The organism is Lysinibacillus sp. Ag94 (assembly GCF_023242215.1).
GTDB lineage: Bacteria > Bacillota > Bacilli > Bacillales_A > Planococcaceae > Lysinibacillus.
The window spans coordinates 4,444,352-4,501,279 of sequence record NZ_CP096780.1 but is presented as its reverse complement, the minus strand read 5'-3'; the positions used below and the strand labels follow the sequence as shown (position 1 = coordinate 4,501,279).

Below are 56,928 nucleotides of genomic sequence, written 5' to 3'. Positions count from 1 at the left end.
GTACTCGTAAGCTACCAGTAACAGTGTTACTTCGTGCATTAGGCTTCGGTTCAGACCAAGAAATTATCGATATTATTGGTGATAACGAGTATTTACGTAATACGTTAGAAAAAGATAACTCTGAAAGTACTGAAAAAGCACTTTTAGAAATCTATGAACGTTTACGTCCAGGTGAGCCACCAACAGTTGAAAGTGCGAAGAGTTTATTATACTCTCGTTTCTTCGATGCAAAACGCTATGATTTAGCGAATGTTGGTCGCTACAAAATGAATAAAAAGCTTCATATCAAAAATCGTTTATTTAACCAAACGATTGCTGAAACGCTTGTAGACCCAGAAACAGGCGAAATTTTAGTAGAGAAGGGCACAGTTCTTGATCGTCGTACTTTAGATAAAATCTTACCGTACTTAGAAGATTCATCAAAAGGAATCGGTTACCGCACTTTATCACAAGTTGGCGGGGTACTTGAAGACGATGTAACAATCCAGTCTATTAAAATTTATGCACCAAAAGATGAAGCGCAAAAAGAAATCAATATTATTGGTAATGCGTACATTGATGAAGAAGTGAAGAATATTACGCCTGCTGACGTACTATCTTCAGTAAGTTATTTCTTCAACTTACTTTACCAAGTAGGGGCAACAGATGATATCGACCACTTAGGTAACCGTCGTCTACGCTCTGTTGGTGAGCTTTTACAAAACCAATTCCGTATCGGTTTATCCCGTATGGAACGTGTAGTACGTGAGCGTATGTCTATTAACGATACTGCTGCGATCGTACCACAGCAATTAATTAATATTCGTCCGGTAATTGCGTCAATTAAAGAGTTCTTTGGTAGCTCTCAATTATCGCAATTCATGGACCAAACAAACCCATTGGCAGAGTTAACGCATAAGCGTCGTCTATCTGCATTAGGACCTGGTGGTTTAACACGTGAGCGTGCTGGTTTCGAAGTACGTGACGTTCACTATTCTCACTATGGTCGTATGTGTCCAATCGAGACACCAGAGGGTCCAAACATTGGTTTAATCAACTCTTTATCTTCATTTGCCAAAGTAAATAAATTTGGATTCATTGAAACACCTTATCGTCGTATTGACCATGAAACAGGTCGAGTAACGGATCAAATTGATTACTTAACAGCAGATGAAGAAGATAACTACTATGTAGCACAAGCAAACTCACCATTAAATCCTGATGGTACATTTGCTAAAGACGAAGTAGTAGGTCGTTTCCGTGGGGACAATACAGTATTTAATAAATCGCAAATGGACTACATGGATGTATCTCCTAAACAAGTAGTGTCAGCTGCGACTGCATGTATCCCGTTCTTAGAAAACGATGACTCGAACCGTGCACTTATGGGTGCCAACATGCAACGTCAAGCAGTTCCTCTTCTTAACCCAGAAGCACCATTCGTTGGTACTGGTATGGAACACGTTGATGCGCGTGACTCAGGTGCGGCTGTAGTAGCGAAGTATGATGGTATTGTTGAGCACGTTGAAGCTCGCTCTATCCATGTTCGCCGCATTGAAGTCGTTGACGGTAAAGAGGTAAAAGGCGATTTAACAAAATATAAATTACAAAAATTCATTCGTTCTAACCAAGGTACTTCATACAACCAACGTCCACTTGTAAAAGTTGGCGAACGCGTGAAACCTCGTGACATTTTAGCAGACGGTCCATCTATGGAAAAAGGTGAACTTGCTCTTGGTCGTAACGTACTTGTTGCGTTCATGACTTGGAACGGCTTTAACTATGAGGATGCTGTTATCATGAGCGAACGCCTTGTAAAAGACGATGTTTATACATCTGTTCATATTGAAGAATATGAATCAGAGTCTCGTGATACAAAATTAGGACCTGAAGAAATCACTCGCGATATTCCAAACGTTGGGGAAGATGCACTTCGTAACCTAGATGAACGTGGTATCATTCGCGTTGGTGCGGAAGTTCGTGATGGTGACATTCTTGTAGGTAAAGTAACACCTAAAGGGGTTACAGAATTAACAGCTGAGGAACGCTTATTACATGCTATCTTCGGTGAAAAAGCTCGTGAAGTTCGTGATACTTCATTACGTGTACCACACGGTGCTGGCGGTATTATTCTTGACGTTAAAGTATTTAACCGTGAAGATGGCGATGAATTACCACCAGGTGTTAACCAATTAGTTCGTGCTTACATTGTTCAAAAACGTAAAATTCGCGTAGGGGACAAAATGGCCGGACGTCACGGTAACAAAGGGGTTATCTCTCGTATCTTACCGGAAGAGGATATGCCATTCATGCCAGACGGTACTCCTGTTGATATCATGTTAAACCCACTTGGCGTACCTTCTCGTATGAACATCGGACAAGTTTTAGAACTACACTTAGGTATGGCTTCTCGTTACTTAGGCGTTCATATGGCAACTCCAGTATTTGATGGTGCCAACGAGGAAGATGTTTGGGAAACAATGGAAGAAGCGGGTATGAACCGTGACGGTAAAACAATCCTGTATGATGGACGTTCAGGTGAACCATTCGATAACCGTGTATCAGTTGGTGTCATGTACATGATCAAACTTGCTCACATGGTTGATGATAAACTTCACGCTCGTTCAACAGGTCCTTATTCACTTGTTACTCAACAGCCGCTTGGTGGTAAAGCACAGTTCGGTGGACAACGTTTTGGTGAGATGGAAGTATGGGCACTTGAAGCATACGGTGCTGCTTACACACTTCAAGAAATCTTAACAGTTAAATCTGATGACGTTGTTGGTCGTGTGAAAACATACGAAGCAATCGTTAAAGGTGAAAGTGTACCAGAGCCAGGTGTTCCTGAATCATTCAAAGTATTGATTAAAGAACTTCAATCTCTTGGTATGGATGTCAAAATGTTAACAGTTAATGATGAAGAGGTAGAACTTCGCGACTTAGACGAAGAAGATGATCTTCAACCAGCTGACGCACTTAACATTGCACCACAGCAAGATACAGAAGAAGAGCCAGTAGAGTCTTTTGAATAATGAAAAACGTTAGTTCACAGCTTTGTGAACACGGTCAAAGTTATTTTTCAAATTAGTCGGGCAGGATTTAACGCCCTGTCCGGCTTTTTCTTTTAACTTCTTTCAGCAGAAGTCAAAATGCTTGTAGCTGACGCTTCGCTTTCGCTACAAAAAACACTTGCTGAACAGAGGAACTCAGTCTAAGAACGCCACTTCCTGTGGCAACGACTGAGTGACCAACATCACGTTGGCCCAAAGCCTCCGGCGGATGTCACGGAATCGGAATTCTTAGGGGATGTTAGCCTAAAACCATCGCATCCATGCGATAACGGCTAACTGACCTGCATCGTGCAGGCCTAACCACAAAGCCGATTCCGGACACAATTATGCCGAGGCATAATTGATTAAATCATTCTATTTTTAATCTTTTGCTAAAGAGACATGATTCTTGCAAACGATTATCGAGCTGCGTAAAAGAGTCTTTATAAAGACCTATACTAGAGGGAGGTAGGCTCCTTGATAGACGTTAATGAATTTGAATATATGAAAATTGGTTTAGCTTCTCCTGACAAGATCCGTTCTTGGTCATATGGTGAAGTTAAAAAACCTGAAACAATTAACTATCGTACTTTAAAACCAGAAAAAGATGGTTTATTCTGTGAGCGTATTTTCGGTCCAACAAAGGACTGGGAGTGTCATTGTGGTAAATACAAACGTGTACGTTATAAAGGCGTAGTTTGTGATCGTTGTGGCGTAGAAGTAACACGCGCCAAAGTTCGTCGTGAACGTATGGGCCACATCGAATTAGCAGCACCAGTATCTCATATCTGGTACTTCAAAGGTATTCCTAGCCGTATGGGTCTTATTTTAGATATGTCCCCACGTGCACTAGAAGAAGTAATTTACTTTGCTTCTTACGTTGTAATCGAACCAGGTGCTACAAACTTAGAAAGTAAACAACTACTTTCTGAAAAAGAGTACCGTGCATATCGCGAAAAATTCGGCAACACATTCGAAGCATCTATGGGTGCGGAAGCCATTAAAAAATTATTAGGCAAAATTGATCTGGAAGATGAAACTCATTCTTTAAAAGAAGAGTTAAAATCAGCACAAGGTCAACGTCGTACACGTGCGATTAAACGTCTTGAAGTTGTTGAATCATTCCGTAACTCAGGTAACTCTCCTGAATGGATGATTTTAGATGTACTACCGGTTATTCCGCCAGAGCTTCGTCCAATGGTGCAATTAGATGGTGGTCGTTTTGCAACTTCTGACTTAAATGATTTATATCGTCGTGTAATCAACCGTAATAACCGTTTAAAACGTTTACTAGACCTTGGTGCACCAAGTATCATCGTACAAAACGAAAAACGTATGTTACAAGAAGCTGTTGATGCATTAATCGATAACGGTCGTCGTGGTCGTCCTGTAACAGGTCCTGGTAACCGTCCATTAAAATCACTTTCACATATGCTGAAAGGTAAACAAGGTCGTTTCCGTCAAAACTTACTTGGTAAACGTGTTGACTACTCTGGTCGTTCGGTTATCGTAGTAGGTCCAAACTTAAAAATGTATCAATGTGGTCTACCAAAAGAAATGGCAATTGAGCTATTTAAGCCTTTCGTAATGAAAGAGTTAGTAGAACGTGGTCTTGCTCATAATATTAAATCTGCTAAACGTAAAATCGAGCGTTTGAACAACGATGTATGGGACGTTTTAGAAGATGTCATTCGTGAGCATCCAGTATTACTAAACCGTGCACCTACGCTTCACCGTCTTGGTATTCAAGCGTTTGAACCAACACTAGTTGAGGGTCGTGCTATTCGTCTTCACCCATTAGTATGTACAGCTTATAACGCTGACTTCGATGGTGACCAAATGGCGGTTCACGTACCATTATCAGCAGAAGCACAAGCAGAAGCTCGTCTTCTAATGCTTGCTGCACAAAACATCCTGAACCCGAAAGACGGGAAACCAGTTGTAACACCATCTCAAGATATGGTATTAGGAAACTACTACTTAACACTTGAACGTGAAGCAGCTCGCGGCGAAGGAACAACTTTCTATGGACCAAACGAAGTATTAATTGCGTATGATACAGGTCATGTTCATTTGCATACTCGTATTGCGATTAAAGCAAGTTCGTTAAATAACCCAACATTTACTGAGGAACAAAATAATATGTTCTTATTAACGACTGTTGGTAAAGTAATCTTTAACGAAATCTTGCCTAAATCATTCCCATACATTAATGAGCCAACTGCATTCAACTTAGAACAAGAAACACCAGACAAATACTTTGTTAATTTAACAATTGATGAAGAAACGTTAAAAGAGCTTGAGGCAGATGCAGCTTATAATGGGCTTGATGAAAAAGGTAAAGTTGATGCACAACGCACAGCTGTACTACGTAAATACTTTGCATCAGTACCAGTTGTAAACCCATTCCGTAAAAAATTCTTAGGTAATATCATTGCTGAAGTATTTAAACGTTTCCACATTACTGAAACGTCTAAAATGCTTGACCGTATGAAGAACCTAGGATTCAAATATTCAACACGTGCTGGTATCACTGTAGGTGTATCTGACATCGTCGTATTACCAGACAAAGGTGAAATTTTAGCGGTAGCTCAAGAAAAAGTAGATAAAGTTCAAGCGCAATTCCGTCGTGGTTTCATCACGGAAGATGAGCGTTATGATCGCGTTATCTCAAGCTGGAGTGCTGCGAAAGATGAAATTCAATCGAAGCTGATGAAGTCGCTTGAGAAAACAAACCCAATCTTTATGATGTCTGACTCAGGTGCCCGTGGTAACGCATCTAACTTTACACAGTTAGCTGGTATGCGTGGTCTGATGGCCAACCCGGCTGGTCGTATCATCGAACTTCCAATTAAATCTTCATTCCGTGAAGGTTTAACGGTATTAGAGTATTTCATCTCTACTCACGGTGCTCGTAAAGGTCTTGCCGATACAGCCCTAAAAACGGCCGATTCAGGTTACTTAACACGTCGTCTTGTTGACGTAGCACAAGATGTTATCGTTCGTGAGGATGACTGTGGAACTGACCGCGGTTTAACAATCGGTGCGTTAATGGAAGGCACAGAGCTAATTGAAGCATTAGATGAACGTATTATCGGTCGTCATACGAAGAAAACAATTATGCATCCAGAAACAGGCGAAGTTATCTTAGAAAAAGATGGCTTAATCGATCAAGATATCGCTCGTGCGGTGATCGAGGCTGGTATCGAGGAAGTAACAATCCGTTCAGCATTCACATGTAATACAAAACATGGTGTATGTAAAAAATGTTACGGCATGAACTTGGCAACAGGTGAAAAGGTTGAAGTTGGGGAAGCAGTTGGTATTATTGCGGCTCAATCAATCGGTGAACCAGGTACACAGTTAACGATGCGTACATTCCATACTGGTGGGGTTGCCGGTGACGATATTACACAAGGTCTTCCACGTATCCAAGAGATCTTCGAAGCACGTAATCCAAAAGGTCAATCTGTTATTACAGAAATTACTGGTACTGTTTCGGATGTCACTGAAATCCGTGAAGGTCTAAAAGAAATTACAATTCAAGGTGACGTAGAAACTCGTAAATATCAAGCACCTTATAATGCACGTCTAAAAGTTGTCGAAGGTGACACAGTAGAACGTGGTCAAGTTTTAACAGAGGGTTCTATCGATCCAAAACAATTATTAAAAGTAAAAGACGTTTCAACAGTTCAAGAATATTTATTAAAAGAAGTACAAAAAGTATACCGTATGCAAGGGGTAGAAATTGGAGACAAACATATCGAGGTAATGGTTCGCCAAATGCTTCGTAAAGTTCGTGTAATCGAAGCTGGTGACACTGAATTATTACCAGGTTCATTACTAGATATTCACCAATTCACAGAGGCAAACGTAGATGCTGTTATGAATGGCAAAAACCCTGCGACTTGTCGCCCTGTAATTCTAGGTATTACAAAAGCTTCTCTTGAAACAGAATCATTCTTATCTGCTGCATCATTCCAAGAAACAACTCGTGTGTTAACGGATGCTGCTATTAAAGGTAAACGTGATGAGCTTCTAGGATTAAAAGAAAACGTAATTATCGGTAAGCTTGTTCCTGCAGGTACTGGTATGCAACGTTATCGTCAAATCCGTATCGAAAAAGATGAGCTTGACACAGAAGATCTAGTTTCTGCTGAATAATTTTAAAATAAGTACCGAAGAGATGTGTTTTAAATCATCTCTTCGGACTTTTTAAAGATATTAGTTGACAGTCGAAATTGGTAATGATAATATATTGAAGGTTGATAGTTAACTGTTCTGTACTTCGGAGGATATGAAAATGTCTTATGATAAAGTAAGGGCAAGTCAAACAATCATAGGTACAAAGCAAGCAGTAAAAGCAATGCAAGCTGGTTCAGTGAAAGAACTTTTTGTGGCACTTGATGCAGACAATTGGGTAACCGATTCGGCCATATCTTTCGCGAGAGAAATCGGTATACCAGTTATTCTTGTTGAGTCCAAAAAGGAACTGGGCAAGGCCTGTGGAATCCATGTTGGAGCTGCGGTAGTTGCGATTACTGTAGAGTAGTTTTTGTGTATTAAACACAAAGACTTTGTTTTTACCCAAAAAATGAACCACCTGGATGTGTGGTATTAACAAGGAATAAATGAAGGGAGGAAATATCGATGCCTACAATTAACCAATTAGTACGTAAGCCTCGTCAATCTAAAATCACGAAATCAAAATCACCAGCGTTAAACAAAGGATATAACTCATTTAAAAAATCTTTAACTGACGTTAAATCTCCACAAAAACGCGGAGTTTGTACTCGTGTGGGTACAATGACACCTCGTAAACCAAACTCAGCGTTACGTAAATACGCTCGTGTACGTTTAACTAACCAAATCGAGGTTACAGCTTATATCCCAGGTGAAGGCCACAACCTACAAGAGCACAGTGTTGTTCTTATCCGTGGCGGACGCGTAAAAGACTTAGCGGGTGTTCGTTACCATATCGTACGTGGAGCTCTTGATACAGCTGGTGTAAACGGTCGTTTACAATCACGTTCTAAATACGGAACAAAACGCCCTAAAGAAAAAAAATAATTTAACATTATTAAGCGTTGCTTAATAATAAGCATAAGTTTGTCGCAAATTTCTAATCTTGCTAGCAGATTGGAATTTTTTGCGGCAAATATAGCAAGACAATGTTTTTAAAATAAATCGATAACTATTCGAAAGGAGGAAAACACATGCCTCGTAAAGGTCCTGTTTCCAAACGTGACGTGTTACCAGATCCAATTTATAGTTCAAAACTAGTAACTCGTTTAATTAATAAAATGATGGTTGATGGTAAAAGAGGTACTTCTCAAAAGATTTTATACGGTGCGTTCGATCTAGTTAAAGAACGTTCTGGTCAAAATCCAATTGAAGTATTCGAAGCTGCTCTAAATAACGTAATGCCAGTTCTTGAAGTACGTGCTCGCCGTGTTGGTGGTTCTAACTACCAAGTGCCAGTAGAAGTACGTCCAGAACGCCGTACAACTTTAGGTCTTCGTTACCTAGTTAACTACGCTCGTCTTCGTGGTGAAAAAACGATGGAAGAACGTTTAGCTAACGAAATCCTTGATGCTTCTAACAACACAGGTGCATCAGTTAAAAAACGTGAAGATATGCACAAAATGGCAGAAGCGAACAAAGCATTCGCTCACTACCGTTGGTAATCTAAACATCGCATAAGCCCAATATGGAAGGAGAAATACCTTATGAAACGCGAATTCTCTCTAGAGAATACTCGTAATATTGGGATCATGGCTCACATTGATGCTGGTAAAACAACAACTACTGAGCGTATCCTTTATTACACAGGTAAGATTCACAAAATCGGTGAAACTCACGAAGGCGCTTCTCAAATGGACTGGATGGAACAAGAGCAAGAACGTGGTATCACAATCACTTCTGCTGCGACAACAGCTCAATGGAACGGCCACCGTGTAAACATCATCGATACTCCTGGACACGTAGACTTCACTGTAGAAGTTGAACGTTCACTACGCGTACTTGATGGTGCTGTAACAGTTCTTGATGCTCAATCTGGTGTTGAACCTCAAACTGAAACAGTATGGCGTCAAGCTACAACTTACGGCGTTCCACGTATCGTGTTCATTAACAAAATGGATAAAACAGGTGCAGACTTCCTATATTCTGTAGGAACTCTACACGAACGTTTACAAGCAAACGCTCACCCTATCCAATTACCTATCGGAGCTGAAGATCAGTTCTCAGCAATCATTGACTTAGTTGAAATGAAAGCTACTTTCTACGGCGACGAAAAAGGTACAGCAGTGACTCATGGTGAAATTCCTGAAGAGCACCGCGCACAAGCTGAAGAATACCGTGAAAAATTAATCGATGCTGTTGCAAGTGTTGATGAAGAAATCATGGAAAAATATTTAGAAGGCGAAGAAATTTCTGTTGCTGAACTTAAAGCGGCTATCCGTCGTGCTACGATCGCAGTAGAATTTTACCCAGTAATCTGTGGTACAGCATTCAAACATAAAGGCGTACGCCCAATGTTAGATGCAGTTATCGATTACTTACCATCTCCACTAGATGTACCAGCAATCAAAGGTACTGATGTTGATGGTGACGAAGAATTAGAACGTCATTCTTCTGATGAAGAGCCATTCTCAGCTCTTGCATTCAAAGTTATGACTGACCCATTCGTAGGTAAATTAACTTTCTTCCGTGTGTACTCTGGAACTTTAGAATCAGGTTCATACGTACAAAACTCTTCTAAAGGTAAACGTGAGCGTGTAGGTCGTATCCTACAAATGCACGCAAACTCTCGTGAAGAGATTTCTAAAGTATTTGCTGGGGACATCGCAGCAGCAGTAGGTCTTAAAGATACTACTACTGGTGATACTCTATGTGACGAGAAAAACCTAGTTATTCTTGAATCAATGGAATTCCCTGAGCCAGTAATTTCTCTTTCTGTAGAACCAAAATCAAAAGCTGACCAAGATAAAATGGGTCAAGCTTTACAAAAACTTCAAGAAGAGGATCCAACTTTCCGTGCTCATACTGACACAGAAACTGGTCAAACAATCATCTCAGGTATGGGTGAGCTTCACCTTGATATCTTAGTTGACCGTATGCGCCGTGAATTTAAAGTAGAAGCTAACGTAGGTGCTCCAATGGTATCTTACCGTGAAACATTCCGTAGCTCTGCAAAAGTTCAAGGTAAATTCACTCGCCAATCTGGTGGTCGTGGACAATATGGTGACGTAACGATTGAGTTCTCTCCAAATGAAGAAGGTAAAGGCTTTGAATTCGAAAACGCTATCGTTGGTGGTGTAGTACCTCGTGAATACATTCCTGCTGTAGAAGCTGGTCTTCGTGACTCTCTTGAACGCGGTGTAGTAGCTGGTTACCCACTAATCGACATTAAAGCGAAATTAGTATTCGGTTCTTACCATGACGTTGACTCGAATGAGATGGCGTTCAAAATCGCTGCATCTATGGCTCTTAAAGAAGCTGCTAAACAATGTGACGCAGTTATCTTAGAACCAATGATGAAAGTAGAAGTTGTCATTCCAGAAGAATACCTTGGTGATATCATGGGTAACATTACTTCTCGTCGCGGACGCGTTGAGGGTATGGAAGCTCGCGGTAACTCTCAAGTTGTTCGTGCAATGGTTCCACTATCGGAAATGTTTGGTTATGCAACAACTCTTCGTTCAGCAACACAAGGTCGTGGTGTATTCTCAATGACATTTGATCATTATGAAGAAGTACCAAAATCAATCGCTGCTGAAATCGTCAAAAAAAATAAAGGTGAATAATTGAATTTTCATCTTGCATAAAGTATAACTAATTTGTAAGCTATGATTGTGGGATGGCGGATGGGCCCGTTCGCCATCAGCAATCATTCTATAAATTTTTAAAAAATATAAACATATAATTTTGAGGAGGCAATCTCTAATGGCTAAAGAAAAATTCGACCGTTCAAAAACGCATGCTAACATTGGTACAATCGGACACGTTGACCATGGTAAAACTACTTTAACTGCTGCTATCGCAACAGTTCTTTCTAAAAAAATGGGTGGGGAAGCTAAATCATACGCTGATATCGATAACGCTCCAGAAGAAAAAGAACGTGGTATCACAATCAATACTTCTCACGTAGAGTATGAAACTACAACTCGTCACTATGCACACGTTGACTGCCCAGGACACGCTGACTATGTTAAAAACATGATCACTGGTGCTGCTCAAATGGACGGCGGTATCTTAGTAGTATCTGCTGCTGACGGCCCAATGCCACAAACTCGTGAACACATCCTTTTATCTCGTCAAGTAGGTGTTCCATACTTAGTAGTATTCATGAACAAATGTGATATGGTAGACGACGAAGAATTATTAGAATTAGTAGAAATGGAAATCCGTGACCTACTTTCTGAATATGACTTCCCAGGTGATGATCTTCCTGTAATCAAAGGTTCTGCTCTTAAAGCTCTTGAAGGTGAAGCAGAATGGGAAGAAAAAATCGTTGAATTAATGGACGCTGTAGATGCTTACATCCCAACTCCAGAACGTCAAACTGACAAACCATTCATGATGCCAGTAGAGGACGTATTCTCTATCACTGGTCGTGGTACAGTTGCAACTGGCCGTGTTGAACGTGGTCAAGTTAAAGTTGGTGACGTTGTTGAAATCATCGGTATCACTGAAGAAGCTAAATCTACAACTGTAACTGGTGTAGAAATGTTCCGTAAATTATTAGACTACGCTGAAGCTGGTGACAACATCGGTGCTTTACTTCGTGGTGTAGCTCGTGAAGAAATCCAACGTGGTCAAGTATTAGCTAAACCAGGCTCAATCACTCCACACACTAACTTCAAAGCTGAAGTTTATGTTTTATCAAAAGAAGAGGGTGGCCGTCATACTCCATTCTTCTCTAACTACCGTCCTCAGTTCTACTTCCGTACAACTGACGTAACAGGTATCTGTAACTTACCAGAAGGCGTTGAAATGGTAATGCCTGGCGATAACATCGAAATGACAGTAGAACTTATCGCTCCAATCGCTCTTGAAGAAGGTACTAAATTCTCTATCCGTGAGGGTGGCCGTACTGTAGGCGCTGGTGTAGTTGCTTCTATCCAAAAATAATTTTAGCGCAAGCTAATTTTCCAAACCAATCTGTAGGGACGCTTACAGATTGGTTTTTTTTGTGTTAAAATATGTAAAGAATATTTGGTAATCTTAGTTGAATTAGATTATTTTATGTATACATAATGGATGAAATATCAAAAAGAAGTAGAAATATCGATTTTTTACGAAACCGCTAGAGGTGAAAGCTAGTCCTAGAGACATCCGCCGAAAGTTTTAACTTCTTTCAACGGATGTTTGGACAGCTGTATAAGAAGTTGAAATTAAAAGGCAATGTAGCATGTAGAGTATAGAATCGCACCCCTTTTAAGTACTATTAACCGTTTAATAATTCATCTTTAAAAAGTTAGGATAATATTTGTTAAAAACGTATGATATATATAAATTGGTTGGAGTGGAGGCTGGGCGACTCCTCGGGGATCAGCGTCACAGATGAGGCCCTGGAGCGAGCAAAACGAGTGAAGCGGCTCATCGGACGCCTCCAGGAAAGCGCCCAGTCGGAGCGGAAATCAACCTCACGTTATGACGATTAGCTTATTTAATACATAAGAACATTTTATGGAAGGAGAATTTGCATATGGAAATGAAACTATTGCTAATTGAAGACGATCCATCAATTTTCGAAATGATTCAGACACGCTTTGCACAGTGGTCGCTTCAGGTTGTGGGTCCAAAAGATTTTCAAAAGGTAATGGATGATTTTATTGAACAAAAGCCACAGCTTGTATTGATTGATATTCAGCTTCCAGCCTATGATGGTTTTCATTGGTGTCGCGAAATACGTCATATCTCAAAGGTACCAATTCTCTTTCTATCTTCACGAGACCACCCAATGGATATGGTCATGGCAATGCAAATGGGGGCGGATGACTTTGTACAAAAGCCTTTCCATATGGAAGTATTACTGGCAAAGGTACAAGCCATTTTACGTCGTACATATGATTATATAGAAGAATCTATGGATGTCACACGGTTTAATGGTGCAATCATTGACTATGCACGCAGTGAAATAATGTATGAGGGTAACCTTGCCTCGCTAACGAAAAATGAACTCTTTATTTTACGTATTTTAGTGGAGAAGGCTGATCAAATAGTTTCAAGAGATGATTTAATGAGAAAGTTATGGGATGATGAGCGCTTTGTTAATGATAATACATTGTCGGTAAATGTTAATCGGTTACGTAGTAAACTTGAGGATATAGGTTTACAAGAAGCAATTTTAACTAAAAAGGGACTTGGTTATATGGCTGTAACACAAGGGAAGTGAGTGACAATGCTAATTTTATTTTTAAGAGAACGCCTCGCTTGGATAGGCTTTTTTGCTTTTATCATCGTTATGATCAACGTTTTATTTTCTTTAGACGCTGGTTTAGAGGGAATATCTATTTGGTATATGAATACTAGTGTGCTTATTAGTTTTATGATCTTTCTTTTTTGGCGATATAAACTAGAAGTAAGACAGTTAAAGGATTTCCTGGGAAATGTGGAAAGTCAACTCGATGCTGTGCATAGCAAAAGTATGACGTTATCACCTTTTCAAGTAGCATACTTAACGAAAATTGAAGATGTATTTTATGACAAGAATACAGAGTTAAATCAAGCGAAGGTACAGCTTCAAGAATATTCCGATGAACTGCTAGCGTGGGTTCATGAGGTTAAGGCGCCTTTAACTTCAATTAATTTAATGCTGGATCACGTAGAAGATTTGACACTACGTCGTAAATTAGAGACGGAGTGGTTAAGACTACATTTATTAGTCGATCAGCAGCTACACCAAACACGTTTAACTTCTATTGAAAAAGATAATTATTTGACAGAGATCGAGCTAAGAACTGTGGTCTATAAGGAAATAAGAGCTATGCAAGCATGGTGTATTGAAAAAGGTATTGGTTTCGATGTTGAAGCGTTAACAGTGACAGTGATGACAGATGGAAAATGGCTAGGCTTTATAATCCGACAAATTCTGTCCAATGCGATTAAATATAGTCCTGCAAATTCAGAGGTACTAATTTTTACGGAAGGAGATGCTACTGGAGCGACATTACTACATATAAAAGATGCGGGTATTGGCATTCGTAAGGAGGATTTACCTCGAATCTTTCATAAGTCGTATACTGGGACAGCCGGTAGAGAGTCTGCCCAATCAACAGGTATGGGTCTATACTTAGCGCATAACGTGGCACAGAAAATCGGCGTTCGTATAACTGTCCAATCCAGTGTAGGTGAAGGCTCGATATTTACATTACGTTTTCCATTACAAAATGAATATGTCAAACTAACAGGTAGATGACGAAATTGTCACCTACCTTTTTATATTGTCATGTAAAACACACGAATTGGAGACGTAGACAGGGTACACTTGAACTATAGAAAGGGGCGTTTACAAGTGGCAGTTTTAATTGGTCGTAAAGTAAAAAAAGTATATGGCAAAAAATCAACAGCCCAAGAGGTATTAAAGGGTATTGATTTAGAAGTTAATAAAGGTGAATTTGTTGGTATTATGGGACCTTCAGGCTCTGGGAAGACAACACTTTTAAATGTTTTGTGTTCGATTGACTTTGCTACAGAAGGTGTTATTGAAATAAATGGTCAAAACTTACGTGGTATGAAGGAGAAGGCATTAGCTAATTTCCGTCGTGAGCAATTGGGGTTCATATTCCAAGATTATAATTTATTAGATACGCTAACGGTAAAAGAAAATATTTTACTACCATTAGCTATTGGTCGGCTACCAAAGACTGTGGCAGAGAGTCGCTTAAAAGAGCTTACTCATTTATTAGGTATTACGGAAATTTTAAATAAATATCCAAATGAAATATCGGGTGGTCAAAAGCAACGTACATCGGCAGCGCGTGCACTAATTACGAATCCGTCGCTTGTATTCGCTGATGAACCTACAGGCGCACTTGACTCAAAATCAGCTACTGCACTTTTAAAAAATCTACAAAGTATTAATGAGTCAAAAAAAGCAACGATTATGATGGTTACGCACGATGCAGTAGCAGCGAGTTTTTGTACACGTGTTTTATTTTTAAAGGACGGACTCATTTATAGTGAGCTATATAAAGGAGATAAAACGAGACAGGCATTTTTCCAAGAAATCATGCATACGCAAAGTGTGCTAGGCGGTGACGGCTATGAGTCTTAGTAAACTCGTATTGCGCAGTATGAAGAAAAATATGAAGCATTATTATTTATATTTTTTCGCACTTATTTTTAGTGTTACTTTATATTTTTCTTTTGTGACATTGCAAAATAATGCTGAAGTGCTGGCTACAGTAGAGGAGAGCGGTACAGCCACAGCGGGTTTTGCTGCGGCAACATATATGCTGTACTTTATTGTTTTGTTTTTCGTACTTTATGCAAATCATCTATTTATGAAGCGTCGCAGTAAGGAAATAGGCTTGTATCAGCTAATAGGAATGACAAAGGGGCTTATCGTTCGCTTATTAGCGGTAGAAAGTATCCTATTATTTGTCGGTGCGGTCGTTATAGGTATGCTTGTAGGGTTCTTTAGTTCGCGTTTATTTGCAATGATTTTACTACGCGTACTCGAAAAAGAAGCACTTGTGACGATGACATTTAGTACAGAGGCTTTACAGAAGTCTATCGTAGTATTTGCCATTCTACTAGTCATTGTACTCGTGCAAATGGCTTGGATGATTTACCGTGTATCATTACTATCATTATTCAGTGCTTCTAAGCAAGCCGATGAGCGCGTGAAACGTTTTAGCCCATTACAAATGGTTATCGGCTTTTTAGGACTTGTATTTATTGTATATGGCTACTATGCATCAACTAAGCTTTTCGATATTAACTCTCAGGGTAATTTAACGCTAAATATGATTATTATTTTAGCAACTACCATTGGCGGAACGTTCCTTGTTTTCCGTTTCTCTGTAGCATTTATTATGAATTCAATTCGTCTTAAGAAAAATGGACATTTGGCTGTGCGTGATGTTTTAGCACTAACACCGATAATGCATCGCATGAAAGGTAATGCGAAATCATTAACGCTTATAACGGTTTTAACGGGTGTTTCACTTGGGGTTACAACATTAGCATATATAGCTTATTATTCAACAGGCTCGTCGTCATATAGCCAAGTGCCTGCAGATTATATTTTACTTGAAGATCACGGTCAGGAGTTCTTAAAGGAACTTGAAGAAAATAATATAGCTTTTGATAAAATAGAGTACCGAACACAGAGTGTTTTAGCTTCATTTTCACAATTATTATCTGAAAGTCAGCAAAATGCAGATAATCCCCTTTATGGTGCAGAAGGAAGCATTACTACAATTCCACTTTCTGATTATCAACAAATAGTTCCTGAAGCTTCCATTTCGGGTTACGACGTTATTTTAACAAACTATGGTGGCTATATGGCAGAAATGTTTCCGCTTGAAAAGGATCGTGATGTAGATGTCACTATAGGAGGACCGGAGAAAACTAAGAAAGAGACGCTTCATGTTAAAGAGGTGCGGCATGAAAGTATTATAAGTGGCGCTATAACTGGTGGGCCTGGAGGACCGGTTTTCGTAGTTCCAGACGCATTGTTTGAAGAATTAGCTACTTACAATGTATCTGATTTGTTGTATAAACAAACTTCTATTAACCTAAAGAATAAAAATGACTTAGCCCTAGCGGAGAATTTATATGATGAGAGTACGCATGTGAAAGAAAATGGGGCTGTTGTTTATAATCCATCCTATATACAGTCCTATGAAAAACAACGTAAGGGGAATATCGAAACATTAGGAATAACGATATTTACAGCAGCATTTTTAGGCTTAGCATTTTTAATGACAACTGGAAGTATCTTATACTTTAAGCAAATGTCTGAGGCTGAAGAGGAGCGAGGCTCTTATACGATATTAAGAAAGATTGGCTTCGCCGAAAAAGATATTATGAAAGGTATATATATGAAACAAGCCTTTAATTTTGGTGTTCCATTAATAATAGGGCTGCTCCATAGTTACTTTGCTGTAAAGTCAGGATGGTTTTTATTCGGCTCAGAGTTAACTGCACCATTATGGATTGCTATGAGCTGCTATATAGCGTTATACGCTATTTTCGCTATACTTTCCGTCGGCTATTATAAAAAAGTCATTCGTGAATCACTATAATAGGAAGAAATCTAAAACAGTATGATTATTTAAGATCATACTGTTTTTTGCGTCGTCAAAATTTAGAAGATTATTATAGGGCTATAAAAATATCTTGACTTTCAATTGTTAGACAGTTAAAGTTTAACGTATTAGTAATCTAGTGTACGAAAGTGGAGTGTTGAAATGAACGCAGTAATTGTGGCAGTAGCTGTCATGTTAATATTAAGCTTGCTCCGTATCAATGTTGTTCTTTCTCTTGTGTTGGGGGCCTTTGCGGGTGGTCTAACAAGCGGCATGGGTATAGAAGCAACCGTAAAATCATTTACAGAAGGGTTAGGGGCAGGCGCAACGATTGCTTTAAGCTATGGGTTGCTTGGTGGTTTTGCTATTGCCATTTCCAAAACAGGAATTCCTGAATTAATGATTGCATGGATTTTAAAGATATTAAATAAAAACGGTACAAGTAATCGAAAAGGTTTAGTAAAGGTTTTAATCTTCTTACTAATCTTTATGATGTCTATTTTCTCTCAAAATTTAATTCCAATTCATATAGCCTTTATCCCATTATTGATACCGCCACTCTTAAAAGTTTTAAATATGCTAGAAGTTGATCGACGAATTATCGCAACATTAATTGCTGTTGGTTTAATAGGGACATATAGTTTCGTTCCTGCTGGCTTCGGAGCGATATTCCAAGACATTGTCTCAATGCAAGTATCTAAGGCTGGTATGGAAGTATCCTCACGTGATGTACCAGCAGCGATGGCTATACCCGTTCTAGGGATGCTAATTGGGTTATGTGTAGCCTTTTTCGTTTACCGAAAGCCTCGACAATATCAAAATAATGATGTAGAGACAGAGTCTTTAAATGTAAATGTTAGTAAGTTTGTTATTATCTCAACGACTGTGGCTTTAATTATTTCTCTATGCGCACAAATTTATACTGATTCGATGATTGTAGGTGCTTTTGCAGGCATTATGATTATGTATTTCACTGGTGCACTTAAATGGAAAGAAGCAGATGAGATTCTTTCAGAAGGAATGAAGATGATGGCCTTTATTGGTTTCGTTATGATCGCAGCAAATGGCTTTGCATCTGTTATTAACGCCACAGGTCATATAGATAGCTTAATTAATGGTTCGATAAACATTCTTCAAGGGAATACGAGTCTAGCTATATTGATTATGTTAGTCATTGGTTTAATTGTGACGATGGGAATCGGATCTTCCTTTGCGACAGTACCAATTATCGCGACCTTATTTGTTCCTCTTGCACAAGGGCTGGGATTGAGTCCTTTGGCGATTATTTGTCTAATAGGTACAGCAGGTGCTTTAGGTGATGCGGGCTCTCCTGCTTCAGATTCTACTCTTGGACCTACTGCTGGTTTAAATGTAGATGGACAGCATAATCACATTTGGGATACATGTGTACCAACGTTCATTTTTATTAACATCCCACTTATTATATTTGGCTGGATTGCATGTGTGTTCTTCTTATAAAGTAATAGTATGAGCGGTCTCTAACTATTAGAGACTGCTTTTTTTATATATTGATACTATTTAATTGTTAGAAATGTGCGAAAACGTTGGTGTAATTGCCTTATATGTTGCAAAGTACATTGAAATTTTATATACTAGTAAACGGCTTAGATAAGCGAGAAATATTAGTAGTAAGAATATCTGCAACATTTAAAAGAATTTAGCGAAAAGCCTTGCTTATTCTTTTTTTATTGTGTATAATGTTGAATGTTGGTCTTTGACTGCGATGAAACGAGAGGTTGCCGACACACCCGGCCGCTTTGCCATGGCGGTGTGTGGGAAAATTTTCGTGGAGAATGTCTAGAAAATAGGCGAGAAGGAGGGAAAATAATGGCAAAACAAAAGATTCGTATTCGTTTAAAAGCGTATGATCACCGTATTTTAGATCAGTCTGCTGAGAAAATTGTGGAAACTGCAAAACGTTCAGGTGCAAGTGTATCAGGTCCGATTCCACTTCCAACTGAGAAGTCTGTGTACACAATTCTTCGTGCGGTTCACAAGTACAAAGATTCTCGTGAACAATTCGAAATGCGTACGCATAAACGTCTGATCGATATCGTTAACCCAACACCACAAACTGTTGATGCGTTAATGAAACTTGATTTACCATCTGGCGTTGATATCGAAATCAAACTTTAATGGTAAAAAAATATAACTTTTTTAAAACTTACAGGAGGTGTGACAAATGGCTAAAGGAATCTTAGGTAGAAAAATTGGTATGACACAAGTTTTCGCTGAAAACGGCGATTTAATCCCGGTAACAGTTATCGAAGCTGCTCCAAACGTAGTTCTTCAAAAGAAAACTGTTGAAACAGACGGCTACGAAGCAATCCAAGTTGGTTTTGAAGACAAGCGTGTTAAGCTTTCTAACAAACCAGAACAAGGTCACGTAGCAAAAGCGAACACTGCTCCTAAGCGCTTCATCCGTGAATTCCGCAACGTAAACGTTGAAGAATACGAAGTTGGTCAAGAAGTCAAAGTAGAAATTTTCGCAGAAGGCGATGTAATTGATGTAACAGGTGTTACTAAAGGTAAAGGTTTCCAAGGTGTAATTAAACGCCATGGTCAATCTCGTGGTCCTATGGCCCACGGTTCTCGTTACCACCGTCGTCCTGGTTCAATGGGTCCAGTTGCTCCGAACCGCGTATTCAAACAAAAGAAATTACCTGGTCAAATGGGTGGCACTGTAGTTACAATCCAAAACTTAGAAATCGTGAAAGTTGATGCGGAACGTAACTTACTACTTGTTAAAGGTAATGTTCCTGGTTCTAAAAAAGCTCTAGTTACAGTTAAAACTGCAATTAAAGCTAAGTAATCACCTAAGGAAAGGAGGAAACAGGAATGACAAAAGTATCTGTACTTAGTCAAACAGGTGCTTCAGTTGGTGAAATCGAATTAAACGATGCGATTTTTGGAATCGAGCCAAATGAAGCAGTATTATTCGACGCTGTAGTAGCACAACGCGCTTCTCTTCGTCAAGGTAATCACAAGGTTAAAAACCGTTCTGAAGTTGCTGGTGGTGGTCGTAAACCATGGCGTCAAAAAGGAACTGGTCGTGCTCGTCAAGGTTCTATCCGTTCTCCACAATGGCGCGGTGGTGGTATCGTATTCGGTCCAACTCCACGTAGCTACTCTTATAAATTACCTAAAAAAGTTCGCCGCTTAGCTCTTAAATCAGCTTTATCAGCTAAAGTAGTAGAACAAAACTTCTTAGTTCTTGATGCTCTTACATTAGCAGCACCAAAAACAAAAGAATTCACAAAAATCCTTAAAGATCTTTCTTTAGAGAAAAAATCTTTATTCGTAACTGCTGACCTAGATGAAAACGTAGCATTATCTGCTCGTAACATCCCTGGTGTAACAGTTTTAACTGCAAATGGAATCAATGTTCTTGATCTATTAGGTCATGAAAAAGTTGTATTCACAAAATCTGCAGTAGAAAAAGTTGAGGAGGTGCTTGGATAATGGAAGCACGTGATATTTTAAAACGTCCGGTCATTACTGAGCGTTCTTCAGAACTTATGGCAGAGAAAAAGTATACTTTCGAAGTAGACACTCGCGCTAACAAAACTCAAGTAAAAGACGCTGTAGAAGAAATCTTTGGTGTAACAGTTGAGAAAGTAAACGTTCTTAACTACAAAGGTAAATTCAAACGCGTAGGCCGTTACGGTGGTTACACTAACAAACGTCGTAAAGCGATTGTTAAATTAACTGCTGATAGCAAAGAAATCGAATTATTCGAAATGTAATCCTTTATGGATTTATGATTTGAACAATCAAGAAGGAGGGAAACACAATGGCGATTAAAAAGTATAAACCTACCTCTAATGGTCGTCGTAATATGACGTCTTTAGACTTTGCGGAAATTACAACTAACAAGCCTGAGAAATCATTGCTTGAACCAACTAAACGCAAAGCTGGTCGTAATAACCAAGGTAAAATCACTGTTCGTCATCATGGCGGTGGACATAAGAAGCAATACCGTGTTATCGATTTCAAACGTGTAAAAGATGGCATTCCGGCTAAAGTTGCTACTATCGAATATGATCCAAACCGTTCTGCGAATATCGCATTAATCAACTACGCTGATGGAGCAAAAGCTTACATCTTAGCACCAAAAGGTCTAGAGGTTGGTCAAACAATCGTATCTGGTCCAGATGCTGATATTAAAGTAGGTAACGCATTACCATTAGCAAACATTCCAATGGGTACTACAATCCATAACATCGAGTTAAAACCTGGTAAGGGTGGACAATTAGTACGTTCTGCAGGTACTTCTGCTCAAGTACTTGGTCGTGAAGACAAATACGTAATCGTTCGTCTACAATCTGGTGAAGTACGTTTAGTGTTAGCTACTTGCCGCGCTACAATCGGTCAAGTTGGTAACGAACAACACGAACTAGTACACATCGGTAAAGCAGGTCGTAGCCGTTGGTTAGGTAAACGCCCAGAAGTTCGTGGTTCTGTAATGAACCCTAACGATCACCCACACGGTGGTGGTGAAGGACGTTCTCCAATCGGACGTAAATCACCAATGACTCCTTGGGGTAAACCAGCACTTGGTTACAAAACTCGCAAGAAGAAAAACAAATCGGATAAATTCATCATCCGTAGTCGTAAAAAATAAAGTGGTTAAACTACGGTTCTATGTGAGAGCCGTGGTGGAATCACGGAGGGAGGTTCCTACATGGGTCGCAGCTTGAAAAAAGGACCTTTTGTCGATGACCACTTAATGAAAAAAGTGGAGGCGCAAGAGGCTTCTGAGAAAAAACAAGTTATTAAAACTTGGTCACGCCGTTCTACAATCTTCCCGAACTTCATCGGTTTAACGATTGCTGTTTATGATGGACGTAAACACGTTCCTGTATACGTAACAGAAGATATGGTTGGCCACAAACTTGGTGAGTTCGCACCGACACGTGCTTACAAAGGTCACGGTGCAGACGACAAGAAAACAAGACGCTAATTTTGAGAGGAGGTAAATCCTAATGACACAAGCTAAAGCTATCGCTCGTACTGTTCGCATTGCTCCTCGTAAAGTACGCCTAGTTGTAGACTTAATCCGAGGCAAGCAAGTTGGTGAGGCAGTTGCAATTTTACGTCATACTCCAAAAGCGGCGTCTCCAGTCGTTGAAAAAGTATTAAAATCTGCAGTTGCTAACGCTGAGCATAACTACGATCTTGACATCAACTCTTTAGTAGTTTCTGAAGTTTTCGTTGATGAAGGTCCAACATTAAAACGTTTCCGTCCACGTGCACAAGGACGTGCAAGCGCAATTAACAAACGCACAAGCCACATCACACTAGTGGTATCTGAGAAGAAGGAGGGTTAATCCGTGGGTCAAAAAGTACATCCAATAGGACTGCGCGTTGGTATTATTCGTGACTGGGAGTCAAAATGGTACGCTGAAAAAGACTATGCAACTCTACTTCACGAAGACATCAAAGTGCGTAAATATATTGAAACGGCTCTTAAAGACGCTTCTGTTTCTAAAGTAGAAATCGAACGCGCTGCAAACCGTGTAAACATTACAATTCACACTGCGAAACCAGGTATGGTAATCGGTAAAGGTGGTTCTGAAGTTGAAAACCTTCGTAAATACCTTAGCGATTTAACTGGTAAACGTGTACACATCAACATTATCGAAATCAAACGTGCTGATCTTGACGCTCGTCTAGTAGCTGAAAACATCGCTCGTCAATTAGAAAACCGTGTATCATTCCGTCGTGCGCAAAAGCAAGCGATCCAACGCACAATTCGTGCTGGTGCAAAAGGAATTAAAACACAAGTATCTGGTCGTTTAGGTGGCGCTGATATCGCGCGTGCTGAACACTATAGTGAAGGAACTGTTCCACTTCATACTCTACGTGCTGACATCGACTATGCACACGCAGAAGCTGACACTACTTACGGTAAATTAGGCGTTAAAGTATGGATCTACCGTGGTGAAGTTCTTCCTACGAAGAAATCTGTGGAAGGAGGCAAATAATATGTTATTGCCTAAACGCGTAAAATACCGTCGTGAACACCGCGGAAACATGCGTGGCGAAGCGAAAGGCGGCAAAGAAGTATCTTTCGGCGAATGGGGCTTACAAGCTCAAACAGCTAGCTGGATTACTAACCGTCAAATCGAATCTGCACGTATCGCGATGACTCGTTACATGAAACGTGGCGGTAAAGTTTGGATTAAAATCTTCCCACACAAACCTTACACTAAAAAACCTCTAGAAGTCCGCATGGGTTCTGGTAAAGGTTCTCCTGAAGGTTGGGTTGCAGTAGTAAAACCAGGAAAAGTAATGTTCGAAATCGCTGGTGTATCTGAAGAGGTTGCACGTGAAGCACTTCGTTTAGCATCACATAAGCTTCCTGTTAAATGTAAGATCGTAAAACGTCAAGAAACTGGTGGTGAATCTAATGAAAGCTAATGAAATCCGTGACCTTGCCACTTCTGAATTAGAGTTAAAAGTGAAATCACTGAAAGAAGAGCTTTTCAACCTTCGCTTCCAATTGGCGACTGGTCAATTAGAAAACACAGCTCGTATTCGTGAAGTGCGTAAAGCAATCGCGCGTATGAAAACTGTTATTCGTGAAAGAGAAATCAGTGCAAATAACTGATAAAGGAGGTTTTCAAGTATGACTGAGCGTAATCAACGCAAAGTTTACACGGGCCGCGTTGTTTCAGATAAAATGGACAAAACAATTTCTGTTTTAGTTGAAACTCACAAAAAGCACAAGCTTTATGGTAAACGTGTAAAATACTCTAAAAAGTTTAAGGCTCATGATGAGTTAAACACAGCGAAAATCGGTGATATCGTACGTATCATGGAAACTCGCCCGCTATCAGCTACTAAACGTTTCCGTCTAGTTGAAGTTGTAGAAAAAGCGGTTATTATTTAATAACTATTTCGGAACAACCAATTTCCGAAGGGAGGTAACCTAAGTGATCCAACAAGAAAGTCGTATGAAAGTTGCTGACAACTCAGGTGCACGTGAAGTTCTTACAATTAAAGTCCTTGGTGGCTCTGGCCGTAAAACTGCTAACATCGGTGATATCGTTGTTTGTACAGTTAAGAAAGCAACACCAGGTGGCGTTGTTAAGAAGGGTGACGTTGTTAAAGCTGTTATCGTTCGTACTAAATCAGGCGTACGTCGTAAAGATGGTACGTACATCAAATTTGATGAAAATGCTTGTGTAATTATTCGTGATGATAAATCACCACGCGGAACTCGTATTTTCGGACCTGTTGCACGTGAATTACGTGACAGCAACTTCATGAAAATCGTTTCTCTAGCTCCAGAAGTTCTTTAATTTCATGACAGTGCCAATCAAGGAGGTGCGACAGCATGCATGTAAAAAAAGGTGACAAGGTTAAGGTAATCACTGGTAAGGATAAAGGCAAAGAAGGCGTTATTCTTGCTGCTTACCCTAAACAAGATCGCGTTCTTGTTGAAGGTGTGAACATCGTGAAAAAACACGTAAAACCTAACCAATTGAATCCACAAGGTGGAATTGTAAGCCAAGAGGCTGCAATTCACGTTTCGAACGTAATGCTAATCGATCCTAAATCTGGCGAGCCGACTCGTGTAGGTTATAAAATCGAAAACGGTAAAAAAGTTCGTGTTGCAAAAAAATCAGGTGCAGTAATCGACTAATTTCTATAAAAAGAAGGGAGGTACACAAATGAGCCGCCTAAAAGAAAAATATTTAAATGAAGTTTCTCCTGCTCTTATGAGCAAGTTTGGATATAAATCAGTTATGCAATTGCCGAAAGTTGAGAAAATCGTTATCAACATGGGTGTTGGTGACGCAGTTCAAAACTCAAAAGCATTAGATGCAGCTGTAGAAGAATTAACAATCATCACTGGTCAAAAACCAGTCGTAACTAAAGCGAAAAAATCGATCGCAGGTTTCCGTCTACGTGAAGGTATGCCTATCGGTGCTAAAGTTACATTACGCGGTGAGCGTATGTATGAATTCTTGGACAAATTAATCTCAATTTCACTACCTCGTGTACGTGACTTCCGTGGTGTTTCTAAAAAAGCATTCGATGGTCGCGGTAACTACACTTTAGGTGTTAAAGAGCAATTAATTTTCCCAGAAATCGATTACGATAAAGTTTCAAAAGTACGCGGTATGGACATCGTGATCGTAACGACAGCGAATTCTGACGAAGAAGCTCGCGAGTTATTGACACAATTCGGTATGCCGTTCCAAAAGTAATTAAACAAGGAGGGCGAAAACGTGGCTAAAAAATCTATGATCGTTAAACAACAACGTAAGCAAAAGTTTAAAGTGCAAGAATATACACGTTGTGAACGCTGTGGCCGTCCACACTCTGTATATCGCAAATTCAAACTTTGCCGTATTTGTTTCCGAGAACTTGCATATAAGGGACAAATTCCTGGCGTGAAAAAAGCCAGCTGGTAATCCCCTAATTTGGGAAGGAGGTAAATGTAATGACAATGACTGATCCGATTGCAGATATGCTTACTCGCATTCGTAATGCGAACATGGTTCGTCACGAGAAGTTAGAAGTACCAGCTTCCAACGTGAAAAAAGAAATCGCTGAAATTTTAAAGCGTGAAGGTTTCGTACGTGACGTAGAATACGTGGAAGACAACAAACAAGGTATCATCCGTATCTTCTTAAAATACGGTAAAGATAACGAGCGCGTTATCACTGGTTTAAAACGTATTTCTAAACCTGGTCTACGAGTATACGCAAAAACAAATGAAGTTCCTAAAGTACTGAACGGTCTTGGTATCGCTTTAGTGTCAACTTCACAAGGTTTATTAACAGATAAAGAAGCTCGCGCTAAACAAGTTGGCGGCGAAGTTCTAGCATACGTTTGGTAATTAGCAATAAATGAATGGAGGTGCAACTAAATGTCTCGTGTAGGTAAAAAAATTATCGAGGTACCAGCTAACGTAACTGTTACTGTTGCAGCTGACAACTCAGTTACCGTTAAAGGTCCTAAAGGCGAACTTGTTCGTTCTTTCCACCAAGATATGAAAATTGAGCAAGAAGGTAACGTAATCACTGTATCTCGTCCTTCTGATTCAAAAGAACACCGCACAAACCACGGTACAACACGTGCGCTATTAGCGAACATGGTTACTGGTGTTTCTGTAGGTTTCGAAAAATCATTAGAACTTATCGGTGTCGGTTACCGTGCGCAATTACAAGGTAAAAAACTTGTTCTTAACGTAGGTTATTCACATCCAGTTGAGTTCACACCGGAAGATGGTCTAGAAGTTGAAGTTCCTTCAAACACTAAAATCATCGTTAAAGGTATCAGCAAAGAACGTGTTGGTGCTCTTGCATCTAACATCCGTGACGTGCGTCCACCAGAGCCTTACAAAGGTAAAGGTATCCGTTATGAAGGCGAATACGTTCGTCGTAAAGAAGGTAAAACAGGTAAATAATGCTGCCTAAGCATTAGAAAGGAGTGACCCTTGTGATTACGAAACAAGATAAAAATCAGGTTCGTAAAAAACGTCATGCACGCGTACGTTCTAAAATTTCGGGTACTGCTGAGCGTCCACGCTTAAACGTATTCCGTTCTAACAAGAACATCTACGCTCAACTAATCGATGACGTAGCAGGCGTAACAATCGTTAGCGCATCTTCTCAAGAAAATGGTTTTGAAGGTGCTGGTAGCAATGTTGATGCTGCAACTAAAGTCGGTGAAACAATCGCAAAACGCGCTACGGAAAAAAATATTACTGCTGTAGTATTTGACCGTGGTGGTTACTTATATCATGGACGTGTTAAAGCTTTAGCTGAAGCTGCACGTGAGAACGGTTTAGAATTTTAATAAAAAGGAGGGACACATTTCATGAGTCGAATTGACGCAAACAAACTTGGAGAACTTGAAGAACGCGTAGTTACTATTAACCGTGTTGCTAAAGTTGTTAAAGGTGGACGTCGCTTCCGCTTCACAGCGTTAGTTGTAGTTGGCGATAAAAACGGTCACGTTGGTTTCGGTACTGGTAAAGCTCAAGAGGTGCCAGATGCTATCCGTAAAGCTGTTGAAGATGCGAAGAAAAACTTAATCGAAGTGCCACGCGTAGGTGGAACAACTCCACACTTAGTGCAAGGTCGCTTTGGTGCAGGAGAAATTCTAATTAAACCTGCTGCTCCTGGTACAGGAGTTATCGCTGGTGGTCCAGTACGTGCCGTACTAGAACTAGCTGGTATTACTGATATTCTTTCAAAATCACTTGGAACTAACACACCAATCAATATGGTGCGTGCAACTGTTCAAGGTTTAACTGAATTAAAACGCGTAGAGGACGTAGCTAAATTACGTGGTAAATCAGTGGAAGAAATATTAGGATAAGGGGGGAAAGATAATGGCTAACAAATTAGAAATCACCCTTACAAAATCTGTGATTGGTACTAAACCTGCGCAACGTAAAACAATCGAAGCTCTAGGTTTACGCAAATTACACCAAACTGTTGAGAAAGCTGATAATGCAGCTACTCGCGGTATGCTTGATAAAGTAGCTCACTTAGTTACTGTAAAAGAAATTTAATTTCCAATTATTGAACAAGGAGGTGCCACCCACTATGAAACTGCATGAGTTAAAACCAGCAGAAGGTTCTCGTAAGCAACGCAACCGCGTTGGTCGTGGTATCGGTTCTGGTAACGGTAAGACAGCAGGTAAAGGTCATAAAGGTCAAAACGCTCGTTCTGGTGGCGGTGTTCGCCCAGGCTTTGAAGGCGGTCAAAACCCATTATTCCGTCGTTTACCAAAACGTGGCTTTACGAACATCAACCGTAAAGAATACGCTATCGTTAACCTTGACACATTAAACCGTTTCGAAGACGGTGCAGAGGTAACAGCTGCATTATTACTTGAAACTGGTCTTGTGAGCAATGAAAAAGCTGGAATTAAAGTTCTTGGAAACGGAACTCTTGATAAAAAGCTTACAGTAAAAGCTCATAAATTCTCTGCTTCAGCTAAAGAAGCAATCGAGAATGCCGGCGGAACTACTGAGGTGATTTAATGTTTCAGACGATCTCTAACTTTATGCGTGTTCGAGATATACGAAATAAAATCATTTTCACTCTTTTAATGTTAATCGTTTTCCGTATTGGTACGTTTGTACCGGTACCAAACGTTGACGCTAATGTATTAAAGGTAACTGATGAGTTCAATCTCGTTGGTTTCCTGAATACTTTTGGCGGTGGTGCTTTGAAAAACTTCTCGATCTTCGCGATGGGAATATATCCATACATCACGGCCTCAATTATTGTTCAGTTATTGCAAATGGACGTAGTGCCGAAATTTGCTGAGTGGGCAAAGCAAGGTGAAGTCGGAAGACGTAAACTTGCTCAATTTACTCGTTACTTTACAATTATTCTTGCTTTTATTCAATCATTCGCAATGTCATTTGGCTTTAACAAAATGTATGGTGGATCATTGATTAAAGAAGAAGGAATTTTAACGTATGTTACGATTTCTATTGTATTAACAGCGGGTACAGCATTCCTTGTATGGCTTGCTGAACAAATTACTGCACATGGCGTTGGGAATGGTATTTCTATTGTAATTTTCGCAGGTATTACTGCGGCATTACCGAATGCCATTAACCAAATCTATGCACAGCAAATCGAGGGTGCTGGTGATAAACTATTTATCAATCTAGTAATTCTTGGATTGCTTGTTTTAGTTATGCTTGCAGTAGTGGTTGGAGTTATCTACGTGCAACAAGCACTACGTAAAATTCCAATTCAATATGCTAAACGAGTTACTGGACGTAACCAACAAACTGGTGCTCAACAAACGCATTTACCGTTAAAAGTAAATGCTGCAGGGGTTATTCCGGTAATCTTTGCATCAGCGTTTTTGACAACACCACGTGTGTTAGCTCCGTTCTTTGGCGAAGGTGCTGTAACAACATTCATAGAGAACACGTTTGATTATTCTAAACCTGCTGGGATGGTTGTTTACATTGCATTGATCATTGCCTTCACATATTTCTATGCATTCGTACAAGTGAATCCAGAAAATGTGGCAGATAACTTGAAAAAGCAAGGTGCTTACATTCCGGGTATTCGTCCGGGTGAAAGTACACAAACGTATTTAACAAGCGTGTTATATCGTCTGACATTTGTTGGTGCGATTTTCTTAACTGTTATTTCGGTAATGCCGATTATACTCATGAACATTATGAAACTACCTGCCACAGTGCAGATCGGTGGTACTAGTATTATTATCGTAGTCGGCGTAGCGCTGGAAACGATGAAACAGCTAGAATCTCAACTTGTTAAACGTCACTACAAAGGCTTTATGAAATAATGTTGGTTTTTAGGGAACGTTTCATCGTTTCCTGAAATCAGCAAACCTTTTGTGGGAGGAATATTTCCGTATGAATATCGTTTTAATGGGTCTGCCAGGTGCTGGTAAAGGTACTCAAGCAGATAAAATCGTTGAGAAGTACGCGATTCCTCATATTTCTACAGGCGATATGTTCCGTGCTGCTATGAAAGATGGTACAGAACTAGGCTTGCAAGCTAAATCGTTTATTGATCAAGGTGCTCTAGTACCTGATGAAGTAACGATTGGTATTGTTCGTGAACGACTTGCTAAACATGATTGTGAAAAGGGCTTCTTATTAGATGGATTCCCACGTACTGTTCCTCAAGCTGAAGCTTTAGACAGCATTCTTGCTGATCTTGGTAAAGCTATTGAACATACAATTAACATCCAAGTTGAAAAGGATGAGCTAGTTGCTCGTCTATCAGGTCGTCGTATTTGTAAAACTTGTGGTACATCCTATCACCTTGTTTTCAATCCTCCAGCTGAGGAAGGAAAATGTGATAAAGATGGTGGCGAGCTTTATACACGTGCGGATGATAATCCTGAAACGGTTGCAAACCGTCTGGAAGTAAATATGAAACAAGCACAACCATTACTTGACTACTATGAAGTAAAAGGTGTGTTAACAAATATTGATGGACAGCAAGATATTAACAAAGTGTTTGCTGATCTTGATGCTCTATTACAGGGCAGCCGCAGCTGATACCCGGCTCCGGGCGCAGAATACTGCTTCCGCGGGAGGCATGCGGGAGCAACAACGAAACATAATTTTTTGAGAGTTGCAAAAGCATATTGTGCCCGGTATATATTTCTTTTAAAAAGTGCAACATTACTTTTGAAAGAGTATAATGGGTTTCGTGGAAGCATCTGTGTAACGGGTATGAATATCTCATCAAAGACATTCCGGTATTCGTGTAAACATGGGAGGTTCAGTGCCCTTAATGGTTCTGTATATTCCGTGGATTGTGTGAAGCGAAACCAGACGAGCGTCTTTCAAACATCTCTCATACAATCCAAACATATGTTGAAACGAGGTTGCTTCTATAGTTGCAGCAGATATCCGTTTGATGTAACGATGAGAACTTTAATTTGCATATAGAGAGGAGACAGAGTAGATGGCGAAAGATGATGTAATTGAAGTCGAAGGGACAGTTGTTGAGACTTTGCCAAACGCGATGTTTAAGGTAGAATTAGAAAATGGACATGTGATTCTAGCACACGTTTCTGGTAAGATTCGTATGCACTTTATCCGCATTCTACCTGGAGATAAGGTTACTATCGAGTTATCTCCTTATGATTTAACTCGCGGTCGTATCACATACCGTTTTAAATAATCTTTTGCGCTCCGGACTACTAAGGAGGTTTGGTTAGATGAAAGTGAGACCATCTGTAAAACCGATCTGCGAAAAATGTAAAGTAATTCGCCGACGCGGTAAAGTAATGGTAATTTGTGAAAATCCTAAACACAAACAAAAACAAGGATAATTTTAAAGGAGGTGCACAACGTACATGGCACGTATTGCTGGTGTTGACATTCCTCGCGACAAACGCGTGGTAATTTCATTAACTTACATTTACGGTATTGGTAAAACTACAGCTCAGAAAGTATTAGCTGACGCAGGTATTTCAGAAGATACACGCGTACGCGACTTAACTGAAGATGAGTTAAACAAAATCCGTGAACAATTAGACTCATACAAACTTGAAGGTGACTTACGTCGCGAAACTTCATTAAATATCAAACGTCTGATGGAAATCGGTTCATTCCGTGGTATCCGTCACCGTCGTGGTTTACCTGTTCGTGGTCAAAATACGAAGAACAATGCGCGTACGCGTAAAGGTCCTCGTAAAACTGTAGCGAACAAGAAAAAATAATAAGTAAAGGAGGTTCCTTCTTAACATGGCTCGTAAACAACAAACTCGTAAACGTCGTGTGAAAAAGAATATCGAATCTGGTATCGCACACATTCGTTCTACATTTAACAATACAATCGTAACGATTACAGATATGCAAGGTAACGCTGTATCTTGGTCAAGTGCTGGTGCTCTTGGTTTCCGTGGTTCACGTAAATCTACACCATTCGCTGCTCAAATGGCTGCAGAAACTGCTGCTAAAGCATCCCTTGAACATGGTCTGAAAACGTTGGAAGTAACTGTTAAAGGTCCTGGTGCAGGTCGTGAAGCTGCAATTCGTGCACTTCAAGCTGCTGGTTTAGATGTAACTGCTATTAAAGACGTTACTCCAGTTCCTCATAATGGTTGCCGTCCACCAAAACGTCGTCGCGTGTAATGGGTGCGTCTCATATTGTATGAGAACATCATTTTTTGTACAGACTGTCTTGTGCAGATAATAAACGATACGTCAATGACGATCGAATCTATGATGGAAAGAACCTATACATTCGATGTTTTGAAGGAGGGTAAATAAAATGATCGAAATTGAAAAACCAAAGATTGAAACGGTGGAGATCAGCGAAGATTCCAAATATGGAAAGTTTGTTGTAGAACCGCTTGAACGCGGATATGGAAACACTTTGGGTAATTCTTTACGTCGTATCCTTCTGTCTTCATTACCAGGAGCTGCTGTCACTTCAATTCAAATTGACGGTGTTCTTCACGAATTCTCAACTGTAGAAGGCGTTGTAGAGGATGTAGCTTCAATTATTTTGAACGTGAAAAAACTAGCTCTTAAAATCTACTCTGACGAAGAAAAAGTTATTGAGATTGATGTAAAAGGCGATGGTACAGTTACAGCTGCTGACATTACACATGACAGTGATGTAGAAATTTTAAACCCGGATCTATATATTGCAACAATCGCTAAAAACGGTCATTTACGTATGCGTATGTACGCTCAACGCGGCCGTGGTTACACTCCTGCTGATCAAAACAAACGTGAGGATCTTCCTATCGGCGTGATCCCGATCGACTCTATTTACACTCCAGTATCACGCGTCAATTTCCAAGTGGAAAATACTCGTGTAGGTCAGTCTTCTGACTACGATAAACTTTCTCTTGATGTGTGGACAGATGGTAGCATCGGTCCGAAAGAGGCGATTTCGCTCGGAGCAAAAATTTTAACCGAGCATCTAAACATCTTCGTTGGCATGACAGATGAGGCACAAACTGCTGAAATCATGGTCGAAAAAGAAGAAGATCAAAAAGAAAAAGTTTTAGAGATGACTATCGAAGAACTTGATCTTTCTGTTCGTTCTTATAACTGCTTAAAACGCGCTGGTATTAATACAGTACTAGAACTTGCGAATAAGTCAGAAGACGACATGATGAAAGTTCGTAACCTTGGACGTAAGTCACTTGAAGAGGTAAAAGCGAAGTTAGAAGAGCTTGGTTTAGGGTTACGCAAAGAAGACTAAGCGATTTAAACAAAACTTACAAGATCAGATAATTTTTTATAAAGGAGGGAAACGTCCATGGGTTACAGAAAACTTGGTCGTACAAGTTCTCAACGTAAAGCGATGTTACGTGACTTAGCTACTGATTTAATCATCAACGAGCGTATCGAAACTACTGAGGCTCGCGCTAAAGAAGTACGTAAAGCTGTTGAAAAAATGATTACTTTAGGTAAACGCGGAGATTTACACGCACGCCGTCAAGCTGCTGCATTCATCCGTCGTGAACTAGTAACAACTACTGATGCTGAAGGTAACGAAACAACTTCATTTGCACTGCAAAAGTTATTTGATGATGTTGCACCACGTTATGCAGAGCGTCAAGGTGGTTACACTCGTATTCTTAAAGTAGGTCCTCGTCGTGGTGACGGTGCACCTGTTGTTGTGATTGAATTAGTTTAATCATAAGAGAAGACAAGTGGTGAAGAGGGTGGAATCACCACCCTCTTTCTTTATAAACGATTTATACGACAAATAATTAAGCTGAGCGTTATGATGAGCGGACACTGTTGTGTGGCGTCTCGTTTAGCTCTCCGCACCTCATTCAGAGGGAACAAGGGCTTGAGCACCCGTGTTTCTTGAAAATGTAACGACTAGCGCATTTCTATCGAATGAGGTGCGCGCTTTTTTATTTTTTAGGGAAGTATGATAGCGCCAATTTAGTGGTGCTTTTTTTTATAGGCTGATTTATAGAATGCAGTTACGGTAATGTTTGAGGTGGTTCACACCAATATTTAATGTATGCTATAAATTATATTTAGTCCTATTAGTTTTAAAAATAAAACGAAAAGTGATTTTAGCACTTTTCTTTTATTGACATAATGATTGTAGTAGAATTCATACATAAAAAAGTGTAAGTTAGTTAGTAGAGCTGAGCATGTAGAGAGGAGTTCTAGAAATGCCAGAAATTTTATCATTAAATAATGTGACATTTTCATATACACCAGAAGAAAAAGAAAGTCGCAATGCTGTTGAAAATGTAAGCTTTGCAGTTCAAGAAGGGGAATGGATTGCCATTGTTGGCCATAACGGTTCTGGTAAATCCACCATTGCAAAGCTTATGAATGGTTTGTTATACCCACAGCGAGGCGATGTACGCATATTACGAGAACCATTAAGTGAAGAAAACTTGTGGGAAAGCCGTTCACAGATAGGCATGGTTTTCCAAAATCCAGACAATCAATTTGTTGGAGCGACAGTGCAGGATGATGTTGCTTTTGCTCTTGAAAATAACGGAGTACCGTTTGAAGAGATGGTAGAACGTGTACATGCGGCACTTGAGCAAGTAAAAATGAGCGATTTTTTAGATCATGAGCCACATCACTTATCAGGTGGTCAAAAGCAGCGTGTGGCTATTGCAGGTGCACTTGCGATGAAACCTAAGCTTCTTATATTAGATGAAGCTACTTCTATGTTAGATCCACAGGGGCGTGCTGAGGTATTACACACTGTTCAAACTTTACGGGCTGAAACAGGGTTAACAGTAATATCTATTACGCATGATTTAGAGGAAGCCATGCTTGCAAATCGTGTTCTCTTTATGAATGATGGAAAGAAATTTGCTGAGGGTACACCTGGTGAAATTTTTGCACTTGGAGACAAGCTAGTTGAGTTTGGACTAGACTTACCATTTGCCATGAAGTTATCAAAGTTATTACAAAAGGAAGGTGTTCCATTAATGGGACAACATATGACAGAAGAAGAGTTGGTGAATGATTTATGGACATCAAACTTCAACAAGTAAGCTATGCCTATTCACAGGGTACACCTTTTGAAAAACGTGCATTATTCGATGTAGATTTTGAAATCCCATCACATACGTATCAGGCAATTATCGGACATACAGGTTCTGGTAAATCGACAATTCTTCAGCATTTCAATGCACTTCTAAGACCAACCTCTGGGGAAGTACATATAGGAGATCGCATTGTAGTAGCTGGGAAAAAGGCGAAGGATTTAAAGGCTGTACGTCAAAAGGTTGGTATTGTGTTTCAATTCCCGGAGCATCAGCTGTTTGAAGAAACCGTTTTAAAGGATATTATGTTTGGCCCTATGAATTTTGGTGTATCAGAGCAAGAGGCTGAAGCACGAGCAAAAGAACTTATAGGCTTAGTCGGCTTACCAGAGACCGTACTTGAAAAATCACCTTTTGATTTATCAGGCGGACAAATGCGTAGGGTAGCAATTGCTGGCGTTTTAGCGATGGAACCTGAAGTTATTGTTTTAGATGAACCAACTGCAGGGCTTGATCCACGCGGTCAGAAAGAGATTATGGATATGTTTTATAAGCTACACAAGGAACGTGGTCTAACGACGATTCTTGTAACGCACAGTATGGAGGACGCAGCTCGTTATGCAGACAATATTGTCATTATGCATGAAGGGAAAAATGTACTAAGTGGCACACCACAAGAAATTTTTAAAGATGTAGTGACATTAAAAAATTTCCGCTTAGAACCACCTCGTATCGTACGCTTTCAACAAAAAATTGAAACAATGATAAACAAATCCTTCTCAAAGATCTGCTTAACCGAAGAAGAGCTAGCAGCTGAAATTGCTCGGGTACTAAGAGAGGAGCGTGGACAGTCATGATGGAGAAAATGATATTTGGTCGCTTTCTTCCCGGAAATTCTCCAGTTCATAAGCTCGATCCACGATCAAAGCTTATATTTGTGTTTGCATTCATTATTATTGTTTTTTTAGCAAACAACACAGTGACATATGCCTTGTTATTAGCTTTTACTTTACTCATTGTGCTCATATCAAATATTCGTTTATATTTTTTAATTAATGGTCTAAAACCAGTAATTTTTTTAATGGCATTTACCTTCTTAATTCATATATTTATGACGAAAGAAGGTGCTTTAGTATTTGAGTGGAAGTTTATTACTATTTACGAAGAAGGTATTCGACAAGGGATCTTTATTTCGATACGTTTCCTAGTTTTAGTGTTTATGACATCTATTTTAACGCTTACAACATCACCGATTTCTATTACGGATGGTATTGAAGTACTGTTAAATCCATTAAAAGCGGTAAAAGTGCCAGTACATGAGTTGGCTTTGATGATGTCTATTTCATTGCGCTTTATTCCAACGTTAATGGATGAAACAGATAAAATTATGAAAGCACAAATGGCACGTGGTTCGGATTTATCTTCTGGGCCAATAAAAGACCGCATTAAAGCGGTTGTGCCATTACTAGTACCTCTCTTTGTCAGTGCTTTTAAACGAGCCGAAGATTTAGCAACAGCTATGGAAGTAAGAGGTTACCGTGGAGGCGAAGGGCGTACGAGGTATCGCAAGCTAAAATGGGATATGAGTGATACATTTTCACTTGTGTTATTAGTAGCAATGGCCGTTTTACTATTCTTCTATAGAAGTTAAAAGGAGTAAGCTTTATGCGACGATTAAAAGCAATTATAAGTTATGATGGAACGCAATTTTCTGGTTATCAAGTACAGCCTGGAGAGCGCACAGTACAGGCTGAGGTTGAGCGTGTTCTAACCATTATGCATAAAGGGGAAAAGATAAAGGTAACAGCTAGTGGACGTACAGATGCAAGGGTACATGCAACAGGCCAAACATTGCATTTTGATTCACCACTAGCGATCCCAGTAGATAAATACATGAAGGCATTAAATGTTCAACTGCCAAGAGATATTCGAGTAATGTCGATGGAAGAAGTAGCTGCTGATTTTCATGCGCGCTACAGTGTAACAGGAAAGCGGTACCGATATATATGGTCATGTGAGCCTGTACAAAGTCCATTTCGCAGACAATACACTGTAGAGACAAATGGTGTGAAACCAAATGTTGAGGCAATGCAGGAGGCAGCAAAGGCTATTATCGGTACACATGACTTTTCATGCTTTTGTGCAGCCAATACAAGTGTCAAAGATAAGGTCCGTACAGTGACTGCACTACAATTTGAATGGTATGGTGAAGAGCTTCATATGGTGATTGAAGGAAATGGCTTCTTATATAATATGGTACGCATCATTGCAGGCACACTTTGGGAAGTTGGTATAGGACGTCGTGACATTGAGAACGTGGCGTTAGTCGTTCAATCTATGAATCGCGATAAGGCGGGTAAAACTGCACCTCCACAAGGTCTGTATCTTGAGAAAGTCTTCTATTAAAATGGCTTATCCAAAGTTGGGCTGTCATTTGTTTAACGTATATCATGAGGATAAGTTGATTGGAGTGGAGGCTGGGCGACTCCTTGGGGAGCGTCACAGATGAGACCCTGCAGCGTAGCGGATGTTTTCTGTGCGAAAGCGAAGCGTCAGCGGCAAATGTTTCCTGTAGCGAAAGTGAAACGACAGCTACAAAGCGCTCAGTCGGAACGGAAATCAACCACTCGTTTTGGTGATTAGCCATTATAATGGTATAAAATTTTTGACACGAAATAACATTATTATTTTAAAAATGAAGGCTCATAAAAGCCCTAATTTAACCAATCAATGAATCTGAACAACTTCGCCAGGTGTTTATTGAAATTGCTTGACTTTAAAAGTCATTCATTATATGATAACAGATGGTATTTTCATTACCACCACAAATAAGCCCCGAAAACTTATAGTGTAGTTTAATGAAAAATAACGGTAATCGAATCGATTAGGAGGATATATACATGCGTACAACATTCATGGCTAAAGGTCACGAAGTAGACCGTAAATGGCTAGTAGTTGATGCAGAAGGCCAAACTCTTGGACGTTTAGCTTCTGAAGTAGCTGCTATCTTACGTGGTAAACATAAACCAACATTCACACCAAACGTTGACACAGGTGATCACGTAATCATCATCAACGCTGACAAAATCCATTTAACTGGTAACAAATTAGAGGGTAAACTTTACCGTCACCACACTCAATTTGCGGGTGGTTTAAAAACTCGTACTGCTGGTGAAATGCTAGATAAGTACCCAACAAGAATGATCGAATTAGCAGTTAAAGGTATGCTTCCTAAAAACTCTTTAGGTCGCAAAATGTTCACTAAACTTAACGTTTACACTGGAACAGAGCATCCACATGCTGCACAAAAACCAGAAGCATACGAGCTTCGCGGATAATATAAATTAAGAGGAGGATATTACTTTGGCACAAGTTCAATACATCGGCACTGGTCGCCGTAAAAGCTCTGTAGCTCGCGTACGTTTAGTACCAGGTACAGGTAAAATTGTTATCAACAAACGTGAAATCGAAGAATACGTACCATTCGCTGCATTACGTGAAGTAATTAAACAACCATTAGTAGCAACTGAAACTACAGGAAGCTACGATATCCACGTAAACGTTAACGGTGGTGGATACACTGGTCAAGCTGGTGCAGTACGTCACGGTATCGCTCGTGCTCTACTTCAAGTAGACCCAGATTTCCGTGCTGCATTAAAATCTGCTGGATTACTTACTCGTGATTCACGCATGAAAGAACGTAAAAAACCAGGTCTACGCGGCGCTCGTCGTGCACCTCAGTTCTCAAAACGTTAATATCGTTGTTATATCAACGTTTCAAGCCCTTTCTCGAATTTTCGGGAAGGGGTTTTTTTATGTTTTGATACTTCAAGTTCAAGCGTTTCAAAATATCCTGTGGCACTGTTGTTGTATAAATAGCAATTGCGATGTGTAATTTATATAGAAATGGCTGATACTATTTTCAAGTTGGTAATTCTGAAAATGGAGGTCAATATATGAAAAAGCTATTAATATTATCAATTGCAGTACTGGCGCTTCTTGGTGCATGTGGTAGTAAGACTGATGTAAAAAAAACTGAAGAAGTAAGAACAGGAAATAATGCAGACCAAAGACAGGTAGAAATAACAGACGGTCAAGCAAATGCTGAAATTCTTAGCAGTTCAGATTGGCAAGCTACAAAAGTTTACGATAAAAATAATAAAGACTTAACTGCGGAAAATTCAAATTTAATGGGCCTAGCGAAATATGACGCTAATTCAGGACGCTATGAATTCTTCGATCCGAATACAGCTGGAAGCATCGACGATAAAGGGATTTTCTTTATTACGAATGATGGAAAGCGTAGAATATTGATCTCAGAAACGAAAAATTATCAAGAAATTGTGGATATTACTAAGCTAACAAATTCAATGTTTACTTATAAACGAATGGGAAAAGATGCAAATGGTAGCGATGTAGAGGTATTTGTTGAACATGTCCCTTATAAGGAAAAACACTTAACATTTACTGCACCAGATAAAAAATTAAATAATTCTACAGGCACTATTGTTCAGGACGTAGATGGAGATAAAATTTTAGCTAGTACGCTTTGGCAAGGAACAGTCGTATTAGATGCAAGTAAAAATGATGTAACACAATATAATACAAATTTTATTAGCATTGCGAAATACGATGCTAATACGAATAAATATGAGTTTTTCAATCCTGAAACAGGTAAAAGTCGTGGTGACTATGGATACTTTAATGTGATCGATGGAAATAAATTAAGAGCTCATGTTTCAATTGGTGAAAATAAATATGGGGCTGTGCTCGAAATTACTGAACTAAATAATAAGAAATTCACATATATCAGAACTGGTAAAGATAAAGACGGTAACGATATAACAGTATTTGTTGAGCATGAACCTTATGCAGGTAAGTATAAACCAGAATTTACACTAAAATAAAAATTAACGGCTTTAGTCCATGTATTATTAATGGAGTAATGCCGTTTTAGCATTACTAAAAAAGTATCTTCTATCACAAGTTCAAACTCTCAACTTTAATACTTGAGAGTTTTTTTTACTTTCTGGCATAGTTCATTCACTAACTTCGTACACTATCTGTAAAAGGGTGGTGGATATGGGTGAAGCGCTGGCTTGCACTAGGAGTAATTATGCTAATGAGTATAGTGGTCGTGGCATATGAAACGAATGCTTCGAACCGTAACTTCTTCTTACCGGACCCACTTGGTGGCATAAAAATTGTCATTGACGCGGGACATGGAGGTCAGGATGGAGGTGCCTCAAAGGGCGAAGTAATTGAAAAGGATATTACACTTGCAATTGCGCAGCATGTGGAGAAGCAATTAAAGAAAAAAGGCGCAACAGTCGTAATGACACGGACAAAAGATGGCGATGTTATTGATGAGCACGCGTCATCAGAAAAGTTTGGAACATTGAGAGAAAGAAAAAAGCAGGACATCTTTTTAAGAAAAGACATAGTAGCAAAAGAAAAACCGGATCTTTTTATTACAATTCATGCAAATGCCATTCCTGAAACAAAATGGCGTGGAGCACAGGTGTTCTATCATAAAGAAGGACATGCTGAAAGTGAATTATTAGCAAAGAGCATTCAAGATTCCATTCGCACTAATTTGAAAAATACAGATCGAGAAGCGATGTCTATACAACAAATATATTTACTGAAAAAAGCTGAGGTACCTGCTGCACTAGTAGAAACAGGATTTATAAGTAATGATGAGGAACGTGCACTATTAACTGATAAGAAATACCAAGAAAAAATGGGAGATGCTATTGTGGAAGGTATAGAAGAGTATTTATTAGCTAAAATTGAATAGAGCAACAACACAACGTAAATCAAATCATTATGATATACTAACATTGAGATAATATAAGGGGAGTGTTCGTCGTGATAACTGAACAACAAGTACGAGAAATACTAGGACAACTACAAGATCCATTTTTACATAAATCATTTGCTGAAACAGACGGTATTACAAACGTAGCAATTAAAGAAGAGAAGAATCATGTCAGTGTAAAAGTTGCGATTGCTAAAACTAATACACCTGAACAATTACAGCTACAAATGAAAATTGTTGAAGCTCTAAAGGAAGCAGGTGCTGGTACAGTTGGTATTCGTTTCGAAGAGCTGTCAGCAGAAAAACTACAGAGCTTCCGTGGCGTAGCAACTGAGGCTGAGGCACAAGATATTTTATCTCCACTTAGCACAGTCCAAGTTATTTCAATTGCCTCTGGTAAAGGCGGTGTAGGGAAATCTACAGTTTCAGTTAACTTAGCTGTTGCATTAGCTCGTTTAGGTAAAAAAGTTGGCTTAATTGATGCTGATATTTATGGATTCAGTGTGCCCGATATGATGGGTGTTACAGATATGCCTAAAGTGGTAGACAATCGAATTTTCCCTGTTGATCGTTTAGGTGTAAAAATGATTTCAATGGGCTTCTTTGTTGAAAATAACGCACCGATTGTATGGCGTGGGCCAATGTTAGGGAAAGTGTTAGATCAGTTCTTCCGTGATGTAGAATGGGGTGAACTAGACTATCTACTATTGGACTTACCACCAGGTACAGGTGACGTTGCATTAGATATTCACCAAATGCTTCCTTCTTCAAAAGAAATTGTCGTAACAACACCGCATCCAACTGCAGCGTTCGTTGCTGCTCGTGCAGGTGCAATGGCTTTACAAACAGATCATGAAATTTTAGGTGTTATTGAAAACATGGCATGGTATGAATCGAAATCAGGTGACCGTGAATTCGTATTCGGTCAAGGTGGAGGTCCTAAATTAGCAGAAGAACTACGTACAGAGCTACTTGGTCAAATTCCACTTGGTCAGCCTGACTGGTCAGAGGAAGATTTTGCACCTTCTGTTTATGCTGAAAAACACACAACAGGACAAATTTATTTAGATATCGCGACGAACATCATTAATAAATTAAATAAATAATGAAAACGGATTTCCTCGAACAATGGAGGAAATCCGTTTTTCATATATGAGTGGTTACTCAGAGCCTTTTTGCTCATTACCTCCACCACCGCCACCAGCCTCTTTTTTACCGCCGCTAGCTTTACCTGTCTCGCCACCGCTCTTCTTAATAAGCTCCTGCCATTTCGTTTGCATAAGCGGACTTTCAATCGTTTCCTTGACGACTTCCTCCATTTGTTTTCTCATATTGGAGGATTTTAAAATAGTCTCTAACTGCTTTTGCATATCTGGCTGGCCAAAGAAAGCTTCCATATCTTTTTGGAAGGAAGGATCTTTTATTAATTCCTTCATAATATCCTGTTGCTGCTTTTGCATACTTTTAGCGACAGTTTCTTTAAACTTTGGATCTTCGAATGTTTTCTTCCAAAAGTCTTCTGCTTCTTTGGAAAGCAGTGTAGCTTCGGTAGCTTTTTTCACTTCATCATGCTCCAAAACCAATAATTCACGGAAACTTGGTTCCTCTAAAAGCTTTCGCAACGCCTTTTTACCATCCTCTGTTTGTAAAGAGTCGATCATTATTTTTTTTATTTCATCATAGGACATGGTAGAGGCTTTATCTGGTGAAGAACAGGCAGAAAGAAAAAGCATTAGGATTAGTAGTAAGAAGAATTTTCGCATCAATCGTCAGTCCTTTCTATAAATAGACTCTTTCAATTATTGTTCACATTTATGATGACTTTATGTATTGGTTACGATGAGAAATAGCTTTTTTAACAATGCATTGTTAAAATAAGTACAGATATACATTGAGAAATTGGGGGACTTTTAGTTGTGACGATACGAAATTGGGCAAAGTTTTTCTTCTTTGCGATGCTTGTTGGTGGCGCAGTTAACGGAGTATGCAGTTTATTTTTTCGCTGGGACTTCTTCCAGCCATATATTGCAAACGGTCAATGGGGAGAGTTTTTGGCCGGGCTTTTATGGATGGTTTTCTTAGGATTTACGATGAGTGTTATTGCACAGGCAGGCTTTTTTGCTTATTTAACGCTCCATCAAGTAGGGGTAAATATTTTTAGAACACTTACATTATGGAATTGGATACAGCTATTACTAATTGCTATTACTATTTTTGATATTATATTCTTCCGCTTTATACCGGATGTAAAAGAAGGTCAAAGTTGGGTATTCTATAGTTGTTTGTTAATTTCTTTAATATTCAGTGCTATAGCAACGGCTATTCAAAAAGTAAAATTAACAGGAAAAAAACATGTTTTCATTTCAGCATTATTTTTTATGATTGTTATTACTACATTAGAATGGACAATTGCATTAATGGGTCGCGATGAAAATATTAACGAGTATGTTGCACTTTTACTATTCCCACTACTCGCTGTAAATGCGTATCAATTATTAGTATTACCAAAATATAATGCAAAATCCGAAGAAGATCGTCAAAAATTAGAAGCGCGCCGTAAAGCACGTCGTCGTGAACAAGCTAAAAATGCATAATAAAAAAAGAAGTTGCCTCTATTTTTGGAGGCAACTTCTTTTTATGGTGATTTTTTAGTTTGAACTTTATAGCCGAATATATTTTCCTCAATCGACATAAATTTATTTTGTTGTAGAAATGTATTCAGCTCTTTTAACGAGATGTTATTATTTTGGTGTAAAGACATAAAAACAAAATCTCCCTTTTGTAATTTAGGTGTTTTTTCACCTTTCCAGATGAGAGAGGGAGAAAGTATATTCATCTGCTGTTGAAATAAGTTGTTTTGTAAATCCTGCGAATACTGATGATTTCGTGTTGCAAACCAAAGTGGTGTTTTTTGAAAATGCTTTTCGTAAATTTTAATATCTTTTTGAACGACGGCAAGATCAATCGGCTTATCTACTGAATCCTCAGGTCCTAATAATCCTGTAGGTAGTTTTCGCTCTTGAATGATTTTTAGGTGGTCAGGTGAACGTTCAATCCATGCAGCATCTAACAATAGAAGCGGATAAGGTTCTTTTACAGTTTTAAGCCAGTCCAACAGGGTGTCATCAGAGAAAGAAATTTCGACAATAAGTGATGTACCATAATGTCCTTTTGTTACAACTGCTGGAGCATCAGCAATGTTGAATACAGAAATCATAGTAGAATTTATCGGCTTTATAAAGATAAATAGTATTACGATTAAAAACAGTGAAATCAACGTTTTACGAACCATCTTAACGACCTCGTTTCTATATTTTTAACTTCTTTCAGCAAATGTTTTCGTAGCGAAAGTGAAACGTCAGCTACAAATGTTTCCTGGGCGGTGAGATGAATGCGGGTCTCAGCTACTTTCCAGCGGGTGTTCAAACATCTGTACTTGTCGCTACGCAAAGACATCCGCTGGAATAGAGGAACTATAGCTAAAAACTTCACATCCTGTGAAAATGTCTAAGAACATCGTGTTGACCCAAAGCTTTGTCACGTCGCATCCATGCGATAACGGCTAACTGACCTGCATCGGTGCTGCTGACGCTACACTTTCGCACAAAAGACATCTGTGGCTGACGCTACGTTAGCACTGCGCGTTCGCACAAAAAACATTTGCAGACCTAAGCATAAAGCCTATTCCGGACGCAATTAGCCGAGGCATAATTGATATGAAAAAATAAGTTCCTAAAAAAACTTATGATATAGTGTTGACTTTCATGAATAATCGATGTTATTATGTATAAGTCGCCAAGAGGTGACGCAGTAAATGAAAAAATGAACCTTGAAAACTGAACAAGCAAAACGTAATCAATAAAGTTTTTAGTAACTAACCATGAGTTAGTGAATGAAACAAAATTTTGGACATCAAACATGATGCCAGCAAAACAATTTGAGCTAATCAAATTTCTTTTTATGGAGAGTTTGATCCTGGCTCAGGACGAACGCTGGCGGCGTGCCTAATACATGCAAGTCGAGCGAACAGAGAAGGAGCTTGCTCCTTTGACGTTAGCGGCGGACGGGTGAGTAACACGTGGGCAACCTACCTTATAGTTTGGGATAACTCCGGGAAACCGGGGCTAATACCGAATAATCTATTTCACTTCATGGTGAAATACTGAAAGACAAACATTCAATGCACCGTTTATCCAGTTTTGAAAGAACAATCTTTCAAGGGTTTCAAGATACGAGTAGTTCGAGGAAGCGATGGAGAGAAGGAAGGAGCGTACTCAAGTACGTGACTGACTGAACGACAGAAGCTGACGAAGAAATACGATGTATATTGAAAGCCGAAAATAGTCTAGTGATGATGGCAAAGAGGTCACACCCGTTCCCATACCGAACACGGAAGTTAAGCTCTTTAGCGCCGATGGTAGTTGGGGGATTCCCCCTGTGAGAGTAGGACGTCGCTAGGCGCAAAAAGTCGCTGCTGATAAACTCAGTAGTGGCTTTTTTTATATGCAAAAGAATAATTAAATACTAGCAATATATATAAAGGAGACATTTCAACCAAGTGAATGGTAAAATGTCTCTTTATTATATTTTATACAGTTGTTGTTGCTGCTCGTAGTTCTATACGACGAATCTTACCAGAAGTTGTTTTTGGTAGCTCATCGATAAAGACAATACTACGAGGATATTTATAAGGCGCTGTTAATGCTTTAACGTGCTCTTGGAGTTCTTTTATTAACACTTCCTCATCACGATCTCTGAAGCTTTCTCGTAAGATGACAAAGGCTTTAACAATATGTCCCCTAATTTCATCTGGAGCTGCGACTACAGCACATTCTTGTACAGCTTCATGTTTATTTAAAGCATCTTCTACTTCAAATGGCCCAATTGTATAGCCTGATGAAATAATGATGTCATCTCCTCGACCTTCAAACCAGAAGTAGCCGTCTTCATCGCATTTGGCTTGGTCTCCAGTAATATACCAATCTCCACGGAAGGCAGCTTGTGTACGTTCAGGCTCACGATAGTACTCCTTAAATAGAGCAGGAGAAGATTTGTGTACTGCAATATCTCCAACTTCTCCAACCGGTACCTCGTTGCCTTCATGATTTATAATACGAACAATATTGCCGGGTGTAGGAACACCCATTGAACCTGGACGTAAATCTATATTTTCAAGTGTGCCGATTAATAAAGTATTTTCTGTTTGTCCATAGCCATCACGAACTTTAAGATTGAAATTTTTCATAAATGTTTCGATGACTGGTCGATTTAATGGTTCACCAGCTGAAACAGCACTGCGTAGAGAAGATAAATTATAGTCTTTTAAATTATCAATCTTCGCCATAATTCGATATTCCGTTGGAGTACAGCACAATACATTAACCTTTTCTTCTTGAAGCAGTTTAAGATATGTTTTTGCATCAAATCCTCCGTGGTATACAAATGCAGTAGCGCCCAGCATAATAGTCGATAAAAATGGGCTCCAAATCCATTTTTGCCACCCTGGAGCTGCTGTAGCCCAAACTAAGTCACCTTCACGTACACAAAGCCATTGTGAAGCGGCCGTTTTAATATGTGCATAACCCCATCCGTGTGAATGAACAACTCCTTTTGGTTTGCCAGTTGTGCCAGATGTATAAGAAAGAAATGCCATATCATCTCTTTTAGTAGCAGCTGCTGTAAATGTATCTGGCTGAGTACTTGCTAAGTCATCTAAAGAGGTCCAATCACCAGTAGCAGTGCCTATAACCAATTTATTATTTAAAGCCTCCACTGAAGAAGTAATACTATCTACCTCACTAGTGAACGCTTCATAGGCTATTACTGCTCTTGCAGAAGAGTGTTCCATACGATATTCTAAATCACTTGCACGTAACATTTCTGAACAAGAAATAGGAACAATCCCAGCCTTTAGACAGCCAAGGAAGACAAAATAAGCTTCAGGCAGACGAGGAATAATAACTAATACGCGATCTCCTTTTTGAAGCCCCTTCTTCGTAAAGGCGTGCGCGTATTGGTTCATTTTTTGAACAAGTTCAACATAGGAAATTGTTTGACGCTCCTGCTGAGTATTTAGCCACCGTATTGCTTGGCGATCACTATCACGAGAAAATTTCTCCAATTCCTCTGTAATATTATAAAATTCCGGTGCAATTAAATCGTTTGTTACCATATGAACATTCCTCCCCTAATCAAATTTGATAGAAAATTCATAAAACTATTTTTATTTTATCAATTGCAATAATATACAGCAAGAATATTCTGTACATGAAATAGAAATATTAGATTTAATAGAGAACTATTACGTTTCTTGTTGCTGCATAGGAAGACTTCGACAAAAAATATAAAAATTTTCACAAAAAGTATTGCATAATTTATAATGCTTGCTATAATAATAAATGTACTTAAGAGGTTTTAAAAACCGAATTGAATAGTATTGTTCCGAAGTAGCTCAGTTGGTAGTAGCACCTGACTGTTAATCAGGTTGTCGCAGGTTCGAGTCCTGCCTTCGGAGCCATTTTTTTGCTCATTTTTAAAGGTGATGTATACATAAAATTTTTTCAAAAAAGTATTGCATCTTACGACGAAAAATGTTATCATAATACTTGTCTTGTTTGAGACATTTGAAAATGGCCCCTTGGTCAAGTGGTTAAGACACCGCCCTTTCACGGCGGTAACACGGGTTCGAATCCCGTAGGGGTCACCATTTTTTAAAGCATTGTAGTAATGCAAAGGCTTAAAAATAAAATAAAAAACTGTAAAGAAATGAACACCTGTTTCTATGGAGGATTAGCTCAGCTGGGAGAGCATCTGCCTTACAAGCAGAGGGTCGGCGGTTCGAGCCCGTCATCCTCCACCATATGTGTTATTTCGGAGGGGTAGCGAAGTGGCTAAACGCGGCGGACTGTAAATCCGCTCCTTAGGGTTCGGCGGTTCGAATCCGTCCCCCTCCACCAGTTTTTTATAATGATTGGGGTATAGCCAAGCGGTAAGGCAACGGATTTTGATTCCGTCATGCCTAGGTTCGAATCCTAGTACCCCAGCCATTTTTATTTTTTGAGCCATTAGCTCAGTTGGTAGAGCATCTGACTTTTAATCAGAGGGTCGAAGGTTCGAGTCCTTCATGGCTCACTTTTATAAATAAAAAAAGTGTAACATTAACTACAGATACTAATCTCTTGCTGAAAACAGCAGGAGATTTTTTTATACTCTCTTTAATTGCATAAATATTCATAAAATTGCGAGGTTGAGCCAAGGAGGATGCAGGCTTTACAATAGTCTTACAATCTAAAGGGGGTATGGAAAAATGAATAAACTAAATGTTTCTATTATTGGTGTACCAACAGATTATGGGCAAACTCGCAGAGGGGTAGATATGGGGCCGAGTGCTATTCGTTACGCAGGCGTTGTAGAGCGCCTAGAGGCAATAGGACATGTAGTACATGATCAAGGGGATATACGTGTTAGTCAAAAACAAGATGGCATTATTGTTGATAAGCAGCTACTTAATTTAGAGGAAGTTATCGATGTAAGTACGTCTTTGGCGAAAAGTGTAAATGAAGCAATTGAACAAAAGGAGTTTCCGCTTGTACTTGGTGGCGACCATAGTATCGCTATTGGCACTCTTGCAGGGCTAGGTGAGCATTATAAAAATTTAGGCGTTATTTGGTTTGATGCGCATGCTGACTTAAACACTCCAGAAACGACGCCATCTGGTAATATACATGGTATGCCATTAGCTATAAGCATTGGACTTGGTCATGAACGGTTAGTGAAAATTCGTAATAATGTACCGAAAATTAAACCTGAAAACGTTATTATTATAGGAGCGCGTTCTGTAGATCCAGGAGAACGTGAATTAATTATCCAGCAAGGAATCAAAGTATATACAATGCATGAAATAGATCGTCTTGGGATGACGCGTGTCATGGAAGATGCTCTAGAATATTTAAGGGGGCGCAATGTAGATGGTTTGCATTTATCACTTGATTTAGACGGTTTAGATCCACTTTATACGCCAGGGGTTGGGACTCCTGTAGCTGGTGGTATTACATATCGAGAAAGCCATTTGGCAATGGAAATGCTTCAGGAATCAGGTTTGCTAACATCTGCTGAATTTGTTGAAGTTAATCCAATTTTAGATGAGAAAAATAGAACTGCCGATGTTGCAGTAGCATTAATGGGCTCTTTATTTGGCGAAACACTAGTTTAAAGAAATTTAACAAAAAATTGTCTATTGCCACAATGTATAAAAATCTTTTGCTATAATTAATAATAAAACGAAACTTTTCTTATCGATAGGTCGTATAGTATAAGACAGTTGTAAAGGTGGAGAAATAAACACAATGGATGCGTTAGTAAACAAGAAAATTAAACAAGTGCTTAAAGGTGATCAAAACGCATTTGCAGATATTGTGAGTCTCTATCAGCACAAACTGTACCAAGTATGCTATAGGATGTTAGGGAACAAGCAAGAATCTGAGGACATTGCACAAGAAGCTTTTGTTCGTGCCTATATGAACTTGCATACTTTTGATCAGAAAAGGAAATTTGCGACGTGGCTTTATCGTATAGCGACAAACCTTTGTATAGACCGTATCCGGAAGAAAAAGCCGGATTACTATTTAGATGCAGAAGTAGCTGGTACAGAAGGACTTGATATGTATTCACAGATCGCAGCAGATGACCAGCTACCTGAAGAACAGATAGAGCAAATGGAACTGCAAGATCGTATTCAATATGAAATTGGACGTTTGCCTGATAAGTACCGTTCAGTTATAGTATTGAAATATATTGAAGAATTATCATTACAGGAAATTAGCGAGATTTTAGATATGCCTCTTGGAACGGTGAAAACGAGGATTCACCGCGGACGTGAAGCATTACGAAAGCAATTAAACAATCTGTAGGAGGGGAAGCGTCATGAATACTTGTCCAGAGCATATAATAGACTATATCCATGATTATTTAGATGGTGACATTAGTCGTGAGCATGAGCAAGAGTTAAAACGACATTTGCATACATGCAGTGATTGTAAACAGTTGATGCAGGAATTAAGTGAAACAATCGCCTTTGTGAAGAGCGCTTCCCACATTACATCACCTCCGCATTTTGAAGAAGCCGTAATGGCTCGTTTACCGAAACCTAAAAGTCGTGTAGGGATGCAAAAGTGGATTCGTCGGCATCCACTCTTTGTGGCAGCAGCAGTTTTTTGTTTATTCATGAGTGCAACTTTACTAGGTAATTTTATGGATGACCGACAGTTCTCCGTGACTAAACAGCCAAACCTAGTTGTTGAAGGCCAAACGGTTATTGTGCCGAAGGGTGAAGTTGTAAAAGGCGACATTATTGTTAAAAATGGTGATTTAATTGTTGAGGGTGAAGTGGATGGCAATGTCACTGTTATTAACGGGCAGTATATGGCATCTTCGGCAGTTGTTTCGGGAAAAATAGAAGAAATTGACGAAGTATTCGAATGGCTGTGGTATACAATTAAAAATTCAGTGAAGTCTGCTGTAACATTCGAGGAGAAACAAGCAACTAAATAACACTCTATACGTCCTAATAGATAGTGCACGTGAGAGGCTGAAAGGTCTACTCTTTTGAGTAGACTTTTTATTTGAAAAAAGTTACATTTGATAAGAATGTGCTATACTTAAATGTGTATGGATTCGCAATGAAAAGTGGGGGATGCCACGTGCAAATTATCGAACATTTCGCTAATTTAACACCTGTGAATATTTTTATTAACTTATTAGATGTACTGCTCGTATGGTACGTTATTTATAAAATTTTAACCCTCATTAAAGGTACAAAGGCTGTCCAATTATTAAAAGGCATTTTCGTCATTATTATTGCGCGCCTTGCTACGGACTTTTTTGGGTTAGAGACGTTAGGTTGGATGTTAAAACAAGTTATCGAATTCGGTTTCTTGGCGATTATTATCATTTTCCAACCTGAAATAAGACGTGGTCTTGAACAAATTGGTAGAGGGAAGTTGTTCCAACGTTCGATTAGTCAAGTTGAAGAAGAACAAACAAGGCTTATTGAGGCAATGAAGAAATCTGTTAGTTATATGGCCAAACGTCGTATAGGGGCGTTAATTTCTATTGAAAAAGAAACAGGTCTAAATGAATATATCGAAACAGGTATAGGTCTAAATGCTGAGATTTCATCTGAATTACTGATCAACATTTTTATACCTAATACACCGTTACATGATGGAGCGGTTATCATGCAAAAAGATAAAATATCGGCAGCGGCTTGTTATTTACCGCTTTCTGAGAGTCCATTTATCTCAAAAGAGCTTGGGACACGTCACCGTGCTGCACTTGGCTTAAGTGAAGTGACAGATGCCATTACTATTGTCGTATCAGAGGAAACCGGTGCCATTAGTATTACACTGAATGGTAATCTACATCGAAATCTTTCTTTAGAAGAATTCGAGGGACTGTTACGTAAAATGTGGTTCGGATCAGCACAGGAATCAAATGCAGCCTCTAAGTTAACTTGGAGGGGGAAAAAGAATGGATAAAATGATGGATAGCCCTTGGGTGTTACGAATTGTTGCGCTAATTTTAGCCTTATTGTTATTTTTCTCCGTCCGTGCTGAATTATCTCCCTCAAATAAAACAATAATGAGTGAGCAAACAGCGGTAATCCGAGATGTACCAGTAGATGTTTTTTATGACGATAAGAACCTCATTGTAACAGGGATACCAAAGACAGTAGATGTTACGATAAAAGGTCCGATGACACTCGTTTTACAGGCTCAAGCGTCGAAGGATTTTTCTGTATTTGCAGATTTGAGTAAATTACTCATAGGTGAGCATAATGTTCGACTACAATACGAAAATATTTCGGAGAAGTTGCAAGTTACATTAGACCCTGCGATTGTAAAGGTTAACATTGAGGAAAAGGTCACACAAGAGTTTCGTGTTGACCCTGAGCTAAATACTCGTTTACTTGAAGAAGGATATATTTTAAATGGCATGAGTGCTAATCCAGCTACGGTGTATATTACAGGTGCCAAAAGTGCAATTGAAAATATTAGCTATGTAAAAGCTACTGTAACGGGTGAACGAGGCTTGAAAGAACCGTTCTCACAAGTAGCGGCAGTGAAAGTACTAGATCGTGATTTAAATAAGTTAGACGTGACGATTGAACCAGAAACTGTGAAGGTAGAAGTAGATATTGGAGCTTACAGTAGAGAGTTGCCTGTTGTGCTGAAGGAAATAGGAAAAGCGGAGAATGGTATTACTGTCAACCAACTAACAATTAGTCCTACAAAGGTGAGAGTATACGGTAGAAAATCTATGATAGATACTTTAACCGCAATACCATTAGAGGTTGATTTATCAAAAATTACGGAATCAAAAACTTATGAATTTGAAGTGAAATTGCCAGAAGGTGTGACAAAAATATCTGACTCAAAAATTAAAGTGAAGGCAGATGTTACGAAGGTAGAGCAGGAAAAAACAACAACGACAACAACGACTACCCCTCCTGCTCCTACACCTACTCCTTCGCCACCTTCAGAGGACACTAGCACTCCTTCTGATAACAGTACGCCACCGCCTACTGATAAAACAGAAGAAGATGTTGATTCTTAAACAATAACTGACTATAATTTTATTTTGATTCAGTAGAGATTTCGTTCTCTATCCGTAAAGGTATTCTTTAACGGGAAGAAGTTACTTAGGCTAAAATCAAAATACCTTATGCTAAAATTTATCTGTGCCTATTTATAAGCCCAGATAAATTACATAGGGGCATAATTACTAGTTACCAGTGAATGAACGAAAATAGACTTTTCCAAAAGTAAGCAGACGAGTGGTCTAGTTGTCAGCATAGACAAGCATGACCGCCGTCTTGCATTGAAGGAGAGAATAATTAAAATGGGTAAATATTTTGGAACAGATGGCGTCCGTGGCGTCGCGAATAGTGAATTAACACCGGAGTTTGCATTTAAACTTGGCCGTGTAGGTGGTTACGTTTTAACGAAGGATGCAACTGACCGTCCAAAGGTTTTAATCGGTCGTGACACACGTATTTCAGGTGAAATGCTTGAAGGTGCACTTGTAGCTGGTCTTTTATCAATCGGCGTAGAGGTAATGCGTCTTGGTGTTATTTCGACACCAGGTGTGGCCTATCTTACTCGAATGATGAGCGCAAATGCAGGCGTTATGATTTCAGCTTCACATAACCCAGTAGCTGACAATGGTATTAAATTTTTCGGTCCTGATGGCTTTAAGCTAACAGATGCGCAAGAAGCTGAAATCGAAGCAATATTAGATGCTCAAGATGATACTTTACCACGTCCAATAGGGGCAGATTTAGGTTCAGTAAGCGACTATTTCGAGGGCGGACAAAAATATATTCAATACTTAAAACAAACAGTGGCTGAAGAATTTGAAGGCATCCACGTAGCATTAGATTGTGCACATGGCGCTACGTCTTCTCTAGCTACACACCTATTTGCAGATTTAGAAGCGGATATCTCAACGATGGGTGCCTCACCAACAGGCTTAAATATTAATGACGGTGTCGGCTCAACACATCCAGATGGATTAGCTAAATTTGTCACAGAAAAGGGTGCTGATGTTGGTTTAGCATTCGATGGCGATGGTGACCGTTTAATCGCAGTAGATGAAAACGGTAAAATTGTTGATGGTGATCAAATTATGTTCATCATTGGTAAGCATTTAAATACAGTTGGTCGCTTGAAAAAGCAAACAATCGTTTCGACGGTAATGAGTAACATGGGCTTCTACAAAGCTGTTGAAGACAACGATATGCATAGTGTACAAACAGCTGTAGGTGATCGTTACGTTGTAGAAGAAATGCGTGCTAATGATTATAATCTTGGTGGCGAGCAATCTGGTCATATTGTTTTCCTAGACTTTAACACAACTGGAGATGGCTTATTAACAGGTATTCAGCTTGTTAATATTATGAAAGCTACAGGTAAAAAACTATCAGAGCTTGCTTCGGAAATGAAAATTTTCCCGCAGCGTTTAGTCAACGTACGTGTAACAGACAAGCATGCTGTGACAGAAAATGCAAAAGTTGCTGCAGTAATTGCTGAAGTAGAAGCAGATATGGCTGGTAACGGACGCGTGTTAGTGCGTCCTTCTGGTACTGAGCCACTTGTACGAGTAATGGTGGAAGCGGCTACAGAAGAAGACTGTGAGCGTTACGTAAAGCGTATAGCAGATGTTGTCCGTGCAGAAATGGGCTTAACTGAATAAATAGTATGAACTCGATTTCCTTTGATAGGAGGTCGAGTTTTTACTTTTTGTTCCTTCCCAAATGAAAAGAAAGCTTTACCAACGAAAAAATGAATGCTTTCGGAAAGAATGGGAACAGTAGTACAGAGTCACAATAACAAGGAGTGTTGTATTGCAATGGCTAAAATTGCTACAGTGATTACCAATATGTTTGAGGACGCTGAATATACAAGTCCTAAAGGAGCGTTAGAAGCGGCAGGCCATGAACTAATAACGATTGATACGACGGCAGGCATTGAGGTAGAAGGTAAGCATGGAGAGAAAGTAAAAATCGATAAAGATATCGATGAGGTAAATGCTTCTGAATTCGATGCATTATTCATCCCAGGCGGTTTTTCTCCTGATATATTACGTGTAGATGATCGTGTTGTGGCATTTGTTAAAGAATTTATGGATGAGATGAAGCCAACCTTTGCTATTTGTCATGGACCTCAATTACTCATTACGGCAAAAACATTAAATGGTCGTGACGCAACTGGCTACAAATCGATTCGTGTAGATTTAGAAAATGCAGGTGCGATATTCCATGACGAGGAAGTGTTTGTTTGCCAAAATCAATTGGTAACAAGTCGCACACCGGAGGATCTACCAGCATTTAATCGAGAAATTGTGAAATTATTGGAGAATAAAGAAGGCTAAGCATAAAAGGCACAAGTAGTTTGCCTGTGCCTTTTATGTTTTAACTTCTTTCAGCGAGTATCAAGCCCTTCAATGGATGTCTCGAAAATCGGAAAAGAAGTGAATAAAGGATACTAGCCCAAGCTAACTGACTTGCATCGATGCCGCCGCTACGCTTTCGTGCAAAAAACATCAGTTACTACGCTACGTTAGCACTGCGCACTAAAACATTTGCGGGCATCAGCATAATCTCGATTCTGGACGCAATTATGCCGATGCATAGTTATTCTAATTAAAATAGCCCTATTTCTTTTTCAACGCTATAATAGCATTAGTAATTTGTCCAAGTCCGATACCAATGATAATTCCAACACCAGCACCTATTGCAGTGTCAATCCAGCCTTTATCAAAAAAAGCTTCATATCCACCGCCAGTTAGAAAACCGGTTAATCCGCCAATGCCTAATCCTAAAAATAGGAAGCCACCATAAAACAGTCCGATCGCCTCATAATCTGCGGGATCGCGATTTTCGTAATACTGCTGGAAGCGTTCATTTAAATCCTCAGATTGCTCAGAGTTACTGGCGAATTGCAATTCCTCGCTAGCCTTATTAAAAGCTTCTTGCTCCGTTAAACCTTGTGACATTAAATCATTCATATAATCGCTCATATAGATTATCATGTCATCTTGCGCTTCTCGTCCCTGATCGGAACGCCCTTTAAACTTCGACAATTGCTTGTCAATTTTCCGTTTAGTTTGCCCACTTTTCTTGCGCAGCTTTTCTATATAAGTCATCTCAGCATCCTGCAAATAATTCTGGGATTGTTCTTTCGTAAAACGATTAATTCTCTCCTGAATTTCACGACTAAAGCTCATGTTTGTTCCCTCCATTATGTCTTAAAATTTCAATACGACTATTTAAAAAATCCCATTTAGCCCAGAAGGATATTAATTTTTCTCTTCCTTGTTCATTAAGTGTATAAAATTTCCTTGGTGGACCCATTTCAGATGGCTTTTTGACAATATTGACAAGGCGATTTCTTTCTAATCGCATAAGTAACGCATATACAGTTCCTTCAGCTATGCCCTCGAACCCCATCTGCGTGAGATATTTGACAATCTCATAACCATATATTTCACCGCGGCTAATGATTTCTAATACGATACCTTCTAAGACTCCTTTGAGCATTTCACTCAGATTATCCATAATCTCACCCCCAGGCTTAGCTCACCTGTACTAAGTGTTGCTAAGTACTGTATATAGTATTGCTAAGTAGTGGCTTTGTCAAGCAATAAAAGAATAGAATTTATCCAGGTTGATATTTACTTTTAGAGCAATTTATTTTGACACTGTTCAAAATAAATCCTTCACCGAAAATATTTGTTGCTGACATAAGGAAAAAACATCGTAGTTTAAACTTCTTTATGTAACGTAAGTGAAACGGCAGTTACTTTGGTGGTGACAGCTTTAATTATGCCAAGGTATAAATCTCAAGATAGGCTATATAGCAGATTGTTTGTCTACTTTTTGTCATTAAAAAGTAGGATAAATAGGTGTTTTTTATAACGAAAATTTGACGTATAGCATATGATTGAGTATGATGGAGAAGTTGAATTATGAGGTCCGACCTTATCATTTAACGAAAGCGCATAAGGAGGGAAGAAAGCGCAAAATCGGAAAACAATTATAGCGCCTGAGCTGAAGAAATTGGACGAAACTATCTTCAGCAGACGAGGTGGAGGTTTATCGAAAGTTCGGCGGATGCCTCCCGATCGACGTACCCGATTGTCACTTTTCATTTTGAAAGCATTTAAGCGATTGAATGTACAGAAAATGAAAAAGGTATAGTTAAAGCAATAGATAAATAGAGAAACCTCATGTATCGAATGTTTACTATTCAGATGGCTGAATGAGTGTTAAGCATGGAATGTAAAAGCTACGCCTATTAATAAGCATACTTTTACATTCAAAAAAATTCGATAGGTTGAGGTCTAGTTTGTCGTTGCGTCAAATTGACAATATCGGAGGAAAAGAAATTTATGTGTGGAATTGTAGGATATATTGGAGAATCAGATGCAAAGGAAATTTTATTAAAAGGTTTAGAGAAACTAGAGTATCGTGGCTATGACTCAGCGGGTATCGCAGTACGAAACGAAGATGGTGTAACAGTCTTTAAAGAAAAGGGACGTATTGCAGATTTACGTGATGCAGTGGACGAGGACGTTGCTGCCAAAGTGGGTATCGGCCATACACGTTGGGCAACTCATGGTGTGCCAAACCGTTTGAATGCACACCCTCACCAAAGTGCATCAGGACGTTTTACGCTAGTACACAACGGAGTTATCGAAAACTATCATTTATTACAAAAAACTTATTTAAAAGGTATTCCGATGAAATCTGATACAGACACA

The 56,928-nt window shown here is 39.2% G+C and carries 66 protein-coding genes, 6 tRNA genes, 1 rRNA gene, 1 pseudogene and 1 other annotated feature (2 of these 75 only partly in view); of the genes and pseudogenes, 68 read left to right on the top strand and 6 right to left on the bottom strand.

Annotated features, from left to right (window positions below; translation table 11 throughout):
• On the top strand, nt 1–3,011 hold the 3' portion of the coding sequence (gene rpoB / locus MY533_RS21390) for a DNA-directed RNA polymerase subunit beta (RefSeq protein WP_248717491.1). 565 nt of this gene lie to the left of the window's left edge; only the last 3,011 of its 3,576 coding nucleotides appear in the window; its start codon lies beyond the left edge, outside the window; the stop codon is at nt 3,009–3,011.
• A 112-nt stretch (nt 3,012–3,123) separates the two neighbouring features.
• Here rpoB and MY533_RS22220 read toward each other — a convergent pair whose 3' ends face one another.
• Nucleotides 3,124–3,246, bottom strand: coding sequence for a hypothetical protein (locus MY533_RS22220; RefSeq protein ID WP_256469489.1), 123 nt, complete (start codon nt 3,244–3,246; stop codon nt 3,124–3,126).
• Nucleotides 3,247–3,506: 260 nt separating this feature from the next.
• Here MY533_RS22220 and rpoC point away from each other — a divergent pair, with 260 nt between their 5' ends.
• The 51 genes and pseudogenes from rpoC (at nt 3,507) to MY533_RS21135 (ending at nt 41,714) form a co-directional block, all read left to right on the top strand.
• Nucleotides 3,507–7,193, top strand: a complete 3,687-nt coding sequence (gene rpoC / locus MY533_RS21385; protein WP_305883970.1) for a DNA-directed RNA polymerase subunit beta' — start codon at nt 3,507–3,509, stop codon at nt 7,191–7,193.
• A gap of 139 nt (nt 7,194–7,332) precedes the next feature.
• On the top strand, nt 7,333–7,581 hold the full coding sequence (locus MY533_RS21380) for a ribosomal L7Ae/L30e/S12e/Gadd45 family protein (RefSeq protein WP_132362679.1): 249 nt from the start codon (nt 7,333–7,335) through the stop codon (nt 7,579–7,581).
• A 98-nt stretch (nt 7,582–7,679) separates the two neighbouring features.
• The gene (gene rpsL, locus MY533_RS21375; protein ID WP_010860613.1) at nt 7,680–8,099 is read left to right on the top strand and encodes a 30S ribosomal protein S12; all 420 of its coding nucleotides are present in this window, start codon (nt 7,680–7,682) and stop codon (nt 8,097–8,099) included.
• A 146-nt stretch (nt 8,100–8,245) separates the two neighbouring features.
• A complete protein-coding gene (gene rpsG / locus MY533_RS21370; RefSeq protein ID WP_132362681.1) occupies nt 8,246–8,716 on the top strand; it encodes a 30S ribosomal protein S7 in 471 nt (156 codons plus the stop codon).
• A 42-nt stretch (nt 8,717–8,758) separates the two neighbouring features.
• Nucleotides 8,759–10,837, top strand: coding sequence for an elongation factor G (gene fusA, locus MY533_RS21365; RefSeq protein WP_248717490.1), 2,079 nt, complete (start codon nt 8,759–8,761; stop codon nt 10,835–10,837).
• A gap of 139 nt (nt 10,838–10,976) precedes the next feature.
• The gene (tuf, locus tag MY533_RS21360; protein ID WP_132362685.1) at nt 10,977–12,164 is read left to right on the top strand and encodes an elongation factor Tu; all 1,188 of its coding nucleotides are present in this window, start codon (nt 10,977–10,979) and stop codon (nt 12,162–12,164) included.
• Nucleotides 12,165–12,747: 583 nt separating this feature from the next.
• Nucleotides 12,748–13,431, top strand: coding sequence for a response regulator transcription factor (locus MY533_RS21355; RefSeq protein WP_248719269.1), 684 nt, complete (start codon nt 12,748–12,750; stop codon nt 13,429–13,431).
• 6 nt (nt 13,432–13,437) lie between these two features.
• Nucleotides 13,438–14,454, top strand: a complete 1,017-nt coding sequence (locus MY533_RS21350; RefSeq protein ID WP_248717489.1) for a sensor histidine kinase — start codon at nt 13,438–13,440, stop codon at nt 14,452–14,454.
• 96 nt (nt 14,455–14,550) lie between these two features.
• A complete protein-coding gene (locus tag MY533_RS21345; RefSeq protein ID WP_248717488.1) occupies nt 14,551–15,312 on the top strand; it encodes an ABC transporter ATP-binding protein in 762 nt (253 codons plus the stop codon).
• A complete protein-coding gene (locus MY533_RS21340; RefSeq protein WP_248717487.1) occupies nt 15,302–17,290 on the top strand; it encodes an FtsX-like permease family protein in 1,989 nt (662 codons plus the stop codon). The genes MY533_RS21345 and MY533_RS21340 overlap by 11 nt, the downstream gene beginning before the upstream one ends.
• 165 nt (nt 17,291–17,455) lie before the next feature.
• Complete coding sequence (locus tag MY533_RS21335) at nt 17,456–18,772, top strand: Na+/H+ antiporter family protein (protein WP_248717486.1); 1,317 nt, start codon at nt 17,456–17,458, stop codon at nt 18,770–18,772.
• 369 nt (nt 18,773–19,141) lie between these two features.
• On the top strand, nt 19,142–19,450 hold the full coding sequence (gene rpsJ / locus MY533_RS21330) for a 30S ribosomal protein S10 (protein WP_004233624.1): 309 nt from the start codon (nt 19,142–19,144) through the stop codon (nt 19,448–19,450).
• Nucleotides 19,451–19,496: 46 nt separating this feature from the next.
• Nucleotides 19,497–20,126, top strand: coding sequence for a 50S ribosomal protein L3 (gene rplC, locus MY533_RS21325; protein ID WP_132362697.1), 630 nt, complete (start codon nt 19,497–19,499; stop codon nt 20,124–20,126).
• 26 nt (nt 20,127–20,152) lie between these two features.
• Nucleotides 20,153–20,776, top strand: coding sequence for a 50S ribosomal protein L4 (rplD, locus tag MY533_RS21320; RefSeq protein WP_012296062.1), 624 nt, complete (start codon nt 20,153–20,155; stop codon nt 20,774–20,776).
• Entirely contained in the window at nt 20,776–21,060 is a 285-nt protein-coding gene (gene rplW, locus MY533_RS21315; protein ID WP_053482811.1) for a 50S ribosomal protein L23, read from the top strand. Before rplD ends, rplW begins: the two co-directional genes overlap by 1 nt.
• A 47-nt stretch (nt 21,061–21,107) precedes the next feature.
• Nucleotides 21,108–21,938 carry a 50S ribosomal protein L2 gene (rplB, locus tag MY533_RS21310; RefSeq protein ID WP_036124661.1) on the top strand — a complete coding sequence of 277 codons (831 nt, stop codon included), beginning with the start codon at nt 21,108–21,110 and terminating at the stop codon, nt 21,936–21,938.
• Between the two features lie 60 nt (nt 21,939–21,998).
• Nucleotides 21,999–22,277: a 30S ribosomal protein S19 gene (rpsS, locus tag MY533_RS21305; RefSeq protein ID WP_036151954.1), complete on the top strand. Its 279-nt coding sequence runs from the start codon at nt 21,999–22,001 to the stop codon at nt 22,275–22,277.
• 22 nt (nt 22,278–22,299) lie between these two features.
• Entirely contained in the window at nt 22,300–22,644 is a 345-nt protein-coding gene (rplV, locus tag MY533_RS21300) for a 50S ribosomal protein L22 (protein WP_004233639.1), read from the top strand.
• A gap of 3 nt (nt 22,645–22,647) precedes the next feature.
• Nucleotides 22,648–23,301, top strand: coding sequence for a 30S ribosomal protein S3 (gene rpsC / locus MY533_RS21295; protein ID WP_049662850.1), 654 nt, complete (start codon nt 22,648–22,650; stop codon nt 23,299–23,301).
• A 1-nt stretch (nt 23,302) separates the two neighbouring features.
• Nucleotides 23,303–23,737 carry a 50S ribosomal protein L16 gene (gene rplP / locus MY533_RS21290; RefSeq protein ID WP_054767906.1) on the top strand — a complete coding sequence of 145 codons (435 nt, stop codon included), beginning with the start codon at nt 23,303–23,305 and terminating at the stop codon, nt 23,735–23,737.
• A complete protein-coding gene (rpmC, locus tag MY533_RS21285; protein ID WP_049662852.1) occupies nt 23,727–23,927 on the top strand; it encodes a 50S ribosomal protein L29 in 201 nt (66 codons plus the stop codon). Before rplP ends, rpmC begins: the two co-directional genes overlap by 11 nt.
• Before the next feature lie 18 nt (nt 23,928–23,945).
• A complete protein-coding gene (gene rpsQ / locus MY533_RS21280) occupies nt 23,946–24,209 on the top strand; it encodes a 30S ribosomal protein S17 (protein WP_053482810.1) in 264 nt (87 codons plus the stop codon).
• A gap of 43 nt (nt 24,210–24,252) precedes the next feature.
• Entirely contained in the window at nt 24,253–24,621 is a 369-nt protein-coding gene (gene rplN / locus MY533_RS21275; protein ID WP_004233650.1) for a 50S ribosomal protein L14, read from the top strand.
• Nucleotides 24,622–24,656: 35 nt separating this feature from the next.
• Nucleotides 24,657–24,965, top strand: coding sequence for a 50S ribosomal protein L24 (gene rplX, locus MY533_RS21270; protein WP_053482809.1), 309 nt, complete (start codon nt 24,657–24,659; stop codon nt 24,963–24,965).
• Nucleotides 24,966–24,993: 28 nt separating this feature from the next.
• Nucleotides 24,994–25,533: a 50S ribosomal protein L5 gene (rplE, locus tag MY533_RS21265; RefSeq protein WP_004233654.1), complete on the top strand. Its 540-nt coding sequence runs from the start codon at nt 24,994–24,996 to the stop codon at nt 25,531–25,533.
• A gap of 21 nt (nt 25,534–25,554) precedes the next feature.
• Nucleotides 25,555–25,740 carry a type Z 30S ribosomal protein S14 gene (locus tag MY533_RS21260; protein ID WP_004233656.1) on the top strand — a complete coding sequence of 62 codons (186 nt, stop codon included), beginning with the start codon at nt 25,555–25,557 and terminating at the stop codon, nt 25,738–25,740.
• Between the two features lie 29 nt (nt 25,741–25,769).
• The gene (rpsH, locus tag MY533_RS21255; protein WP_008181717.1) at nt 25,770–26,168 is read left to right on the top strand and encodes a 30S ribosomal protein S8; all 399 of its coding nucleotides are present in this window, start codon (nt 25,770–25,772) and stop codon (nt 26,166–26,168) included.
• A gap of 30 nt (nt 26,169–26,198) precedes the next feature.
• Nucleotides 26,199–26,738: a 50S ribosomal protein L6 gene (gene rplF / locus MY533_RS21250; RefSeq protein WP_100542760.1), complete on the top strand. Its 540-nt coding sequence runs from the start codon at nt 26,199–26,201 to the stop codon at nt 26,736–26,738.
• Between the two features lie 32 nt (nt 26,739–26,770).
• The gene (gene rplR / locus MY533_RS21245; protein ID WP_132362699.1) at nt 26,771–27,130 is read left to right on the top strand and encodes a 50S ribosomal protein L18; all 360 of its coding nucleotides are present in this window, start codon (nt 26,771–26,773) and stop codon (nt 27,128–27,130) included.
• Nucleotides 27,131–27,151: 21 nt separating this feature from the next.
• A complete protein-coding gene (gene rpsE, locus MY533_RS21240) occupies nt 27,152–27,655 on the top strand; it encodes a 30S ribosomal protein S5 (protein WP_049662867.1) in 504 nt (167 codons plus the stop codon).
• 13 nt (nt 27,656–27,668) lie between these two features.
• The gene (rpmD, locus tag MY533_RS21235; RefSeq protein WP_054771429.1) at nt 27,669–27,851 is read left to right on the top strand and encodes a 50S ribosomal protein L30; all 183 of its coding nucleotides are present in this window, start codon (nt 27,669–27,671) and stop codon (nt 27,849–27,851) included.
• A gap of 34 nt (nt 27,852–27,885) precedes the next feature.
• The gene (gene rplO / locus MY533_RS21230) at nt 27,886–28,326 is read left to right on the top strand and encodes a 50S ribosomal protein L15 (protein WP_132362701.1); all 441 of its coding nucleotides are present in this window, start codon (nt 27,886–27,888) and stop codon (nt 28,324–28,326) included.
• On the top strand, nt 28,326–29,621 hold the full coding sequence (gene secY, locus MY533_RS21225) for a preprotein translocase subunit SecY (RefSeq protein ID WP_248717485.1): 1,296 nt from the start codon (nt 28,326–28,328) through the stop codon (nt 29,619–29,621). The genes rplO and secY overlap by 1 nt, the downstream gene beginning before the upstream one ends.
• A 70-nt stretch (nt 29,622–29,691) precedes the next feature.
• Nucleotides 29,692–30,345 carry an adenylate kinase gene (locus MY533_RS21220; protein ID WP_142509889.1) on the top strand — a complete coding sequence of 218 codons (654 nt, stop codon included), beginning with the start codon at nt 29,692–29,694 and terminating at the stop codon, nt 30,343–30,345.
• Nucleotides 30,346–30,593: 248 nt separating this feature from the next.
• Nucleotides 30,594–30,671 (top strand): annotated as a pseudogene (locus tag MY533_RS21215) (type I methionyl aminopeptidase); the annotation flags it as partial.
• 86 nt (nt 30,672–30,757) lie between these two features.
• Entirely contained in the window at nt 30,758–30,976 is a 219-nt protein-coding gene (infA, locus tag MY533_RS21210; protein WP_004233690.1) for a translation initiation factor IF-1, read from the top strand.
• Between the two features lie 37 nt (nt 30,977–31,013).
• A complete protein-coding gene (gene rpmJ / locus MY533_RS21205) occupies nt 31,014–31,127 on the top strand; it encodes a 50S ribosomal protein L36 (RefSeq protein ID WP_000868344.1) in 114 nt (37 codons plus the stop codon).
• Between the two features lie 24 nt (nt 31,128–31,151).
• Entirely contained in the window at nt 31,152–31,517 is a 366-nt protein-coding gene (gene rpsM, locus MY533_RS21200; RefSeq protein ID WP_049662875.1) for a 30S ribosomal protein S13, read from the top strand.
• Nucleotides 31,518–31,542: 25 nt separating this feature from the next.
• Nucleotides 31,543–31,932, top strand: a complete 390-nt coding sequence (gene rpsK / locus MY533_RS21195) for a 30S ribosomal protein S11 (protein WP_053482801.1) — start codon at nt 31,543–31,545, stop codon at nt 31,930–31,932.
• Nucleotides 31,933–32,071: 139 nt separating this feature from the next.
• Complete coding sequence (locus MY533_RS21190) at nt 32,072–33,016, top strand: DNA-directed RNA polymerase subunit alpha (RefSeq protein ID WP_004233733.1); 945 nt, start codon at nt 32,072–32,074, stop codon at nt 33,014–33,016.
• 57 nt (nt 33,017–33,073) lie between these two features.
• A complete protein-coding gene (gene rplQ / locus MY533_RS21185; protein ID WP_012296051.1) occupies nt 33,074–33,454 on the top strand; it encodes a 50S ribosomal protein L17 in 381 nt (126 codons plus the stop codon).
• A gap of 496 nt (nt 33,455–33,950) precedes the next feature.
• Nucleotides 33,951–34,796 (top strand): energy-coupling factor ABC transporter ATP-binding protein, encoded by an 846-nt coding sequence (locus MY533_RS21180; RefSeq protein WP_248717484.1) that lies wholly within the window; start codon nt 33,951–33,953, stop codon nt 34,794–34,796.
• A complete protein-coding gene (locus MY533_RS21175) occupies nt 34,772–35,644 on the top strand; it encodes an energy-coupling factor ABC transporter ATP-binding protein (protein ID WP_248717483.1) in 873 nt (290 codons plus the stop codon). The genes MY533_RS21180 and MY533_RS21175 overlap by 25 nt, the downstream gene beginning before the upstream one ends.
• On the top strand, nt 35,641–36,438 hold the full coding sequence (locus MY533_RS21170; protein WP_248717482.1) for an energy-coupling factor transporter transmembrane component T family protein: 798 nt from the start codon (nt 35,641–35,643) through the stop codon (nt 36,436–36,438). The genes MY533_RS21175 and MY533_RS21170 overlap by 4 nt, the downstream gene beginning before the upstream one ends.
• A 14-nt stretch (nt 36,439–36,452) precedes the next feature.
• Nucleotides 36,453–37,193 carry a tRNA pseudouridine(38-40) synthase TruA gene (truA, locus tag MY533_RS21165; protein ID WP_248717481.1) on the top strand — a complete coding sequence of 247 codons (741 nt, stop codon included), beginning with the start codon at nt 36,453–36,455 and terminating at the stop codon, nt 37,191–37,193.
• 99 nt (nt 37,194–37,292) lie between these two features.
• Complete coding sequence (locus tag MY533_RS21160) at nt 37,293–37,430, top strand: hypothetical protein (RefSeq protein ID WP_248717480.1); 138 nt, start codon at nt 37,293–37,295, stop codon at nt 37,428–37,430.
• Nucleotides 37,431–37,687: 257 nt separating this feature from the next.
• Entirely contained in the window at nt 37,688–38,125 is a 438-nt protein-coding gene (gene rplM, locus MY533_RS21155) for a 50S ribosomal protein L13 (RefSeq protein WP_004233742.1), read from the top strand.
• 25 nt (nt 38,126–38,150) lie between these two features.
• The gene (gene rpsI, locus MY533_RS21150) at nt 38,151–38,543 is read left to right on the top strand and encodes a 30S ribosomal protein S9 (protein WP_004233744.1); all 393 of its coding nucleotides are present in this window, start codon (nt 38,151–38,153) and stop codon (nt 38,541–38,543) included.
• 200 nt (nt 38,544–38,743) lie between these two features.
• Nucleotides 38,744–39,694 (top strand): DUF4822 domain-containing protein, encoded by a 951-nt coding sequence (locus tag MY533_RS21145; RefSeq protein ID WP_248717479.1) that lies wholly within the window; start codon nt 38,744–38,746, stop codon nt 39,692–39,694.
• Nucleotides 39,695–39,873: 179 nt separating this feature from the next.
• Nucleotides 39,874–40,587 (top strand): N-acetylmuramoyl-L-alanine amidase, encoded by a 714-nt coding sequence (locus tag MY533_RS21140; protein WP_132362717.1) that lies wholly within the window; start codon nt 39,874–39,876, stop codon nt 40,585–40,587.
• Between the two features lie 71 nt (nt 40,588–40,658).
• The gene (locus MY533_RS21135) at nt 40,659–41,714 is read left to right on the top strand and encodes a P-loop NTPase (protein ID WP_132362719.1); all 1,056 of its coding nucleotides are present in this window, start codon (nt 40,659–40,661) and stop codon (nt 41,712–41,714) included.
• Nucleotides 41,715–41,768: 54 nt separating this feature from the next.
• Here MY533_RS21135 and gerD read toward each other — a convergent pair whose 3' ends face one another.
• Nucleotides 41,769–42,371, bottom strand: a complete 603-nt coding sequence (gerD, locus tag MY533_RS21130; RefSeq protein WP_248717478.1) for a spore germination lipoprotein GerD — start codon at nt 42,369–42,371, stop codon at nt 41,769–41,771.
• Between the two features lie 153 nt (nt 42,372–42,524).
• On the opposite strand from gerD, the gene MY533_RS21125 reads away from it, so the two are divergent.
• Nucleotides 42,525–43,202, top strand: a complete 678-nt coding sequence (locus MY533_RS21125) for a KinB-signaling pathway activation protein (protein WP_132362723.1) — start codon at nt 42,525–42,527, stop codon at nt 43,200–43,202.
• A 41-nt stretch (nt 43,203–43,243) separates the two neighbouring features.
• Here the strand turns inward: MY533_RS21125 and MY533_RS21120 are convergent, their stop codons facing one another.
• Nucleotides 43,244–43,900 carry a hypothetical protein gene (locus MY533_RS21120; RefSeq protein WP_248717477.1) on the bottom strand — a complete coding sequence of 219 codons (657 nt, stop codon included), beginning with the start codon at nt 43,898–43,900 and terminating at the stop codon, nt 43,244–43,246.
• Between the two features lie 712 nt (nt 43,901–44,612).
• Nucleotides 44,613–44,863: a sequence feature (16S ribosomal RNA rRNA prediction is too short), on the top strand.
• Between the two features lie 89 nt (nt 44,864–44,952).
• On the opposite strand from MY533_RS21120, the gene rrf reads away from it, so the two are divergent.
• Nucleotides 44,953–45,068: ribosomal RNA gene (gene rrf, locus MY533_RS21115) — 5S ribosomal RNA — on the top strand.
• Between the two features lie 128 nt (nt 45,069–45,196).
• Here rrf and mbcS read toward each other — a convergent pair.
• Entirely contained in the window at nt 45,197–46,780 is a 1,584-nt protein-coding gene (mbcS, locus tag MY533_RS21110) for an acyl-CoA synthetase MbcS (RefSeq protein ID WP_248717476.1), read from the bottom strand.
• A gap of 268 nt (nt 46,781–47,048) precedes the next feature.
• Between mbcS and MY533_RS21105 the strand changes: the two genes are divergently transcribed.
• The 13 genes from MY533_RS21105 (at nt 47,049) to MY533_RS21045 (ending at nt 54,537) form a co-directional block, all read left to right on the top strand.
• A tRNA-Asn gene (locus MY533_RS21105) sits at nt 47,049–47,125 on the top strand.
• Nucleotides 47,126–47,239: 114 nt separating this feature from the next.
• Nucleotides 47,240–47,314: transfer RNA gene (locus MY533_RS21100), tRNA-Glu, on the top strand.
• A 77-nt stretch (nt 47,315–47,391) separates the two neighbouring features.
• A tRNA-Val gene (locus MY533_RS21095) sits at nt 47,392–47,467 on the top strand.
• Between the two features lie 13 nt (nt 47,468–47,480).
• Nucleotides 47,481–47,564 (top strand) — tRNA-Tyr (locus MY533_RS21090).
• Nucleotides 47,565–47,579: 15 nt separating this feature from the next.
• Nucleotides 47,580–47,654 (top strand) — tRNA-Gln (locus MY533_RS21085).
• Between the two features lie 12 nt (nt 47,655–47,666).
• Nucleotides 47,667–47,739 (top strand) — tRNA-Lys (locus tag MY533_RS21080).
• Between the two features lie 175 nt (nt 47,740–47,914).
• Nucleotides 47,915–48,820 (top strand): arginase, encoded by a 906-nt coding sequence (rocF, locus tag MY533_RS21075; RefSeq protein ID WP_248717475.1) that lies wholly within the window; start codon nt 47,915–47,917, stop codon nt 48,818–48,820.
• Between the two features lie 133 nt (nt 48,821–48,953).
• A complete protein-coding gene (sigW, locus tag MY533_RS21070; RefSeq protein WP_100542806.1) occupies nt 48,954–49,517 on the top strand; it encodes an RNA polymerase sigma factor SigW in 564 nt (187 codons plus the stop codon).
• Nucleotides 49,518–49,530: 13 nt separating this feature from the next.
• Complete coding sequence (locus MY533_RS21065) at nt 49,531–50,157, top strand: anti-sigma factor family protein (protein WP_248717474.1); 627 nt, start codon at nt 49,531–49,533, stop codon at nt 50,155–50,157.
• A gap of 149 nt (nt 50,158–50,306) precedes the next feature.
• Nucleotides 50,307–51,143 (top strand): diadenylate cyclase CdaA, encoded by an 837-nt coding sequence (gene cdaA / locus MY533_RS21060; protein ID WP_132361151.1) that lies wholly within the window; start codon nt 50,307–50,309, stop codon nt 51,141–51,143.
• The gene (locus tag MY533_RS21055) at nt 51,136–52,221 is read left to right on the top strand and encodes a CdaR family protein (RefSeq protein ID WP_248717473.1); all 1,086 of its coding nucleotides are present in this window, start codon (nt 51,136–51,138) and stop codon (nt 52,219–52,221) included. Before cdaA ends, MY533_RS21055 begins: the two co-directional genes overlap by 8 nt.
• Before the next feature lie 285 nt (nt 52,222–52,506).
• Complete coding sequence (gene glmM / locus MY533_RS21050) at nt 52,507–53,859, top strand: phosphoglucosamine mutase (RefSeq protein ID WP_248717472.1); 1,353 nt, start codon at nt 52,507–52,509, stop codon at nt 53,857–53,859.
• A 156-nt stretch (nt 53,860–54,015) separates the two neighbouring features.
• Nucleotides 54,016–54,537 carry a type 1 glutamine amidotransferase domain-containing protein gene (locus MY533_RS21045; protein WP_248717471.1) on the top strand — a complete coding sequence of 174 codons (522 nt, stop codon included), beginning with the start codon at nt 54,016–54,018 and terminating at the stop codon, nt 54,535–54,537.
• 282 nt (nt 54,538–54,819) lie between these two features.
• Here the strand turns inward: MY533_RS21045 and MY533_RS21040 are convergent, their stop codons facing one another.
• A complete protein-coding gene (locus MY533_RS21040; protein WP_132361159.1) occupies nt 54,820–55,392 on the bottom strand; it encodes a hypothetical protein in 573 nt (190 codons plus the stop codon).
• Complete coding sequence (locus tag MY533_RS21035) at nt 55,382–55,723, bottom strand: PadR family transcriptional regulator (RefSeq protein WP_248717470.1); 342 nt, start codon at nt 55,721–55,723, stop codon at nt 55,382–55,384. Before MY533_RS21035 ends, MY533_RS21040 begins: the two co-directional genes overlap by 11 nt.
• Nucleotides 55,724–56,556: 833 nt before the next feature.
• On the opposite strand from MY533_RS21035, the gene glmS reads away from it, so the two are divergent.
• Nucleotides 56,557–56,928, top strand: partial view of a glutamine--fructose-6-phosphate transaminase (isomerizing) gene (glmS, locus tag MY533_RS21030; protein ID WP_248717469.1) — the 5' end (the start) only. The gene runs 1,431 nt beyond the window's last position; 372 of the gene's 1,803 nt are visible here — the first part of the coding sequence; its start codon is at nt 56,557–56,559; its stop codon lies beyond the right edge, outside the window.

Coding starts and splice junctions, on each gene's coding strand:
- MY533_RS21220 (WP_142509889.1), top strand. CDS start 29,692: ATGAATATCGTTTTAATGGGTCTGCCAGGTGCTGGTAAAGGTACTCAA.
- rplV (WP_004233639.1), top strand. CDS start 22,300: ATGACACAAGCTAAAGCTATCGCTCGTACTGTTCGCATTGCTCCTCGT.
- rplC (WP_132362697.1), top strand. CDS start 19,497: ATGGCTAAAGGAATCTTAGGTAGAAAAATTGGTATGACACAAGTTTTC.
- rpsG (WP_132362681.1), top strand. CDS start 8,246: ATGCCTCGTAAAGGTCCTGTTTCCAAACGTGACGTGTTACCAGATCCA.
- rplW (WP_053482811.1), top strand. CDS start 20,776: ATGGAAGCACGTGATATTTTAAAACGTCCGGTCATTACTGAGCGTTCT.
- rplF (WP_100542760.1), top strand. CDS start 26,199: ATGTCTCGTGTAGGTAAAAAAATTATCGAGGTACCAGCTAACGTAACT.
- MY533_RS21350 (WP_248717489.1), top strand. CDS start 13,438: ATGCTAATTTTATTTTTAAGAGAACGCCTCGCTTGGATAGGCTTTTTT.
- rpsE (WP_049662867.1), top strand. CDS start 27,152: ATGAGTCGAATTGACGCAAACAAACTTGGAGAACTTGAAGAACGCGTA.
- MY533_RS21170 (WP_248717482.1), top strand. CDS start 35,641: ATGATGGAGAAAATGATATTTGGTCGCTTTCTTCCCGGAAATTCTCCA.
- MY533_RS21380 (WP_132362679.1), top strand. CDS start 7,333: ATGTCTTATGATAAAGTAAGGGCAAGTCAAACAATCATAGGTACAAAG.
- rpsS (WP_036151954.1), top strand. CDS start 21,999: ATGGGTCGCAGCTTGAAAAAAGGACCTTTTGTCGATGACCACTTAATG.
- gerD (WP_248717478.1), bottom strand. CDS start 42,371: ATGCGAAAATTCTTCTTACTACTAATCCTAATGCTTTTTCTTTCTGCC.
- rpsH (WP_008181717.1), top strand. CDS start 25,770: ATGACAATGACTGATCCGATTGCAGATATGCTTACTCGCATTCGTAAT.
- rpmD (WP_054771429.1), top strand. CDS start 27,669: ATGGCTAACAAATTAGAAATCACCCTTACAAAATCTGTGATTGGTACT.
- MY533_RS21355 (WP_248719269.1), top strand. CDS start 12,748: ATGAAACTATTGCTAATTGAAGACGATCCATCAATTTTCGAAATGATT.
- MY533_RS21190 (WP_004233733.1), top strand. CDS start 32,072: ATGATCGAAATTGAAAAACCAAAGATTGAAACGGTGGAGATCAGCGAA.
- rplE (WP_004233654.1), top strand. CDS start 24,994: ATGAGCCGCCTAAAAGAAAAATATTTAAATGAAGTTTCTCCTGCTCTT.
- MY533_RS21055 (WP_248717473.1), top strand. CDS start 51,136: ATGGATAAAATGATGGATAGCCCTTGGGTGTTACGAATTGTTGCGCTA.
- rplM (WP_004233742.1), top strand. CDS start 37,688: ATGCGTACAACATTCATGGCTAAAGGTCACGAAGTAGACCGTAAATGG.
- rplQ (WP_012296051.1), top strand. CDS start 33,074: ATGGGTTACAGAAAACTTGGTCGTACAAGTTCTCAACGTAAAGCGATG.
- rpsQ (WP_053482810.1), top strand. CDS start 23,946: ATGACTGAGCGTAATCAACGCAAAGTTTACACGGGCCGCGTTGTTTCA.
- MY533_RS21045 (WP_248717471.1), top strand. CDS start 54,016: ATGGCTAAAATTGCTACAGTGATTACCAATATGTTTGAGGACGCTGAA.
- infA (WP_004233690.1), top strand. CDS start 30,758: ATGGCGAAAGATGATGTAATTGAAGTCGAAGGGACAGTTGTTGAGACT.
- glmM (WP_248717472.1), top strand. CDS start 52,507: ATGGGTAAATATTTTGGAACAGATGGCGTCCGTGGCGTCGCGAATAGT.
- secY (WP_248717485.1), top strand. CDS start 28,326: ATGTTTCAGACGATCTCTAACTTTATGCGTGTTCGAGATATACGAAAT.
- rplD (WP_012296062.1), top strand. CDS start 20,153: ATGACAAAAGTATCTGTACTTAGTCAAACAGGTGCTTCAGTTGGTGAA.
- MY533_RS21180 (WP_248717484.1), top strand. CDS start 33,951: ATGCCAGAAATTTTATCATTAAATAATGTGACATTTTCATATACACCA.
- mbcS (WP_248717476.1), bottom strand. CDS start 46,780: ATGGTAACAAACGATTTAATTGCACCGGAATTTTATAATATTACAGAG.
- MY533_RS21175 (WP_248717483.1), top strand. CDS start 34,772: ATGGACATCAAACTTCAACAAGTAAGCTATGCCTATTCACAGGGTACA.
- rplX (WP_053482809.1), top strand. CDS start 24,657: ATGCATGTAAAAAAAGGTGACAAGGTTAAGGTAATCACTGGTAAGGAT.
- sigW (WP_100542806.1), top strand. CDS start 48,954: ATGGATGCGTTAGTAAACAAGAAAATTAAACAAGTGCTTAAAGGTGAT.
- rplO (WP_132362701.1), top strand. CDS start 27,886: ATGAAACTGCATGAGTTAAAACCAGCAGAAGGTTCTCGTAAGCAACGC.
- rpsK (WP_053482801.1), top strand. CDS start 31,543: ATGGCTCGTAAACAACAAACTCGTAAACGTCGTGTGAAAAAGAATATC.
- MY533_RS21035 (WP_248717470.1), bottom strand. CDS start 55,723: ATGGATAATCTGAGTGAAATGCTCAAAGGAGTCTTAGAAGGTATCGTA.
- rpmC (WP_049662852.1), top strand. CDS start 23,727: ATGAAAGCTAATGAAATCCGTGACCTTGCCACTTCTGAATTAGAGTTA.
- fusA (WP_248717490.1), top strand. CDS start 8,759: ATGAAACGCGAATTCTCTCTAGAGAATACTCGTAATATTGGGATCATG.
- rplB (WP_036124661.1), top strand. CDS start 21,108: ATGGCGATTAAAAAGTATAAACCTACCTCTAATGGTCGTCGTAATATG.
- tuf (WP_132362685.1), top strand. CDS start 10,977: ATGGCTAAAGAAAAATTCGACCGTTCAAAAACGCATGCTAACATTGGT.
- rpmJ (WP_000868344.1), top strand. CDS start 31,014: ATGAAAGTGAGACCATCTGTAAAACCGATCTGCGAAAAATGTAAAGTA.
- truA (WP_248717481.1), top strand. CDS start 36,453: ATGCGACGATTAAAAGCAATTATAAGTTATGATGGAACGCAATTTTCT.
- MY533_RS21335 (WP_248717486.1), top strand. CDS start 17,456: ATGAACGCAGTAATTGTGGCAGTAGCTGTCATGTTAATATTAAGCTTG.
- rpsM (WP_049662875.1), top strand. CDS start 31,152: ATGGCACGTATTGCTGGTGTTGACATTCCTCGCGACAAACGCGTGGTA.
- rpsJ (WP_004233624.1), top strand. CDS start 19,142: ATGGCAAAACAAAAGATTCGTATTCGTTTAAAAGCGTATGATCACCGT.
- MY533_RS21120 (WP_248717477.1), bottom strand. CDS start 43,900: ATGGTTCGTAAAACGTTGATTTCACTGTTTTTAATCGTAATACTATTT.
- rplP (WP_054767906.1), top strand. CDS start 23,303: ATGTTATTGCCTAAACGCGTAAAATACCGTCGTGAACACCGCGGAAAC.
- MY533_RS21340 (WP_248717487.1), top strand. CDS start 15,302: ATGAGTCTTAGTAAACTCGTATTGCGCAGTATGAAGAAAAATATGAAG.
- MY533_RS21065 (WP_248717474.1), top strand. CDS start 49,531: ATGAATACTTGTCCAGAGCATATAATAGACTATATCCATGATTATTTA.
- rocF (WP_248717475.1), top strand. CDS start 47,915: ATGAATAAACTAAATGTTTCTATTATTGGTGTACCAACAGATTATGGG.
- rpsL (WP_010860613.1), top strand. CDS start 7,680: ATGCCTACAATTAACCAATTAGTACGTAAGCCTCGTCAATCTAAAATC.
- MY533_RS21040 (WP_132361159.1), bottom strand. CDS start 55,392: ATGAGCTTTAGTCGTGAAATTCAGGAGAGAATTAATCGTTTTACGAAA.
- MY533_RS21145 (WP_248717479.1), top strand. CDS start 38,744: ATGAAAAAGCTATTAATATTATCAATTGCAGTACTGGCGCTTCTTGGT.
- MY533_RS21160 (WP_248717480.1), top strand. CDS start 37,293: ATGAGACCCTGCAGCGTAGCGGATGTTTTCTGTGCGAAAGCGAAGCGT.